Consider the following 57,166-nt stretch of genomic DNA (forward strand, 5'->3'; position numbering starts at 1 on the left):
CCTGCACCCGATCCCATCCCGAACTCGGCCGTGAAAACCCTCAGCGCCAATGGTACTTCGTCTCAAGACGCGGGAGAGTAGGTCGCCGCCAGGTCTTCTAAGTCCGAATGAAATCGCATCAGAGCTACAATCACAGACACCAAAGGCGCGCTATTCATCCAGCGCGCCTTTTGTTCTTCGAGACCATGGCACCTCGAGCAGCCCGCCCCGCGAAGGGCGACCAGCCCGAGCAATACCTAAACGTGCTACCGGGCCGGAAAGAACGATCGAATTAACGCGGGATGGAGCAGCCCGGTAGCTCGTCAGGCTCATAACCTGAAGGTCAGAGGTTCAAATCCTCTTCCCGCAACCAACAAAAAGCCCCGCCAAATCCAAACGGCGGGGCTTCTTCTTTCCCAGTGCGCGAGCTCGCTTAGAACCGGTCGATGACCGTGACGCCAGAGCCCTGAAACTGATCCAGCGCAGCAAGGGCTGCGCCGGCTTCCTCCAGAGCAATACGGTGTGTAATCAGCTTCGCCGGGTCCAGCCGGCCAGCGTTGATCATGCCGAAAATTGCCGGGAAGCGGCTGGCGGGAATTCCGCGGGTGCCCATGATGCTGATCTGTCGTGAATAGACTGTCTCCAGCAAAGGGATCGTCGGAGAGGCATGCTGCTCCAGCGGCATGCCGATCTGCACGTGCCGGCCGAGCTTCCGTAGAGACCGTATTGAATTGTGGAACGTCGCCGTTACGCCGAGGGCATCGATCGACACATGGGCACCGCCACCTGTGAGTTCACGGATCGCCGCAGGTATATCTGAGCACTTGGCGGCATTTAGACTTGCCGTGGCACCGAGAGAGGTGGCTAGCGCCAAGGCGCTATCGTTCACATCGATGGCGACGATCTGAGCCCCGATCGCGGAAGCGATCATGATGGCGGAAAGACCAACACCACCACAGCCATGCACCGCCAGCCATTCGCCAGGGCGCAAATTTGCGCGATCGACGATGCCGCGAAAGGCAGTCGTCAAACGGCAGCCCATGGCAGCGGCTTCGGCAAAGCCCAGTTCCGATGGGAGGTGCACGAGGTTGAAATCGGCATGGGGAATAGCCGTCAATTGAGCAAAGGCCCCCCAGGCCGAGAAGCCAACAACAAACTGATGAGCGCAAATCGTCGGATCACCGCCACGGCAGTCAGGGCAATTGCCACAGGCGATGATGAAGGGAGCTGTCACCCGGTCGCCCTTTTTAAAGCGGTGACATTGCTGACCGACGGCAACGACAATGCCAGCCAATTCATGGCCGGGGACATGTGGCGCCGTTACATCTGGATCGGATCCCTTCCAGGCGTGCCAGTCGGAGCGGCACACGCCGCACGCAGCGACTTCGACAATGACGCCGTCCGGCGGGCAAGTCGGGTCCGGGACATCGGTCACCACCAAGGGTTGCTGGAATTTTTCAAAGAGAGCGGCGCGCATGATCATCCCGAAACATGAAGGTGATCAGGGAGAGTGAATGCCGCCGATGGATTCGGCAAGAAGACGCTGTGCGGTTCTTCCTTCGCTCGCGTCGTCGCCGGCTCAGGGATGGTCGCTCCATGACCATTTGCCTCCAAGCATGTCGGTCTGCGGACAAAGAGCTTGACGAACCGCAGCTCTCGGTAAGATGCTGAACGTGTCGATGGTTCCCCAATGGATGAATTCCAGGGGATTAATAGGGAACACGGTGCGGACGACCCAGAAGGGGCCAAAACCGTGACTGCCCCCGCAACTGTAAGCGAGGAGCGGACGCCCAAAAACCACTGACCGAAACGGCGCAGCAATGGGCCAGGCACGGTTGGGAAGGTGGCGCCGCGTTTAACTCGTGAGTCAGGAGACCTGCCAGCGACGAGTCATCCGTAATTCGGACGGGGTGTCCGCACGGTGTACAGGTCGTTCGCTGTTCGAAGCGACCCTCAACCGCATTCCCCCTTCCACATGATCACAGTCAATGGGGATCCATATGCAAACTCAATCGCAACACGTCAAATCGCTCTCGCATACTTTTGGTGCTCGCGCGGAAGCCGTCACCGGTGCCGTGATGGCTGCCATGCTCGGTCTGGTTATTGTTTGGGGTGTCGGCTTCTCGCATATCGAGGCCCTCCACAACGCCGCTCACGACACGCGGCATGCAAACGCATTCCCCTGCCACTGAGATCGGCAGGACTCAGATGGATACTTTTCGGCGACTGTTTCTCGTCGCGGCTCTGGCTGGTCTTGTAAGCGGGGTCTTCATCACCCTGGTGCATCAGGTCAGCACGACGCCGATCATACTTGCTGCTGAGGTCTACGAAAGTGCCGGCAGCACTGGCGATGTCGTTGCTTCTGCAGATTCGAGCAACGCTGAGGCCGCACCTGAAGGTCACGATCACGAACATGGTGGCGAGGCGTGGGCCCCGGCCGATGGATGGGAGCGGTCGCTGGCTACCGCGATCGCTGATGTCCTCACTGGAATCGGCTTCTCACTGTTGCTGGTGGCTGCCTACCGCTTCCGAGATGGCCGGATGACCTGGCGCACAGGGCTTTTCTGGGGCCTCGCCGGCTTTGTGGCGATTGTTGCGGCACCCAATCTGGGCTTGCCTCCGGAAGTGCCGGGCACTGAAGCTGCCGCATTGGCTGATCGGCAAGCGTGGTGGATTGCCACAGCAGTTCTAACGTCGGTGGGACTAGCGTGCCTGTTTCTGGGCAGGCGGGCTTGGCTTGCCTGTGTTGGCCTGGTCCTGATTGTCCTGCCGCACGCCTATGGCGCGCCACAACCGTCTGAATATGCGAGCGTTGCCCCCGAGGCCCTGGCACATCGGTTCATTGTCGCGGCGACGATCGTGGGCTTTCTCTTCTGGGCCGTGCTGGGAACGACAACGGGCTATCTCTATGGCCGCGTGTTCAAAGCGCAAGCTTAGTCTAAGTCTGCCAAGGAAGGCGGGGTGGGCAATAATGCTCAGGCCCACCCCATTTCCAATCGATCACGCCGTATCAGAGCGCTCGGACGTCGTTGATGAAGCGTTCAATGGTGTTACGGATTTGGGCAGTGTTCTGCCCCAATAGCTTGGCCGCCGTGAGAACCGTCGCTGTGGCATTCTGCGTGTGGCCTGCTGCTTCCGCCACGAAGACGATCTTCTCGGTCACCTCTTGGTTGCCTGCCGAGGCTTCCTGGATGTTGCGTGCAATTTCCTTCGTTGCCGCATTCTGCTCCTCAACGGCCGCCGCGACGCCACCGGAAATTTCCTTCATCTGACGAATCTGCTCGCCGACCGACCGGATCGCATCTGCGGTCGAATGAGTCGATGACTGGATGGATTGCACCTGCACAGCGATGTCATCCGTCGCTCGTGCGGTTTGATTGGCCAGACTCTTCACCTCGTTTGCAACGACCGCAAACCCTTTGCCGGCTTCACCAGCTCGCGCGGCCTCAATCGTCGCATTGAGAGCAAGAAGATTGGTCTGGTTGGAAATCTCCGTAATCAGTCTGACAACATCGCCGATTTTGGTGGACGCTTCCGTCAGAAGGTTGACCCGGTCGGTCGTGTCATCGATGGCGTGAGTTGAAGCCGAGGCAATGTCGGCCTGGCTCGCTACCTGCCTGCTGATTTCCATGATGGAAGAGGATAGCTCCTCGGTAGCTGCTGCTACGGTTTGAACATTTGAACTGGCTTCTGTAGCTGCGGCCGCAACCTTCTGGACTTGGTCAAGGGAGTCTGTCGAGAGCTTAGTGAGCGATTCAGCTGTATGGTCGAGTTCGTCGGCCGACTTGACCAACGCCTGCAGGATTGTTTCGACCTCGTTGTCGAAGCCGCGTGCAAGCTCTGTCATCTGTGCGGCGCGGCGCTCACGCGCCTGCTGTTGTTGTGCCGCTTCTGTCTGCAGAACCTCGTTCTTGCGCATGTTATCGGCAAAGATGGCAACGGCGGCGGCCATGTTGCCGACTTCATCGGCTCGCGCGGCATATGGTATAGTCACGCCTGTATTACCGGATGCTAGTTCCTTCATGGTGCCGGTGATCAGGCGGATCGGCGCGCCAATCTGGCGCGACAGAACGAAGAAGAACAGGATAGCTGCAACCAGCATGACGATGGCGGAAATGATGACCGTCCGTAGCGTCCAATCGAGCGCAGCTTTAATTTCGGCGTTTGCCTGTGCTGAGTTCTGCTGAATAGTAGCAGAAACTTGAGCCCCGGCCGCTTCCAGTTTGTCAGTAAGTTCTTCACCAGCGCCCGTGACTTCGATCGCGCGCGCCTCATTGACAGTCGCGGGATGACGCATGAGCTTCAGTTGTCTGGCGACGGGGCCGTCACGCCACGACTTGACGGCGTCACCGATGGCTGCAAGCGGCTTCAAGAGGCCCTCGTCGCCGGCAGCGGCACTGACGGCTTCTTGCAGCAATCCATCGAATTGGCTGCTGAGGTCCTGGTAGCTGCGCGAGTATTCTGAGCTTCCCGTCACGAGCAAACCACGGATCGCCGTTTGCATCTTGGCTGCCATGGCGATCGTTGCGTTGATAGAGCTTGCCTGCTGCTCGGCGGCATCATTGATGCGATTGGCGCGCTCGATGCGGGCCGTGAGCATGATCGAAATCGTGCCCGAAATGATGATGACAAGTCCCAGCAGAGAAAAGGCGATTATGAGCTTTTTGGCAACTGAGAGATCTGCGAATTTCATGATTCGAAACGCTCCTATCAGCCCTGCAAACGCCGCTGCATCTCGGTCAAGTTGAATTCGACCGTCACAGCACCGATCGGTTCTTTGGACTGCGGGTCAACGGCCGTGAAGTTGACCTGAGTGCGCCAAGTCTTGGTCTTATCGTCGAACTCTGGTTCGTCCACAAAAATGGCGTCCGGCCCCACGGCGAATGTCTTTTGATACTTTGCCTCATCACCTTGCCAATAGTCCGAGGTAACGGAGCTTTGGCCCACGTTGAGACCAAATTTGTCCATGACGAAAATCTCGGTAAACAGCCCGGCGGAGCTGGCTTGGATGTACAGGAGGTAGTTGGAGAGAGGGCTGCTGAGAATCTCGGCAATGAATGGCTGATCATCAGACTTGGCTTCGGTCTTCCAGGCTTCATCCATCTTGTCGATAGCGGCTTGATCGATTCCTGTATGGGCCTTGTTCGCGGCTTCGATCGACATGACGGCGACGGGTTGGACAATGCGGTTGCGCATGTCGTCGATGATGTCGCGCGTGATGATGCTGGCCGGTATGGGGGACGAATTCGCAGTTGCCTGTTCAACTGGCGCGGTCGCGCTTTGTGCTGCAGGCGTTGCGGCACTTGTTGAGGGAGCGGCCGTGGTCGTGGTCGAATCCTGGGCAAGGGCAGTGTTCGCCAGACATCCAGCCAAAATTATCGTTGCTACTGAGGCCTTCGCGAAAGCAGATGACAGTCGGCACATGAGAACAAACCCATCTAAATTTCGTCTATGGCACTTAAGCTGCGCCTAAAGGGTAAACAATTTATTGCTTTGGAATTGAACAGGTTGATATTCCTGGATTTTTGGCGAACGGCAAGAATAGCAGCAAGAGGGGTCAATATCGATCGACACACCTGATGGGCGGTGTGACGTGCTATATAGAGATAGGAATGATTGACTTGGTGAGCGGGGCCATGGACAGGGCAGGTGAAGAATTGTCGACACAGACCGTGGGTGACGTGCCTTCATCCGCAGATCGTGTTTACAACATCGCCAACCGAGCCAAGGGCGCCGCTGTCAGCTTTCTCCCCTATGTCTGGCGCCGCTTCCAGTCCGACGGTTGCATGGGGGTCGCAGCCGGCTTGAGCTACACTTCGCTGCTTGCCATTGTGCCGCTTTTGGCAATCGGCTTGGCGATGTTTGCCGCCTTTCCGCCCCTTGCAGATCTGCGCGACGACCTGATCATCATCCTGGCTCAAAATTTGGCGCCGGATCTTGCCAGTGTCGTGCAGGATTACTTGGGCACCTTCATCAACAATGCCGGTGGTACATCGGCTGCAGGCGTCGTCGGTATTGGTGTCACCGCGATCTTGCTGGTGAACACGATCCAGACTGCGTTCGACAAGATCTGGGGTGTCACAAATCAGCGGGCAAAGCTGCATCGGTTTCCGGTTTATTGGGCGATCATTACCCTGGGTCCCCTGCTGTTTGGTGCCTCGCTATCCATTTCTACGTATGTTTTCTCGCTTGCCAATTCGGGTGGCATTTACGGGCTGTCTGCCGGCCTCAAGATTGTGACGGCGATATTGCCGTTCCTGCTTGAAGCGGCCGGATTCACATTGTTCTACCGGCTGATCCCGACGCGCCCCGTGCGCCTGATCGATGCGGGTCTCGGCGCACTTCTGGCTGCGGGGCTTTTCGAGATTCTGAAGCGGGGGTTTGGGCTCTATCTCCATTTTTTCGGCTCCTACCAATTGGTCTATGGCGCACTCGCGACGGTCCCAATTTTTCTTATCTGGATGTACCTGGTCTGGGTGACGGTCCTAATTGGTGCCGAGTTTGCCGCGGCCCTGCCTGAATGGCGTTCGGGCCGCAGGCAGGTGGGGGAAACGCTGCGACGGGGCGATCTGCTGAGCCTGTCCTTGGGCACCTTTGCGGAGCTTGCCAAGGCGCAGGCGCACGGCGCCGGCGTCCGTACCGAGCAGCTCGTCCATCGGTTGGCCGCCGATCCTGGCCGCCTCATCTGGCTGTTGGAGGCGCTGAAAACGCATCGGCTCATCGCCAGAGCCGACAATGGCCGATGGATGCTGGCGCGCGATCTGGACACCTTCTCCATCCACGATGTTTGTCATCACCTCGGCATCGCGCTTGGCGAGACGGTTGAGGAGGTCGTGCCGCTTGTTGACCCGCTCATGCGTCGGATCGCCCAGAGCGAGAAAGCAGCGCTCGATGAGCCCGTCGGCAAGGCGCTGAAGGATATCGACGCTATTTGATGCGTCGCGGCAATTTTCCTTTATGGCGGGGCACGCCGCGCCTATAAATCCCCGGACACTTAACGATCTCTGCCAGGGGAGCCGATTCATGACCGCCATTATCGACCTGCACGCGCGCCAAATTCTGGATAGCCGCGGCAATCCGACGGTTGAGGTCGATGTGATCCTGGAAAGCGGGGCCAGCGGCCGGGCCGCGGTTCCTTCCGGTGCCTCGACCGGCGCCCACGAGGCTGTCGAGCTGCGCGACGGCGACAAAAGCCGGTATCTCGGCAAGGGCGTCCAGAAAGCCGTTGAGGCTGTGAACGGCGAGATTTTCGAGGCCATTTCGGGGTTGGACGCCGAAGACCAGGTCAAGATCGACCGGCTGATGATCAAGCTGGACGGGACCCCGAACAAGGCCCGTCTGGGCGCCAATGCGATCCTCGGTGTCAGCCTCGCTGTTGCCAAGGCCGCTGCGGCGGATGCCGGGCTACCACTCTATCGCTATGTGGGAGGGACGTCGGCGCGGACCCTGCCCGTGCCGATGATGAATATCATCAACGGCGGCGCGCATGCGGACAATCCGATCGACTTCCAGGAGTTCATGATCCTGCCCTGGGCTGCAACCAGCGGGTCGGAAGCCCTGCGTTGGGGCGCCGAGATCTTTCATGCGTTGAAGGCTCAGTTGAAGGCTGCCGGGCACAACACGAATGTCGGCGATGAAGGCGGGTTTGCGCCAAACCTGAAGAGCGCCGATGAGGCATTGGCCTTTATTGTGAAGTCGATTGAAAAGGCCGGGTTCAAGCCCGGTGCCGACGTGGCGCTGGGCCTCGATGCTGCATCGACCGAATTCTTCAAGGACGGCAAGTACCATCTGGAAGGCGAGGGCAAGGTCCTCGACGCCAGTGGCATGGTGGCCTTCTACGAGCAACTGTCGAAGGCCTATCCCATTGTGACCATCGAGGATGGCATGGCGGAGGACGATTGGCAGGGCTGGAAGGCCCTCACCGACAAGATCGGCGCCAATGTCCAGTTGGTAGGCGACGATCTGTTCGTGACCAATCCGGCGCGTCTCAAGAGCGGCATCGAGAAGGGGGTCGCCAATGCGATCCTGGTCAAGGTGAACCAGATCGGGACGCTGACCGAAACGCTCGAGGCCGTCGAGATGGCCCACAAGGCCGGCTATCGGGCCGTCATGTCGCACCGCTCCGGTGAAACCGAGGATGCGACGATTGCCGATCTGGCCGTGGCAACGAACTGCGCTCAGATCAAAACGGGCTCCCTCAGCCGGTCGGATCGCATCGCCAAGTACAACCAGCTTCTGCGCATTGAGGAGGGGCTCGGTGATGCGGCGATCTACGGTGGTCGCGCGGCCATAGAACGAGGCAAGCGGTAAGGTCGGCAGGTTCATCGAACGCCAGAGAACCGGTATCTAACTTATTGAATCTCTTTTCTGTTGACGTGTGGAATCGGAGTGTGATTCGCTAGGCGCATGGAAATCGGCCGCGAAATAAGGCGCCGTCTGCGCCAGGTGACACTGCCTCTTCTGGGGGCGTGCCTGTCTGCCTATTTCGTTTTCCATGCGATCCACGGTGATCGTGGGATTCTGGCTTGGCTGCGCCTCAATCAGGAATTGAAGGTGGCAACTTCCGAGGCTGCGAATGCTGCTGCTGATCGGGCGGCCATGGAGCAACGCGTCACGTTGCTTTCCAACACATCGTTGGATCTCGATATGCTTGAGGAACGGGCGCGCGTGATGCTGAACTACGCCCACCCCGATGACCTTATCATCTTCCTCGACCCTGCCAGCCCCACCCAAACCATCAACTAAGGTAGGCATGCTTGCCTCTTGGGGTGAGGGTTTTCCAATCTGAATGTTAACCGTTTTTCAGTTAATCTCGAAAAAGTAATATATAACAATAAGTTGCTTGTGGTTGATTTGCGGTTGGTTAAGCACGATAATTGCGCCAAGACCAAACCGGTTCGCCCGGTGCAACGGTCGGCCGAATGCAATCAGCCAAACCCAGTCAGGGGGGTCTCATGGCCAAATCCGCCACTCGTCCGGCAGCCAAAGCTGCTGTTTCCGTCTCGCCACAGGAACTCATCCAATTCTATCGCGACATGTTGTTGATCCGCCGCTTCGAGGAGAAAGCGGGTCAGCTTTACGGCATGGGATTGATCGGCGGCTTCTGCCATCTCTACATCGGCCAGGAGGCCGTCGTGGTGGGGATGCAGGCCGCGGCAGAGAAGCAGGACAGCGTCATCACCTCGTACCGTGACCACGGCCATATGCTGGCCTGCGGCATGGATCCGAAGGGCGTCATGGCCGAGTTGACCGGACGACGGGGCGGTTATTCGAAGGGCAAGGGCGGCTCGATGCACATGTTCAGCCGCGAGAAAAACTTCTATGGCGGCCACGGCATCGTCGGCGCCCAGGTGCCGATCGGAACCGGCCTCGGCTTCGCACACAAATACAGCGAGGATAACGGCGTCAACATGGCCTATTTCGGCGATGGCGCGCTCAACCAGGGCCAGGTCTATGAAAGCTTCAACATGGCGGCCCTGTGGAAGCTTCCGGTCGTCTATGTGATCGAGAACAACAAATACGCGATGGGGACCTCGGTTCAGCGGTCGGCTGCGGGGCTCAAGCTTTGCGACCGCGGCGCCGCCTACGGCATTCCCGGCCAGCAGGTCGATGGCATGGATGTGGTCAAGGTCAAGGAAGCGGCTGCTGTCGCCCTTGCGCACGCCCGATCGGGCGAAGGGTCGTACATTCTCGAGATGATGACTTATCGCTACCGCGGTCATTCCATGTCGGACCCCGCGAAATATCGAACAAAGGAAGAAGTCGCGAAGATGCGGCAGGAACATGACCCGATCGATCGTCTGCGCGAGCGCCTGCTTGCGGAAAAGCTGATCGACGAAGCCGGCCTTAAGAATATCGATCGCGAGATCAAAGATGTCGTTTCAGCCGCAACTGAGTTTGCGCAATCCTCCCCGGAACCGGATCCGTCGGAAATGTGGACCGACGTTCTGGTTGACGCGTGATCGGGGAGGGACAAGACGATGCCGACTGAAATTCTGATGCCTGCCCTGTCGCCGACCATGACCGAGGGCAAACTCGCCAAGTGGATGAAGAAGCCGGGGGATGCGGTAAAGGCCGGCGATATCCTGGCTGAAATCGAAACCGACAAGGCAACGATGGAAGTCGAAGCCGTGGACGAGGGCGTGCTTGATCGCATCCTTGTCGAAGCCGGTACCGAAAATGTGGCGGTGAACGCACCGATCGCCATCCTGCGCGGTGACGACGAAGCGGCCGGTGCCGCAGCGCCCGCGAAGGCGCCTCAGGTCTCCGAGACAAAGCCGGCAATTGCCGCCAGCGATGCGCCGCCGTCGGCGCCGCATGTGGCAAAGCCGACGGCGCCTGTCGAACCGGAATATACCGGTGCAACGGCGACCCACACGGTCCGTGAAGCGTTGCGGGATGCGATGGCCGAGGAAATGCGGCGGGACCCGAAAGTCTATCTGATGGGCGAAGAGGTTGCCGAATATCAGGGCGCCTACAAGGTGAGCCAGGGGCTGCTCGAGGAGTTCGGCCCGAAGCGCGTGATCGACACGCCGATCACGGAACATGGTTTCGCCGGTCTTGCCGTCGGTGCCGCTTTTGGCGGTCTTCGGCCCATCGTCGAGTTCATGACCTTCAACTTCGCCATGCAGGCGATCGACCATCTCATCAACTCGGCCGCGAAGACCTTGTACATGTCGGGCGGGCAGATGGGTTGCCCGATCGTCTTCCGCGGACCGAACGGCGCCGCGTCTCGTGTGGCCGCACAACATTCGCAATGCTATGCGAGCTGGTATGCACATTGCCCGGGTTTGAAAGTCGTGTCGCCCTATTCGGCTGCTGACGCCAAGGGCCTGCTGAAGTCGGCCATCCGCGATCCAAATCCGGTGATCTTCCTGGAGAATGAAATTCTCTACGGACAATCGTTCGAAGTTCCGACGGATCCGGAATTCGTGGTGCCGATTGGCAAGGCACGCATCGCGCGGCCCGGCAAGCACGTCACCATTACGGCCTTCTCGAAGATGGTTCAGGTGGCGCTCGCCGCCGCCGAACTGCTGGCCAAGGACGGGATCGAGGCCGAAGTGATCGATCTCCGGACCATTCGCCCGCTCGACACTGAGACAATCGTCGCGTCGGTCAAGAAGACCAATCGTCTTGTCTCGGTCGAGGAGGGCTGGCCGTTCGCCGGCATCGGTTCGGAATTGGCGGCGCAAATGATGGAACTGGCCTTTGACGATCTCGACGCACCGGTCGCCCGCGTGCACGGAGCAGATGTGCCGTTGCCCTATGCAGCCAATCTCGAAAAGCTTGCCCTGCCTCAGCCCGAATGGGTCGTCGAAGCTGCCAAGCGCGTTTGTTATCGCTGACAAAGGGAGGGTCTGATGCCGATCAACATCCTCATGCCCGCTCTGTCGCCGACGATGACCGAGGGCAATCTCGCGCGCTGGCTCAAGAAAGAAGGCGATGCGATCAAGGCCGGGGACATTCTGGCCGAGATTGAGACCGACAAGGCGACGATGGAAGTCGAGGCGGTCGACGAAGGGACGCTTGCCAAGATTCTGGTCCCCGGTGGGGCGCAAGGCGTCAAGGTAAATGACGTGATCGCCGTGCTGACGGAAGAGGGCGAGGATGCCAGCGCTGCCAGTGCGGCGCCTGCCAAGGCAGCACCAGCTCCGTCGGCGGCGCCCGCAACTGCTGCCGTCAAGGTGGATGCACCCACTGCGCCCAAACCCACCGCCACGCCGAGCAATAGCAGTGCCGGTCGCATTGTCGCCAGCCCGCTTGCCCGTCGCATCGCCGAACAGCAGGGGATCGATCTTTCAGCGATCAGGGGCAGTGGTCCCAATGGCCGCATCGTCAGGGCCGATCTTGAAGGCGCACCGAAGGGCGCCGCAAAGCCGGCATCGGCCGCCGCTGCCGCCGGCAAGGCGCCGAGTGTTGCGCCGACGGTTTCCAGCGCCGCCCAGTTCGGCGAGCCGGACTTCGACCTTGTGCCGCACACCTCAATGCGAAAAACGATTGCGCGTCGCTTGCAGGAATCGAAGCAGTTCGTGCCGCATTTCTATCTGACCGTGGATTGCGAGATCGACAGGCTCTTGAAGCTGCGGGAAGAGGTGAACGCAGCTTCCCCCAAGGACGGTCCCGGTGCCTACAAGGTTTCCGTGAACGATTTCGTTGTGAAGGCATCGGCTGTGGCGCTGATGCAAGTGCCGGCCGCCAATGCGTCCTGGTCGGACGATGGCATTAAGATGTACAAATCCGCCGATATTTCAGTGGCGGTTGCCATTCCCGGCGGGCTGATTACGCCGATCCTTCGTCACGCCGATCGCAAGCGGATAACCGAACTCTCCAACGAGATGAAGGAACTGGCCGGTCGCGCCAAGCAGGGCAAGCTGAAGCCCGAGGAATATACGGGTGGCAGCTTTTCGGTCTCCAATCTCGGCATGTTTGGGATCAAGAATTTCAGTGCCGTGATCAATCCGCCGCAGGCCTGTATTCTGGCAGTCGGCGCAGGCGAAGAACGAGCCATCGTCAAGAATGGACAACTCACCGTCGGCAATGTGATGAGTTGCACCTTGTCTGTCGATCACCGTGCGGTCGACGGCGCCATCGGCGCCGAGTTCCTGGCGGCCTTCAAGCGCCTCATCGAACAGCCGCTGGGTATGCTGGTGTGATGATGCGTTCCTGCCTGTTGACCATTCTGCTTGCTGTGTCCGTTGGCCGCGTTGCCGTCGCGGATGAGTTGCGCGAACCGCTGGAGAAGCAGTTCTTCGACTATTTTGCCAAGCAATGCCAAAGCGCGCTGGAGACGCAGGCGCGCTCGCAGGGCAAGCGGCTCGATCAGGGGAACCTGCAGCAGAGTATTGATAACTACTGCGCATGCACGTCGCAGTCGGTGGTGAGCTATCTGGATGCGGGCGAGATTATCGCCTTTGCCAACAATCCTGAGGCCGAACCGGCTGCTTCGAAGATGAAGCCGCTTTTTGCAAAATGTCAGGGCAAGTGAGCGACCGGTGAAGATTTTCGCCCGCTATCTCTTGATCGCCATTGTTGCGGTGATTGTCCTGACCGCCATCGTATTCGTCTGGGCGATGCAGCGGGAGATTGATGTTTCGACCCCGGAAGCACGGGCCAAGCAGGCCGAAGCGATGACATTCGGATGCAAGGTGCGGCTGCCGGAAGTATTGAAAACGGCCAAGCAGATCACAGCGCTGACAACCCAGCAGGCAGAAAGTGTCTGCGCCTGCGCCGTCAATCGCATCATCGACGCCTATGCGGTCGACGGGAAGATCCGGCCCAGCGGCGTCACTGAAGAACAGACCGATGCAGCAGAGCTTGCCTGCATCAACGAATTGCCGGCCCAATAGAGGGAAGTTCGCAATGACCGATACATCGTTCGATCTCGTCGTGATTGGTGGTGGCCCGGGTGGTTATGTGGCGGCGATCCGAGCGGCCCAGCTCGGCCTCAAGACGGCCGTGGTCGAACGGGAGCATCTGGGTGGCATCTGCCTCAATTGGGGCTGCATCCCGACCAAGGCCTTGCTCCGTTCGGCTGAGGTCGGGCATCTCCTCAAACACGCCGATGCCTACGGATTCTCGGCCAGCAACGTGACCTTTGATCTCGCAAAGATCGTCGATCGCTCGCGGAAGGTCGCAAGCCAGTTGTCGAACGGCGTAAAGCACCTCTTGAAGAAGAACAAGGTCACGGTCTTCGACGGATTGGGAAAGCTGAACGGCACCGGCAAGGTGAAGGTCGAGAAGGACGGCAAGCCGGTTGCCGACCTCACGGCCAAGAACGTCATTCTCGCGACTGGCGCGCGCGCGCGTGTCTTCCCAGGCCTTGAGCCAGACGGCAAGCTGATCTGGACCTATAAGGAAGCGATGGTTCCGACGGTGATGCCGAAGTCGCTGCTGGTCGTCGGCTCGGGCGCCATCGGAATCGAATTCGCCAGCTTCTATCACAATCTCGGCGCCAAGGTGACGGTGGTCGAAGTGATGCCGCGCATCCTCCCCGTCGAGGATGCCGAGATTTCGGCGTTCGCGCAGAAGTCATTTGAGAAGCAGGGCATGAAGATCATCACCGGCGCCAATGTGAAGGCCTTCAAGAAGGGCGCCGACAATGTGACGGCGACCATCGAAGCGGGTGGTAAGACCGAAGACCAGACCTTCGACCGCGTCATTCTCGCCGTCGGCATCGTCGGCAATGTCGAGAATCTCGGTCTCGAAGGCACCAAAGTGAAGGTCGAGAAGACCCACATCATCACCGATGGCTACGGGGCGACCGGCGAACCCGGCGTCTACGCCATTGGCGATCTGACCGGTGCTCCCTGGCTTGCCCACAAGGCCAGCCATGAAGGCGTCATCTGCGTCGAGAAGATCGCCGGTGTCAAAGGCGTCCATCCGCTCGATACGAAGAATATCCCGGGCTGCACTTATTGCATGCCGCAGGTGGCCTCGGTCGGCCTCACCGAGCAGGCGGCCAAGGACAAGGGCCATGAGGTGAAGATCGGACGCTTCCCGTTTATCGGCAACGGCAAGGCTATCGCGTTGGGCGAGCCGGAAGGCCTGGTGAAGACCGTGTTCGATGCCAAGACCGGCGAACTGCTGGGCGCCCACATGATCGGCGCCGAGGTGACCGAGCTCATTCAGGGCTACACTGTCGCCCGGACGTTGGAAACGACCGAAGCCGAACTCATGCACACGGTCTTCCCGCATCCGACCCTGTCGGAAATGATGCATGAAAGCGTCCTTGCGGCCTACGGCCGGGCGATCCATATCTGAGTCACGAAGGAATTGCCCCTTGAGCACGACGCCAGAGATTCGCCACCCCGAGAAAGCCAAACGGCCGGATACGCCCGTTCAGCGCAAGCCTGACTGGATTCGTGTCAAAGCGCCGGGTGGCGAGGAGTACAACAACACCCGGGGGCTCATGCGCAAGCTTGGCCTCAACACGGTGTGCGAAGAGGCGGCTTGCCCGAATATCGGCGAATGCTGGTCGCAGAAACATGCGACCGTGATGATCTTGGGGTCCGTCTGCACCCGGGCCTGCGCCTTCTGCAATGTGGCGACGGGGCGTCCCGACAAGCTCGACCCGCATGAACCGGGACATGTCGCCGAGGCCTGCGCGACCCTGGGCTTGAAGCACATCGTCATCACCTCGGTCGACCGCGATGACCTCGAGGATGGCGGCGCCGCACATTTCGCTGAAACCATCCAGCGTATCCGCGCGCTGACACCCACGACGACGATCGAGGTACTGACCCCGGATTTCCTGCGCAAGCCTGGCTCGATCGAGATCGTCGCCAATGCAGCACCCGACGTTTTCAATCACAATCTCGAGACCGTGCCGCGGCTCTATCGCAATGTCCGGCCGGGTGCGCGTTATTACAACTCGCTGCGCCTTCTTAACCGCGCCAAGGAGATCAACCCGTCGCTCTTCACTAAATCCGGTATCATGGTCGGCCTTGGAGAAACGCTCGACGAAGTTGGCCAAGTGATGGACGATTTGCGTGCCGCCGAGGTCGATTTCATGACTATCGGCCAGTACCTGCAACCGACACGCAAGCATCATCATGTCGATCGATTCGTGACCCCGACAGAGTTTGGGCAGATGAAGCGCATGGGGCTGGGGAAAGGATTCCTGTTGATGGCGTCCTCACCGCTCACGCGTTCGTCGCATCATGCGGGCGAGGATTTCGCGCAACTCCGCGCCGCGCGCGAGGCACAATTGGCCGCCGCAATCTGATATCGATCCCGCATGACGGCGCGTATCCATACTGAAGAGCGTATTTTTCCCTACCGCGCAGACGAGGTCTTCGACCTAGTCGCGGATGTGGGCAAATATCCCGAATTCCTGCCTTGGTGCACGGGTGCCAGGATTCGCGAGGCGCGTCCGGACATGGTCCTCGCCGATCTGATGATCGGCTTCAAAATGGTGCGCGAGAAGTTCACGAGCAAGGTGTGGCTCAAGCGGGAAGAGAAGCGGATCGACGTCGAGTTTGTTGATGGGCCGTTCCGCTATTTGAAGAACCATTGGACCTTCGTCGATATTGGGCCCAATCAGTGCCGAATCGCGTTTTATCTGGAGTTCGAGTTCAAGTCGGTCATGCTGCAGAAATTGATCGGCGTGCTCTTTCACGAGGCAGTAAAGCGCATGGTCGCCGCCTTTGAGGCGCGGGCGCGCCAGCTCTATGGCAGTCCGGCGCCAGCAAATTTGCCTGAATCCAATTAATCTCGGCTAGTAGATATTTTGCTCTATCCATTGAATGTAAATATTTTTCCGAGCCGGCTCGATCAATGCTTTCTGATCGCCGGGTCATTTGGGCCCAATACTTGCTTATGGTTATTCGTTGGCGACAATCAGGGGTCTGCAACAGCCCCCTTGAATGCGCGTTAACGATTGACCAAATTGTTAACGGACTGACGGTACCATCCCGAGAGTTCGGATCAGCCCGACGCGCCAAAAGATCGTGGGTCCGAATGAGCGAGGCTAACGGCTCAAGGTTGCGAGCCGTAGGTCCCAGGGATAGTCTGCCGCTATCGAGAAAAGGCGCTAAGAATCATCATGTCCGACAGCTTGCCCAAAACACAAAATTACCCGGTCCTGCCTTTGCGCGACATTGTGGTGTTCCCCCACATGATCGTGCCGCTCTTCGTCGGCCGCGAGAAATCGGTTCGCGCCCTTGAGGACGTGATGAAGGAGGACAAGCAGATCCTCCTAGCCACTCAAAAGAACGCTGCCCAGGATGACCCCGGGGCTGGCGACATCTATGAGGTCGGTACGGTAGGGACTGTACTTCAACTCCTGAAGCTGCCGGACGGCACCGTGAAGGTGCTGGTCGAAGGCGGCCAGCGTGCCCGCATTACGAAGTTCGTCGATCACGACGCATTCTTCGTGGCCGAGGCGGCGTTGATCGTGGACCCGCATACCGAAGGGAAAGAGATTGAGGCGCTGGCGCGCTCGGTCGTCTCCCAGTTCGAGCAGTACATCAAGCTCAACAAAAAGATCCCGCCCGAGGTTCTGGTCTCGATCAATCAGATCGAGGACCCGGCGAAGCTTGCTGATACGGTTGCCTCGCATCTTGCGCTCAAGATCCCTGAAAAGCAGGAGATCCTGGAATGCGAGACGGTCGCAGAGCGGCTGGAGAAGGTCTACGCCTTCATGGAAGGTGAGATCGGCGTACTCCAGGTGGAGAAGCGCATCCGCAGCCGCGTGAAGCGCCAGATGGAGAAGACTCAGCGCGAGTACTATTTGAATGAGCAGATGAAGGCCATTCAGAAAGAACTCGGCGAGGGCGAGGAGGGCCGCGACGAGGTGGCCGAACTCGAAGATCGCATCAAGAAGACCAAGTTCACCAAGGAAGCCGCTGAAAAGGCGATGGCCGAGGTGAAGAAGCTTCGGACCATGAGCCCGATGTCGGCCGAAGCGACGGTTGTGCGCAACTATCTGGATTGGCTGTTGTCGATTCCTTGGAGCAAGCCGACCAAGGTGAAGCGTGACATCAAGCTCGCGGAGAAGGTCCTCAACGAAGACCATTACGGGCTCGAGAAGGTCAAAGAGCGCATCCTCGAATATTTGGCCGTTCAGCAACGCCAGAAGAAGATCAAGGGGCCGATCCTGTGCCTCGTCGGTCCTCCGGGCGTCGGCAAGACCTCGCTCGGCAAATCGATCGCGCGGGCGACAGGCCGTACCTTCTCACGCATCAGCCTTGGCGGCGTGCGTGATGAGGCCGAGATTCGCGGTCACCGCCGGACCTATATCGGCTCGATGCCGGGCAAGATCATCCAGGCGATGAAGAAGGCGAAATCCTCGAACCCGCTCTTCCTTTTGGACGAGATCGATAAGATGGGCTCCGACTATCGGGGTGATCCGTCGGCGGCATTGCTTGAGGTACTCGATCCCGAGCAGAACGTGAACTTCAACGACCACTATCTCGAGGTCGATTACGACCTGTCGGATGTCATGTTCATCACCACGGCCAACAGCCTGCGTATGGCGCAGCCGCTCTTGGATCGCATGGAGATCATCCGCATCCCCGGTTACACCGAGGATGAGAAGGTCGAGATCGCCATTCGCCACTTGGTGCCGAAGCAAGTCAAGGATCACGGTCTGAAGAAGGGCGAGTGGATTTTGTCGGAAGACGCCATCCGCGATCTGGTGCGTTATTACACGCGCGAGGCCGGCGTCCGCAGTCTGGAACGCGAGATCGCCAATCTCGCACGCAAGTCGATCAAAGAGATCTTGATGAAAGATCTCAAGAAGGTCTCGATCAGCCGTCGCAATCTCGGCAAGTATGCGGGGGTGCGCAAGTTCCGCTATGGTGAAGCAGAATCCACCGACATGGTCGGTGTGACGACCGGCCTTGCCTGGACCGAAGTTGGCGGTGAGATTCTGACGATTGAAGCGGTGACGGTGCCTGGCAAGGGCCGCGTGATCGCGACCGGCAAGCTTGGCGATGTGATGAAGGAATCGGTGCAGGCTGCCGAATCTTTTGTGAAGTCGCGGGCGACCGAGTTCGGTATTAAGCCGACGATCTTCAACCGCAAAGATATCCACGTGCACGTGCCGGAAGGTGCGACGCCGAAGGATGGTCCGTCGGCCGGCATCGCGATGGTTACTACCATTGTCTCGGTTCTCACCGGCAACCCGGTGCGCCGCGATGTGGCGATGACCGGCGAAGTGACGCTGCGCGGTCGCGTGCTGCCGATCGGCGGATTGAAGGAGAAGCTGCTGGCGGCTCTCAGAGCTGGCATCAAGACGGCGCTGATCCCGCATGAGAATGAAAAGGATCTCGCCGATATTCCGGAGAATGTGAAGAAGGGTCTCAACATCATTCCGGTTCAGGCGGTCGACGAAGTGCTGAAGCATGCGCTCGTCAATCCGCTGACGCCGATCGAATGGGTTGAGCCGGCTGATGTCGACCGGCCCGTCAAGAGCGACGGCGAGGACGATGTCGGCGGCATTGTGACCCATTGATCTGACGCGGATTTATCTCAATTAAATCGCGGTGCTCAGGTGAAAAACCCTGGGTACCGCGATTGATTTTTGGACCGACCCGGTTCTAATATCCGCGCGCCTTCTTGCGGGGATGGGCGAGCAGGGCTCCAGCGATCCGATAAGAAAAAGGGGTTATCCGTGAATAAGAACGATCTCATCGCCGAAGTCTCGCAAGACACCGGCCTCTCGAAGGCCGATGCCGCCAAGGCCGTTGATTCCGTATTCGATGCCATCACGCGTTCGTTGAAGGCCGAGCAGGAAGTTCGTCTTGTGGGTTTCGGCAACTTCCACGTCGCCAAGCGCGAGGCCAGTGTGGGCCGCAACCCGCGTACGGGCGAGGAGATTCAGATTCCCGCGTCCAAGCAGCCGAAGTTCAAGGCCGGCAAGGGCCTCAAGGACGCGCTGAATTAAGATTCCGAATGTCGCAGCAGACTCTCTTAGAGAGTCTGCCGTCGGCGGGCGATTAGCTCAGTTGGTAGAGCGTCTCGTTTACACCGAGAATGTCGGCGGTTCGAGTCCGTCATCGCCCACCATCTTCTTTAAGAAGAGAAGATCCTCTCAGCCGTCTGTCTGCTATTAGTGGAAGAGCGGCCACGAATATCCAATGACATTTAAAGAGGCACCGCCGACGCTTTCTTGGCGCGGTGCAGGGATGCGCTCGCCGCCCAGCCGCCGGTAGAAGCCTGTGGCGGCGTGATTGTCTTCCAGGCACCAGATGCTGGCCTGCTTGCTGCCGGTCTCCCACAATGCCACGAAGGCCGCTTGCACCAGCTGCCGACCGATGCCGAGTTCGCGCCAATCTGTGTCGACATAGAGCATATAGATTTCGCCTTCACCGCCTGGCCTGCCGTCTCGTGCCGGGCCGAAGGTTGCAAAACCGACCACGGCATCCTCGACCAGCGCCACGAGCGTATGGCGTCGATCCTCCGATCTGGATAGGGAGCGGGTCCAGGCAACAGTATGTCTTTGGGGATCCAATCGGGCGAGATGCTTGTCCGGCAGCAGCCCCGCATAGGCATCGCGCCAACTCTCGACATGAATCTGCGCAATACCGGTCGCATCCTCGGTGCGGGCGAGGCGGATGCTGGCGAGGGGCTGAGTTTGTTCGGCTTGCATCCCCTTCAGCCTGAGCGCTTTTGCCGGAAAAGGAAAGGCCGGCATAAGGATATGCCGGCCTAGTCGCTACAAGGGGGTCGAGATGGTCTGTGGAATTACGTCAGCAGGTTCCGGAACTGTCCGTTCCCCGCTACAAGGCAACTATAGCAGGCAATTCCTTGAAAAAGGATGACCTCGCTTTCACCATAGTGTGCGGGAATTCGGGGAATCCGGCTTCGCCCCTCAAAGAATGTCCTCGAGAACCTGGTCCAAGCTTTCCTTGATCACCTCGACAATGGTCCCGAGCTCTGCCCGAGTTGCGATATAGGGCGGTGACATGATCGCAATATCGCCTGCCTTGCCGTCGACATTGCCGCCGACCGGATAGCAGATGAGGCCGTTGGCGAAGCAGCGGTCCCGCAGGCGCTGATAGACGGCAAGGGCCGGGTCGAAGGGCTGCTTGCTCGCACGATCGGCCACCATTTCGATGGCCCAGAAAAATCCCCGGCCCCGCACATCGCCGACATGCGGGTGATCGGCAAAGGCCGTGCGCAGCAACTGCTCGAAATAGATTCCGTCGTCGTGCACCTTCTCGACGAGGCGCTCGCGGGTGATGATGCGCTGAACGGCGACGCCGGCGGCGCAGGCCAGCGTATGACCGGTGAAGGTGTGGCCGGTGAGAAGCCCGCCATCCTTGGCGAACATCGGTCCCTTCAGCCGGTCATGGTAGATGGTGCCGCCCAGCGGCACATAACCCGCCGCCAATCCCTTGGCGACCGTCATGATGTCCGGTTCAACGCCATCATGGGCCAGTGCCCGCCAGGTGCCGGTACGGCCAGATCCGCACATGACTTCATCGGCGATCATGAGGACGCCGTATTTATCGCAGATCGCGCGCACCAGCTTGGCATAACCCGGAGGTGCCGGAACGCAGCCACCGGCGGCACCTACCACCGGTTCGAAGACAAAGGCGGCCACACGTTCCGCGCCCAGTTCCAGGATCTTGTCCTCAAGCTCCTGCGCGCAATAGCGCCCGACCTCAACGGGGTCGATCTTGCCACCGCTTTGCGCCAGATACCCGGCCGGCGGGCGATAGACGTTGGCGGGCGAGAGCAGGTTCGAGGGCATCAGTGCGCCTTCAAAGGCCGCGCGGCGTGCCGCAAAGCCGGAGATCGACGTAGCACCCATCGTGTTGCCGTGCCAGGAACGCTCGCGGCTGATGAAGAGGCGGCGGCTCTGCTGTCCGATCGCGGTCTGGTACTGCAGGGCGATCTTGAGCGCGGATTCGATTGCTTCCGATCCGCTGGTGTTGAAGGTCATGTTGCGGAGGCCACCGCCGCACCGCTCCGCCACGATCGCCGTCAATTCCTCAAGGGGATCACTGGTGAAGGTATATCGGTAGCCGTGGGCAATACGGTCGAGCTGCGCCTTGATCGCCTCGTTCACTTCCTTGTTGGCGTGGCCGAGGGCGTAGACAGCTGGTCCAGCCGACCCGTCCAGATAGCGCTTCCCATTGGTGTCGACAATGTAGCAGCCCTCGCCGTAATCGACCTTCGGCAATTGGCCGGGCTCCCAATCCATAACCTTGTCGCGTGAGCTTCCCTTGGTCTTCTCGGCGGTGGTTGACATTCGCGGTTCCCTTTGGCTGCTATGCATCCGGTCATGCCAAGTTGGCAGGACCTTCGTCAAGCGCAGTAATTGGGTGGATTGGGGACAGAATGACCATTCTCTATGCGGCAGAGGCTGAAGAGGCGGCGCAATGGACGGATTCGCTCCGCGCACTCGACCCGTCGCTGGAGATTCGCTTCTGGCCGGACTGGGGTGATCCCGCGACGATCGATTTCGTTGTCGTCGGCGGCAGGTCGCCCGGCGATCTGTCGATATTCCCGAAGCTAAGGGCGATCCAGTCGACCTGGGCCGGGGTCAACCACCTGCTGCGATCGCCTGGTCTCCCGTCCGGCGTGCCGATCGCGCGCATGGTTGATCGTGGCCTTACCGGCAGCATGACCGAATTCGTCGTCTATCAGGTCCTCGATGAATGGCGCCGCGGGCCGGATCTGCGAGCAGCACAGCGGGATGGGCGCTGGTTGGAGACGATGCCGCGCCTAGCCGGCGATTGCCGGGTCGGCATCCTGGGGCTCGGAACGCTGGGAACCGACATTGCCGAAAAGCTCTCCGGCCTCGGCTTCTCGTTGCGCGGCTGGAGCCGCTCCGCAAAGGAGGCGCCTCGTGGTGTGACCCTCTTTGCCGGTGCCGAATCATTGCCGGCTTTCCTCAATGGTCTCGACATCCTGATCTGCATCCTGCCCTTGACCGCCGAGACTGAGAACATCCTCGGCAGAAGCCTGTTCGATCATCTGCCCGATGGTTCTGTGCTCATCAATGTCGGCCGGGGCGCTCAGCTCAACGAGGCCGATCTCCTGGCGGCGTTGGAGAGCGGGCGCATTCGTCGCGCCATCCTCGATGTTTTTCGCGAAGAACCATTGCCGTCAGAGCATCCGTTCTGGCGCCATCCCAAGGTGACGATCACGCCCCACGTCGCCGCCATTACCCGTGCTGGGACAGGTGCGGACGATATTCTTGAAAACTACCGCCGGGCCATGACCGGACGTCCCCTTTTGAACCAGGTCGACGTGCAAAAAGGATATTGATCCTGTCCCAATGGGTCGGCCCAGCATTTAACCGCAACTTAACAGGCTTGTTGCATGCTGCCATCGATGCCGCCCCGTTTCGGGCGGAGATGGGAGCGATTCTCTTTGGCCATCAGGCGACACCATCTGATTGAGGAAGCCAAGGCTGAGCTCGACCTCGCTTACGAGGAGGTCAAGCGCGCCGAACAGGCCGTCATGGCCTTGGAGTTCGAGTACAACGAACGCCTGCATCATGTATCGGGTGGGGCCGAGACCGAGCTCATCTCCGAGAAGGAGCGCAAGCAGGAGGCGTTCAATCTCGATGCGCTCTATGAAATGCAGAATGAAACGGCACAACGCTTTGCCTTGGTCAGTGCCGCCTTTGCCATTGTCAGTTCGGTGGCTGACGAGGAAATGTCGCTCGATCTGATCAAGCGGATCTTGTTCCGTCGTGACTTCCTGCGCCGGCATAAGCTGGAGGTGGATCGTCACATCCGTGCCTTCCACCGGGGATTGCGCGAGTACATGCGCAAGGAGAGCAGTGCTGAGGCGGACAGCACCGTGCGCACCTCCTGGGGCGAGATCGAACGGATGACCAGCCTGCAGGCCAAGGAAGCCAAGGCCGCCTGAGGTCCATCGGCGCCGGCGACACACCTAAGTTTCTGTAAATGCGAATGAGTTGCAAATAGCGGTCGCTTGGGCTAAGAACTTGCGCATGCATCGCATTTCCATTCGCATTCAATAGAGGGGCAGATGAGCAAGGCTTTGAAATTGCTGGCCAACACGGCACTGGGCACGATGGGTCTCTTGTTGGCGCAAAGCGCCGTCGCGGCGGGACCGGACGAGAAGGCAGTCCTCACGACTTACGCCGACATCGCCGCGGCCATGTATGGCGATGCCATCCAATCGGCAGGCAAGCTGCAGCAGGCTGTGGACAAGCTCATCGCCGAACCGACGGATGCCAATTTGAAGACGGCGCGGGAGGCCTGGATTGCATCGCGACCGGCCTATATGCGGACCGAGGGCTTCCGCTTCGGCAATCCGGAGGTCGACGATCTCGAAGGTCTTGTGAATGCCTGGCCGCTTGATGAAGGTCTCATCGACTATGTCGACGCCTCGTCCTATGGCGACGCCTCTGACAGCAATCCCTTCTATACGCTGAATGTCATTGCCCATAAGGAACTGCAGATCGGTGCCGACAAGGTCGATGCCACGACCATCGACAAGAAGTTGCTGCAGTCGCTGCAGGAGGTTGGCGAAAACGAGGCCAATGTCGCGATCGGCTATCACGCGATCGAGTTTCTGCTCTGGGGGCAAGATCTCAATGGCACCGGTCCCGGCGCCGGCAATCGCCCGGCCACGGATTACGACACCAAGAATTGCAGCAACGGTAATTGTGACCGTCGCGCCGCCTACCTCAAGGCAGCTGCCGATCTTCTGATCGATGATTTGAAGCAGATGGAATCGATCTGGACCGCTGATGGCGCAGCGCGCAAGCGGCTGCTCGCTGGCGATCCGAAGGAAGGCATCGCCGGCATTCTGACCGGCCTCGGCAGCCTCTCATATGGCGAGCTTGCAGGTGAGCGCACCAAGTTGGGGCTCATGCTGCATGATCCGGAAGAGGAGCATGATTGCTTCAGCGACAATACCCATAACTCGCACTATTACGATCAGGCCGGCATGGTCGACATCTACAATGCCACCTACACGCGGGAGGACGGCAGCGTCGTCAACGGACCCAGCGTGAAGGATCTGGTCGCCGCCAAGGATTCCAAGGTGAACGACCGCGTCCTCGGCGCGATGGCGGATGCCACCAAGGCGATGCAGGCCATGAAGGACCGGGCGGACAGCGGCAAGGAAGCCTACGACCAGATGATCGGGGCCGATAATGCCGAGGGCAACAAGATCATCGACAATGTCGTGACCACCCTGGTCGCCCAGGCGCATGCTGTCGAAGCGGCGGTTGCGGCACTTGGTCTCAAGATCTCGGTCGAAGGGTCCGACAGTCTCGACAATCCCTCAGCCGTGGGCCAGTAATAGGGTATCGATCGTCCCTTACTTTCCCTTCAGTGGGACGGTCGCGCACGGATTGGCGCGATGGCAAAACAGCCTCTGTTCATGTCGATATCTCGCCGCCGAGCGATTACCTCGCTCGGCGGCGTTGTTCTTGCAGGTACGGCCTTGGCGGCATGGCGCGCCCTGGGCGACGGGCGCACGCAATCATACCCGCAAGCCCCGGCGATGCCGGCGGATGCTCAGGTGCACCGAGAGGAACTGGTTGCCAAATTGCGAACGCGGCAGCTCGTTCCCGCGCCGGCGCCGGTGACACCAACGCTCTCCTATACGGATGGGCCGTCTTTGCTGCGCGTCAGGAAAGGGGAGTGGCTCGAGGCAACCCTCGCCAACCGCCTCAAGGAGCATACGACAATCCATTGGCATGGCATCCGCGTCCCCAATGCGATGGACGGGGTGCCCTATCTCACACAGCCGCCGGTTCAGCCTGGCGAAGAATTCACCTATCGGTTTCAGCCGCCGGATACCGGTACGTTCTTTTTTCACCCACATTGCAACACGATCGAACAGCTCGGTCATGGCTTGGCCGGCGTCCTCATTGTCGAAGGTGACGAGGCAAGGCCCCACGACGCCGATCTGGTATGTGCCTACCGCGACTGGCGGGTGGACAAGAATGGCCGGTACACGCCGATGCTGACCGATGCCGGGGCCAGCAAGGCCGGCACATTCGGTGATTTCCGGACCATCAACGATGAAGTCCGGCCGGTCTTCAAAGTTCCGGCCAATGGCGACATACGCGTGCGGTTTCTCAATCTCGATATGTCGCGCGTCGTCGATCTCGGCGTGATCGGCACTGATGCATGGGTCATCGCGACCGATGGGAATCCGCTGTCGCCGCAAAAACTGAAATCCTGGCGCATGGGTCCGGCGATGCGTGCCGACCTCACCTTGCGCGCGCCGATGAAGCCCGGCGACCGCTTGCAACTGGTGAACTATTACGCGCCGCAACCTATTGTGATGGCCGAGATCGAGGCAAGTGGTGAGCCGCTCAACCGTCCCGACTTCATGCCGGCGGAACTTCTGCCATCATCCATTCCCGAGCCTGACCTCGAAGGTGCGGAAACTGTTCAACTGCGCCTCAGCGCCAGTTCGGCGCCTGCCGACTTGCCGCCCGATCTTGTTCTTCCCGACGGGTCGGTCCTGCGCTATGCCGACGCTCTATGCTTGGCGCCGAAGACCTTCTGGGCGCTCAACGGTCAGCCTTGGCCCAGCCAGTCCCATGAAGTTCTGCCGCCGCCGCTCTTTACGTTCCAACGCGGGCGCACTTATGTGATGGAACTCATCAACCAGACGCCGCACATTCATCCCATCCATTTGCACGGTCATACCTTCAAGGTACTCTCTTCAAACAAAGGCGACATTATTCCGCATTTTGCCGATACGACGATCGTGGCGCCCAAAGAACGTGTGAAGATCGCGTTCGTGGCGGACAATCCGGGCGACTGGATGATTCACTGTCACATTATTGAACACCAGGACACCGGCATGATGGGAATTTTCCGTGTCGTCTAGTCGGACACTGCTTTACGTTTTCACAGCATTGGTCTGCGTGATGGGGGCGACATTGCCTGGCTGGTCCGAAGAGACGGACAAACCCAAGCATGTGGTCAAGGTGATCCGAGATCCGGCGTTGGGCGAGTCCGACTCCCTGGCACGCATGGAGAATGTTATCGGCCAATCCATCTTCGAACGGATCTGGGTTTCTGCACCATCGTCGACAGAGGCGGCCGACGGCCTTGGCCCCCTGTTCAACGCCCGCTCATGCGCAGCCTGCCATCCGGGCGGCGGCAAAGGCATGCTTTTCAACAAAGATGGATCGCCGAGCCCCTCGCTCCTGCTGCGCCTCGGTGCCAAGGCAGATGGCGCCGCCGATCCACTTTACGGTCATCAGTTGCAGACCGAAGCTGCACGCGGTGTCCCGCCGGAGGGTGCGTTCGCGCTGGATTGGGCGACGGCCGAGACCAAGCTTGGCGACGGCACAATCATTCTGCTGCGGCGTCCGGTCACGACGTTGAAGAACCTTGCCGAGGGGCCGCTCGCCCGCGATAGCGTTACTGGATTGCGCTTGGCGCCGGTCCTGCATGGCATGGGTCCGCTTGACGCCATTCCGACCGAGGAGATTGTTTCGGCTGCCGATCCGGATGATCAGGATGGAGACGGCATTTCCGGCAGACCGGCTTGGCTGGATAGCGACCGGAAAACGCTCGGCAGATTCGGTTGGAAGGCCGTCCAGCCGAGCCTAGAAGCACAGAATTCCCACGCCTTCATGGCAGATATGGGATTGTCGACACCGTTGTTCCCCAGTGCCTATGGCGAATGCACCCCCTTGCAGAAGCTTTGCCTCTCTGCCCCAAGCGGTGCGTCGCCCCAATTCGAAAACCTGGAAGTGACGTCGACACTGGTCAAAGTTCTCGATCGCTTCGTCGCCGAGGCTGTCCTGCCACCGGGACCGAAGCAGCATGTTGATCGGGCAGCAATAGATCGAGGTCGCGATATTTTTGGGGCGGCCGGTTGTCTTGGCTGTCATCGGCCGGGCTACGACGTCGAATGGCCGAAAGCGAGTGGGAAGATGCGCCACATTGCACCTTTTACAGACCTGCTTCTGCACGATATGGGGGACGGGCTGGCGGAAGACCTGCCCGAAGGGGCTGCAGGTGGGCGCGAATGGCGCACCGCACCGCTTTGGGGATTGCGTTGGGCACTCGATCATGAAGGGCAGGGGGCTTTCCTGCATGATGGCCGCGCGCGCAATTTGCTGGAGGCGATCCTGTGGCATGGCGGTGAAGCCCTGGCCGCACGCGACCACGTCGCGGCCTTGTCTGCGGACGAACGGCGTGACCTGATATCCTATCTTTCCAGCCTCTGAAGGTATCTGATGAGCAAGCCATCAAAACGGAACAATCCGCTTATCACCGTCAACCGTCGGGAAGCGCTCGCTGCCATGATTGCGGCCGGCATGGTGCCGGCTATGGCCAGACCGGCGCATGCGGCTGGTCCTGACTTTGCCACCTTCAATGCCGCTTTCGGGCACAAGATCGTACTCCCGGCGTTCGATCGACTGGTTTCAGCCACGGCAAGCTTTGCCAAAACGGCGTCATCCTTTGCGGCCAAGGCCGATGCAGCAGGCATCGAACCGCTCAAGGCGGGCTTCAACGACGTTGCGGACGCCTGGGCTTCGGTCCAGCAATTCCGCATCGGTGCCTTGGCTCAGGAGCAGCGGGCGGAACGCTTCGCCTATTGGCCCGAACGTCGCAATATCGTCGAGAAGCAGATCAATGCCTTGCTCGGCGGGCACGGGCAAGAAGGCCTCGCACCTAAGGAGTTGGCGGGTGCCAGTGTTGCCGTCCAAGGATTGCCGGTTCTCGAGCGCATCCTCTACGGCCATGAGGTAAAGGACCTGTTGGCCGGGGAGAAATCAGAACGTCGCCGCGCCATCGTGTCTTCAATTGCTGCCAATTTGCATGCGATTGCCGTTGAGGCACAAGGTATCTGGGCGAAGAATTTGAACGACCCCGCCACGGCCGCCAACATTTTTGCGGCCAATCCAGCCGAGGGTACCGCGCAGGCCTACACGAACCTGCTGACCATCACGCAGATTGTTGCTGAACAGAAAATCGGTGTGCCATTGGGTGGTGCCGACGCTGCGAATGCCAAGCCCAAGGCGGCCGAGCAATGGCGCTCGGGTCGATCACTGCGCAACATCGCGCTTAATCTCGAAACGGCCAAGACATCTGTTCTGGCGGATGGTGGCTTTGCCAATCTGTTGCCAGCCGATAAGGCGGCACTCAAGGAACAGCTTGCCAAGGCGTTCGACGATTCCATCGATGCGGCACGGGCTGCCGGACCTGACCTGGCCGAGGCCGTAGCCCATCAGGATCTACGAAAACCTGTTACGGCGCTGCTGGTGAAGGTCAATCATTTGCGTGATTTGCTGCGCCAGCAAGTGCCGCCGGCCATTGGTGTGACGCTCGGCTTCAATGAGCTGGACGGCGATGGCTCTTGATCGAATTCTGCAGCGCCGCGCGCAATCACTCGACATGGCCGGCTCTTTGCCGGCGCATCTGGCAGCTTGTGGCGACAATGCCGGTGGCACGCATCGCTTTGCAGCGATGGCATTTGATTCTGGTGGGCGCCTGTTGTGGCGTCGCGATATCGACTTCCGCGCACATGATGTCATCGCGCATACGGCGACACGGCGTTGCGCCATCATAGGGCGAAAGCCCGGCCCGATTGCCCTGATGGTCGATCTGGTGACCGGTGAATTGAAGTTCGATCTTGTGCCGCTCGCCAATTGTTCGTTTGACGGACATGCCATCTTCTCCGCCGATGGCAGTCGCCTTTTCACAACTCAGAGCGAAGGGCGAGAGCAATCGGGGCGGATCGTCGGCTACGATCTTGCCAATGGCACCATTGTCTCGGTCTTCAATAGCCACGGCATCGAGCCGCATGAGCTCCTTTGGTCTCCGGCCCGTGACAGGATCGTTGTTGGAAATGGCGGCATTCTTGACCGCAATGCCACTGATCCGATCGATTCATGCCTGGTCTGGATTGATGCCGCGACCGGCGCGCTCGTCCGCAAGATCGTCCTCGGTGAAGACGATGAAACATTGTCGTTGCGGCATATCGCGGTACTGGATGGTGATCGCATCGTGTGTGGCGTCCAGGATCAGGACCCCGCCACGGACCTTCGATCCTTGGTACTCGTCGCCGACAGTCAAGGGACCGTGACGCATTTAGACCTGCCGCGGGATGTGCATCGTCGGATGGCCGGCTATATCGGCAGCGTTGCGGTCGATCCCAGTGGTGCCTTCATTTGCGCAACTTCGCCGCGCGGCGGTGTGGCGGCGTTCTGGTCGACACGGGATCTGCGCTATGTGGACAGTATCGACCTTCCCGATACATGCGGCGTCGCCGGCGGTGCTGCTGCGGGTGAGTTCTTGCTGACCTCCGGCCACGGTGCACGCTTGGCTGTATCAGTCGATGTCACAGTGGGCGTGTTTGCCGCTGCGCACGCATTGCGCACCGATCCGCTGCAGTGGGACAATCACCTTTCCCTGGCCCGCTAGGTCGGCCCTTTCAAGTCCCGACCGCATCCCGATAGGCGCTCATGCGTGCCAGCATCATGGTGATGTGGTTGCGCCGGATATAGCCGACCGCCTCGAAATCGTTGATCTCCAGCGCGCGCTGCGTCTCTTCGACTTCATGCAGGAAGTGCGTTACTTCGGCACGCATGTCGGCTTCGCTCATCCAGCCGAACCAGAAGCGGTCCGTCTGGTGGTAGAGGATCTCGATGAAATCGCGCAGCATGCGCGAACCGATGACGTTGTTGACGATGTTGTGGAAACGCTCGCACAACTCCGAAAATTCCGCGAGCGCCACGCTCCCGCGCCGACTGAGTAGTGTCTTGACCCTAAGGTGCACGGCCTTCAGTTCGGCGAGATCTTCCTGCGACAACGGCTTGGGATTTGTCTGCCCGATCATCGCCGCCAACTGGCAACGCAAGTAATAGGCCTGGTCAATTTCGATGCGGTCGAGGTCGGTCACGGTGGCGCCGACACCGTTCTTGATGGCAACGAGCCCGTCCGTTGCCAGGCGCTGCAAGGCCTGCCGGATCGGCGTTCGGCTCAGGCCGAATTCCGTTGCCAATTCAGATTCGCTGAGGCGCATCCCGGGTGGATATAGGCGCGTCGCTATACGCTGTCGTAGTTGCTCATAGATCTGGATGGGCGACACGGGCGCGCGCCGCTTGGCGCGGCGTTCCGGTCCTTTCGACCGTTGTCCGCTTGCCTTGATGGTCGGCTTTTTCTTGGTGGCGGTCTTGCGCATTAGGTGGGGGCCCGAAATTCCTGGTTGCTGTTTCAACCCTCTCTATCGTGCGGCGGCGAAGTGTCAATAGAGCGCTGGATTCGCTTGCCCGATGGCGTTCATACTGATGCATCAGCAGGGGGACGCGGCCGCAGCATGAATGAAGACGTCGCACGACTGGCGGAAGCGGTGCAGCATCCGACGCTCAAGCGAATTCTGGCGCTTTGGGAGGGGAAGCGTGGAGGCCGGCGCTGGCCGAGTCGAGCGGATTTCGATCCTACCGAAATGGTCTATGCTCTGGGTGACATCAGTCTTTTTGACGTCCATGAAAATCCGCGGCGGTTCTGGTGCCGGCTCGATGGGACACGACAGGTCGAGCTGTTCGGCGTCGATTGCAGTCGCCGCTACCTCGATGAATGCTTTGACGAAGACTATTACGCCGTGGCGCAGCAGAGTTTCAGCCGGACCGTCGACGAGGGCCAACCACAGCATTACAGCCGGGAAATTCCCTATGGTGGGCGCCTCATTCGATATGAGGTGCTAATGCTACCCCTGTCCTCGACCAGCGCGAAAGTGGATCAGATGATGGTCGTGCTGACCCCCTTTTGGGCATGAATTGGGGGCGAACAGCGGCGATCTGTGCGCCCTGTCACGCCAAACCTGTGCTTCAGATCACTGCGCGAAAGCGGCTTTGCCCTTAGATCTTCAACCAGCAGCCCACCCCATTGCGGGGACCCGGGCAAATCGGTTGGGAAAAGGATCACGCCATGAAACGCATTCTGCTTGCCGCCGCCCTGACGCTCTTGTCGACCAGCGCTTTTGCGCAGACCTATCAGCCTTATTACCAGCAGGCTGGCGCCAACACCTATAATCAGGACCTGGCCGAGTGCCAGGCCTATGCAAACCAGGTCAGCCCGGTTCAGGACGCAGCTGTGGGCGCCATCGGTGGTGCTGCCGGCGGTGCGGCCCTGGGCGCCCTCTCCGGCGCACTCTTCAAGGGCGTTTCGGTGGGTGAGGGTGCGGCGGTGGGTGCGGCGGCGGGTGGCGTTCTGGGCCTTGCCGGCGGCGCCTATACCGGCACGCAGAACCAGAAGCAGGTTCTTAACAATTGCATGCGCGGCCGCGGCTATTCGACCTACTACTAAGCCCGGTCGGTTGGTCAGCATCCCCGTCCCGGGGGCCTGCCGTTCACCGAAATTTGAGTGTGCGGCAGGGTAGGGAAACGCATTATAATACGTGAGATTTCATAGCTATCTGGCAGCCTGGGCAGAGGGGCCCAAGCGCCGGGACGAGAAGCAGAAAGGGATTTTGATATGAAACGGATTGTGGCGGCTGTCTTGACGGCCTCGTTGCTGGCGGCCTGTTCCAGCTACAGCCAGCCGATGGTGGATACCAAAGGGGCGAATCCGACCCAGTATTCGCAGGACGATTACGAGTGCCAGCAATACGCCAACCAGGTGAGCCCGGTTGGGGATGCGGCCGTGGGTGCCCTGGGCGGCGCGGCCGCCGGCGCGGCCCTTGGCGCCATCACCGGTGCCCTGGTGGGCGGTGTCAGCGCCGGCGAAGGCGCTGCCTTCGGTGCGGCCACCGGCGGTGCCGTGGGCCTTGGCGGCGGTGCCGTGACCGGTGTCCAGAACCAGCGCGACGTCTATCGTCGTTGCATGGCGGGCCGGGGCTACAACGTCCTGAACTGACGTTCTTTTTCTCAAAGAAGCCCCGCTGCCACCTGGGTGGAAGCGGGGTTTTTTTGTGACTTGGCGGCCGGTTGGTGGTTTTTCCTTGCAGCGGCGGGCGATTGGTCTTTATTTGCAGTGCAGCATAAGCCGCGCCGGCATCTTGACCGGCCGGCATGAGCCCCGAAAGAGACCGTTATGGATATCAGCAAGATTAAAATCGGCGAGAACCCGCCCTACGACCTCAACGCGATCATCGAAATTCCGCTCGGCGGTACGCCGGTGAAGTATGAACTCGACAAGGATTCGGGCGCGATGTTCGTCGACCGTTTCCTCTATACGGCGATGTTCTATCCCGGAAATTACGGCTTCATCCCGCACACCTTGGGTGGCGACGGCGATCCCTTGGACATCATCGTCCTGGGGCCGACGCCGGTCGTTCCCGGCGCCGTGGTGCGCTCGCGTCCCGTCGGTTGCCTGATGATGGAAGATGAGGCCGGCGGTGACGAGAAGATCATCGCCGTGCCGGTCGACAAGCTCCACCCGTTCTACTCGAACGTCAGTTCGTACCGTGACCTGCCGGAGGTTCTGCGTGAGCAGGTCCGCCATTTCTTCAGCCATTACAAGGATTTGGAGAAGGGCAAGTGGGTCAAGTTCGCGCGCTGGGCCGAACCGGAGGAGGCTGTCGACCTCATCCGCAAGGGCATCGATGCCGCGAAAAGCGCCAAATAACGCGCAATAAACGGAATAATTGCTGCGCAATACGCGCATTTTTGTTACGTTTTTGTTGACGAATGCCGCGGCCTGTGCGATAAGGAACTCCTGTTTCCAAGATCCACCAGCGCCGCGGCCCCTCCCCCAGGAGAGTGACTTGGCTGGCAGCTCGGCGGATGACCCGGCCAACTGCCAACAGGAGGGTGCGTAAGAAACATGACTCCACCGGCGATATGTTCCCACAATCTGGCTCAAGACAGCAGATTGAAGCGTCAGCTTCCATTCTGAGAGCCGGGGATTCCGAGGGGTGCGTCCTGGACCCGAGGTCCAAGCACCGCAGGTCGGCAAGCGATCCGGCCAGATAGATCCCCGCGACATGACGCGAAACCCGCCGGGCCAAGGCCGCGGCGGGTTTCTTCTTTGCACGGCACCCTTTCCCAATCCGCCATCTGCCGGGCATAGTGGCGCCGAAGAAAAAAGATTCTCCCGAAGCAAGGGGCAGGGGCAGCAATGACGGCATTTTCCCTTTCCGGCCAGGTGGCGCTGGTGACCGGCGCGTCGGGCGATCTCGGCCGCCATTTCGCCTCTGTCCTCGCCGAAGCGGGTGCCGCCGTGGCGCTGATGGCCCGCCGCGGCGATCTGGTCGCCGCCGAGGCCGAAAAGCTCACCGCTGCCGGCCATCGCGCCGCCGCCGTCACCGGTGACATCACCCAAGCGGCCAGCATCAACGCGGCCTTCGCCGCAGCCGAGAACGCGCTGGGGCCGATCTCGCTCCTCGTGAACAATGCCGGCATCTCGCTCACCGTGCCGGCACTCGATCTTGCCGACAATGATTGGGACCAGGTGATGGATACCAATCTCAAAGGCGCCTGGCTCGCAGCACACGAGGCGGCAAGGCGCTGGGTTGCGGCGAAGACACCCGGCAATGTCATCAACATCGCCTCGATCCTGGGCCAGCGTGTCGCCAGCCAGACCTTGCCTTACGCCGTGTCGAAGGCCGGCATGATCCAGATGACACGCGCCTTGTCGCTGGAATGGGCGCGGCACAATATCCGCGTCAACGCCCTGGCGCCCGGCTATATCCGTACGGCCCTCAATGACGAGTTCTTCAGCACCGAGGCCGGCGCCGCCCTCATCAAGCGCATCCCGCAGCGCCGCCTCGGGACGCTGCAGGATCTCGACGGGCCGTTGCTGCTGTTGGCCTCCGACGCGTCGCGCTACATGACCGGCTCGGTTCTCACGGTCGATGGCGGCCATCTCAATTCCAGTCTCTAGAAAGGCCCATTCATGGATTTCTCGATCAGTCCGCGCGCGGCGGAATTTGTCCGCCAGATCGACGCCTTTCTGGACGCGCATGTCATCCCGCTCGAAGCCGACCGGGCCAATTTCGATGCCGGCGAGAACATCCGCGAGGATCTCCTGGAAAAGCTGCGCGCCAAGGCGATGGCGGCCGGCCTGTGGAATTTCCAATTGCCCGAACGTCTCGGCGGCAAGGGCCTCCACTTCACCGAACTGGTGCCGATCTACGAAGCGGCGGGCCGCTCGATCTTCGGCCCCGTCTGTTTCAACATAGCGGCCCCCGACGACGGCAACATCCATCTCCTCTGCCGCGTGGCGACGCCGGCGCAGCAGGAGCGCTGGCTGTTGCCGATCGTGCATGGCGAAGCGCGCTCGGCCATCGTCATGACTGAGCCGGATCCCGGTTCCGGTTCCGATCCCGCCGGCATGATGCGCACCACGGCCGAGAAGCGTGGCGATAAATGGATCGTGCACGGCCGCAAATGGTTCATCACCGGCGGCGAGGCGGCCGAGCATTTCATCCTGCTGGCGCGCACGTCGGATGATCCGCGCCACGGTCTTACCGCTTTTCTGTTCGACCGCGACCAGCCAGGCTGGCGCATCGAGCGCCGCATCCCGATCATGGGACCGGAAGAACATGGCGGGCATTGCGAGCTCATTTTCGACGGGCTCGAAATTCCGGACGAAAACCGCCTGATGGGGGTGGGCGAGGGGATGAAGGCCGTGCAGATCCGCCTCGGCATCGCGCGCCTCACGCATTGCATGCGTTGGCTCGGCCTTTCCAAGCGCGCGCTTGATATCGCTTCGCGCCATGTGCAGCACCGCAAGGCCTTCGGCACGACCTTGATGGAACATGAAGGCGTCCAATGGATGCTGGGTGAGGCGGCCATGCAGGTGCAGATGGGGCGCCTGCTGACCTATAACGCGGCTTATCAGCTCGACCTCGGTCACCGTGCACGCAAGGAAGTATCGATGGCCAAGGTTGCGGTTGCCGATTGCCTGCACAAGGCCGTCGACACGGCCATCCAGCTCCTGGGTGCCAAGGGCTATTCCAAGGACACGATCCTGGAATGGATGTACCGTTATGCGCGACAGGCGCGCCTCGTCGATGGTGCGTCGGAAGTGCACAAGATGGTCCTTGCCCAGCATCTGGCGAGCGAGGGTGCCGATTTCTGGAAATGGGGTTGAAGCGTGCTGGCGAATAAGATCAAAGCCGTCGAGGAGTTCATCCGCCGCGAAAGCGGCGCGGCGCACGTTTCGGCAGAGCTGATCGGCCGTCTTGGCGGCGGCGCCATTCAGGAAAACTGGGCGCTCGACCTAGATCTCGACGGCAAGGTGCATGCCGTGGTCCTGCGCGCCGACGCGCCGAGCGGCATTGCCGAAAGCTGGGGCAAAGTCCAGGAATTCGCGTTGCTGAAGGCGGCGCGCGCCACGGGCGTCAAGGCGCCGGCACCCCTGTGGCTCGAGCCAAGCGGTGAGATCATCGGCCAGCCCTTCTACATCGCCGAGCGGCTTTCAGGCTCCGCTGATCCGCGCAAGCTCGTGCGCAATATCGAAGAAGAGCAGGGCGAAGCGCTGGCGCGGGAACTTGGTGCCGAATTGGCGAAGCTCCATCAAGTGACGCTCGCGTCGGCTCCGGCGGATCTTGCTTTTCTGCCGAAGCCGTCGGCGCTGGTCGCAGAGAGGCTCGCCCATCATCGCGCCCAACTCGACCGCCTGCCGGAGGCGCAGCCGGTTCTCGAATGGGCCATCAACCGTCTTGAGGACGAAGCCTCCACTTATGCGCGCGGCGCCGAGGCGCTGCGCTTGTGCCACCGTGACTTCCGCACCGGCAACTATCTGGTCGCGGACGGCAAGCTTACCGGCGTTCTCGATTTCGAATTCGTCGGCTGGTCGGACCCGTACGAGGATCTCGGCTGGTTCTGCGCCCGCTGCTGGCGTTTCGGCATGTATGGGGCGGAGGCGGGTGGAATCGGCAGCCGCGCCGCCTTCTATGCCGGCTACGAAGCGGGCGGCGGGGGGGCTGTCGATGATGGCAAGGTGCGCTATTGGGAACAGATGGCTGCACTCCGCTGGGCCATCATGTCGCTGGAGCAGGCTGAACGTCATCTGTCGGGGCGCGAGCGCTCGATGGAACTGGCGCTGACCGGCCTCGTCTCGCTCGAAATGGAATATGACCTGCTGGTCGATCTGCGGTTGCCGGGCTTCAAGCCGCTGCCGAAGAAGCGTCATGGTGAAGGAGATGCCGCATGAAGCAGAGACCTGGCGTCGACGCGCTGCTGGATGCCGCTTTGGCGACGCTGCAAGAGGACCTTCTGCCCACCCTTAATGGGCGACAGAAGTTCCAGGCGGCGATGATTGCGCGCGCGATCTCGGTCGCGAAGCAGGATTTGGAGAGTGCCACGGACTCCCGTCGTGATGAGTTGCAGAGCTTCCAGCGTCTCTACGACGGCAATGTCGGTGACGATCTCGGTGCCCTGCGGCGCCGATTGGCGGCCGATATTCGTGCCCGCAAGTTCCGGCCCGGTACGCCTGAGGAAACGCGCCTCATCGATCATCTGGTCGACACGACAGCGGCAGAGCTCCGTATCACCAACACCAAATATCTCGCGCAACGCCAACGTGGCCGGGGCGCGGAATCGGCGGTCTAGGCATCGGCTGTGCGTCCGGCGATGGGTTGCCCGCGATTTTGATTCTAAAGGGGTGCTTTCACAATGGGTCGGGATGAGCGGCGATGCGACTTGCATGGCGACCGCTGCATCGGTGACGATTGAGATCGCAGCTAAAGAGGGGCCGCTCGTGAATTTTATCATCGTCTTCATTGGGGCAGGAATCGGCGGTGCCATTCGGCACGGTGTGAATTCGCTGACATTGCGCTTCCTCGGCCCCGATTTTCCGTGGTGGACGCTGATCATCAACGTGCTCGGGTCGTTGGCGATGGGACTGGTTGCAGGCTACTTCGCTCTCCGGGGCGAGGCGAGCCAAGCATGGCGCCTCTTTCTGACGACCGGCGTTCTTGGCGGCTTCACGACGTTTTCTGCCTTCTCGCTCGACACGGCGATGCTCTACGAACGCGGCGCACTGGCACCGGCTGCATTGTATGTGCTGGGCTCGGTTGTGATGTCGATCGCCGCTGTTTTTCTGGGGTTGGCGGTCATCCGGGCAAACGTCGGCTGATGGCCTCAGCGAGAGGACAATCGTCCTTGCTGGCACGTTCGAGGATCCAGTCCCTCCTCTCATTCGGAGAAATATACCTTCTTCTGAATGTGAACCCCACATGTTGTTAACGAAGCCGGCGATACAATCTGCTGCTCCGGATCGCTGACATGAGGTTGTGACGTATGGGTCGACGATGGCTTGTACAGTTTCTGTTTTCATTGCTTCTGTTGACATCGCTGGAGGCTGACGCGCTGGCAGAAAGTGGCGCGCGGATCATTTTTGTCACGCACGGCCAGCCCGATGATCCGTATTGGACCATTGTCAAGAATGGCATGAGTGAAGCTGCGGCACGGGTTGGTGCCACGGTCGAATATCGGGCGCCGGCGAATTTCGATCTCGGCGAGATGAAGGCGTTGGTTGACGCTGCTGTCACGTCGCATCCCGATGGCCTGGTCGTATCGGTGCCAGATGAAAGCGTTCTTGGTCCGGCACTCAAGGCGGCAACGATGGCGCAAATTCCAGTCATCATCATCGACTCTGGAAGCCCATCTCTGGCGAAGAAGGTCGGTGCCTTGTACTTCATGGGCCAGCCGGAATTTGGGGCTGGAATCGAAGCCGGGTATCGAGCACGCGAACGCAGCTTCAAGCATCCGGTGTGTATCGACCATGAGGTTGGAAATGTCAGCCTTGAAGCCCGCTGCCACGGCTTCAGCAGCGGCATTGGTGCCAATGCACCGGTTCTGGAAACGTCATTGCAGGCCGGTGCTGTTGAGCGTGATCTTGGTGCCTATCTCGCCGCGCATCCCGAAACGGATTTCATTTTGAGCCTCGGCACGGCCGTCGCCGAAAAGGTCATCGATATTGTTGGACGGTTGCCTGTGGAACGGCGCCCGAGCATCGCGGCATTCGATGTTTCACCTGGAGTGCTCGCGGCCATCGCCGACGGTCGCATGCTTTGGACGATAGATGCGCAGCCATACTTGATGGGCTATGTTCCGGTCGTCACGCTCGATCTTTTGAAACGCTACAAGCTGCGTCCGGTTGTGGCCGACGGACTCTATGCGACTGGCCCCAGCATCATTGAGAAGACTGACGCGACGGCGCTGCAAGCGCTGACGCCCGGTGTGCGCTAGAACCGCGCATCAACCCCATTGATCTTTGGCGCCTTGTCGCTTGCCGACGCGATTGCTGCTGATGTTTGGCAGTGGAATCTCAGGCGATGGCCTTCCATACAGCCAGCCTTGACCCAGGTCCGTGCCGAGTTCCAACAGGCACTTGTGTTGGTCTTCGCGTTCGATCATCTCAGCCACGGTCTTGATATTCAGGCAGCGGCAAGTGGTCAGCACGCCCTGGACGATCGCGCGCTCCCGCAGTGATTCCGTGATGCTCTTGATATAGGCGCCGTCGATCTTCACGAAATCCACCTGCAACTGCTGCAGATAGGGCAGGGACGAAGCCCCGGCACCAAAATCATCGAGGCATACCAGGTGCCCGGCACTGCGCAAATGGTCAACGGCGCGGGCAGCCTTGGGCAGGTCATCCAGCTTGGCTGATTCAGTGACCTCGACAATCAAATGGTTCCGGTTCTTGCCCAGCTTGGCCGCCAGTTTATCGAACATGTCGATGAAATTGTCATTGAGCAGCGAACGGGCCGACATGTTGACGGCCAGCCGCAGGTCTCGCCCCTTTTCGGCGGATTGCTCGATGCGCGAAATGGCACCATAGGCGACTGCCAGATCCAGCTCATGGACGATATTGATTTCCTCAGCGAACATGACATCGGCAAAGGGGGACCGGCCATCCTCGAAGCGCAGCAGGACCTCGTAATGATGTGGTGCCCGGTCCTGCAGATGCACGATCGGCTGGAAATGCAGATTGATCCGATGCTGGTGAATGAGATCGCGCATGGCAACGACCCGGCTCAATACCTCAGCCGTCATGCGTTTGAAGTACTTGTCAGCCTCACCCGCATCGAAATTGGCGACGCCTTCGCTACTGAATTTTCCGACCACGTAGGAGAGGATGCTTTCGACATCGTCATCCGCCAACGAGGACGCTTGGAACGAAATCGTCTTGCCGGCAGCGTGGATGGCCTCCCGGCTGACATCGTAACTGTCGCCGACTTGGTTGATCGCTTCGATGATTGAATTCGGGTCCATGTCGTCCAAATGGGTCACGCCGAATTTTCCGTCACCAAGCTTGGCAGCGGCATCCGGCACCAGGGCATGCAGCTTCAATTGGGCGCCGATCTCCGCCATCAGCGATTCCGCGCGCGCTGGCCCCATGAGACGGTTGAGTTCTTCGACCTCACAGATTTCGAGCAAGGTGAGGCAAGCAGACCTGCCTGATTTCCTGGCCTCCTGTACCGCACGAGAAGCCGCGTAGGTGAACTCGACTGCTTCCGTCAGGCCGGTGATGCGGTCACGGCGTCTGGCGCCGCTGTGGGGGACGGCGTTGAGGGCGGCGTTGCTGATACTGAGGAAATAGTGTGCCTGGTCCTTCTTGAGTGACCGGTTTATGCAGGTGGCTAAGGTCAAATGCTGGTCACCGGTGCTGTTCGGCTGCGGCTCGCTGGCTTCCGCCAGTATCAGGTTGAGGTCGCGCCGTCTTTGACCGGGCAGGAGGTTGCGCAGTGCCGTTTTCAACAAGATGGCATCCGGTGTCGTCAGCAAGTCGGCGAGCGGCTTGCCGGTCAACCACTCTGTGTCGACACCCAGGATCGATTTGACCGCGCCGCCAGCCCAGAGGACGCGGCTGGTTTCATCCAGCTCCAAAAGGACATCAGCGTTTGAGAACGCAAAGCCGACAAAGCGGTCGCGTTCCTCGCGCAATCGATCGCTCAAAGGTACAGTCATTGCCTATTTCGAGGTCCCCGGCGGAATAGAGCGCAGGCCATCCACGTATTTATTCCCCCTGCAGACAATTTTCCGTACTTAGGGTTAAAATTGTATCAAACAATTGATGTGCAATGCATAATAGAATAAGAAAAATTACCTAGGCGAGCAAAGTTTTGCTTGTGTTCGGCCGTCTCCGATTTCGTTGCCAGAAGAGTGAGTTACGCGCTATCCAGGGGCGAAACCATCGTATCGGGGAGTTTTGTCCATGCGTAAGCTTCTAAAGAGCCTTGCCGCATTGGTGCTAGCAGTGGTCCTCTCACTGCCGGCCATTGCAGCGGCAGATGAATCCAAATCCACACTCGATCAGATTCTCGAGCGTGGCACGCTGCGGGTCGGCACGACCGGCGACTATCCGCCTTATTCTGAACTCGACACGGCCACCAACACCTATAAGGGCTACGAGATCGATGTGGCGAACCAACTCGCCGCCGATTTGGGTGTGAAGGTCGAATTCGTGCCGACGACTTGGGAAACGCTCGCCGCTGGTATTCAGGCCGGCAAGTATGACGTGGCGGCGTCCGGCATCACCTTGACGCTGGAACGGCTGAAGAGCATCGGCTTCTCGGCGCCCTATCTGGACTCGCCCCTGGTGCCGCTGGTGCAGTCGAAGGACGGCGCCAAATATGCCGTGTGGCGTGATCTCGACAAGGAAGGCGTCCGCATCGCCGTCCAGTCGGGCACCTCGGCCGAGGAATCCGCGAAGAAGAACTTCACCAAGGCCGAAATCGTCCCGATCGTGGCGCCCGCGCTCGACTACCAGGAACTCCTCGCCGGCAAGGTGGATGCTGCCATCACCGATACCGTCTTCATCAAGAAGGCGCTGGCGCAATATGCCGACAAGCTGGTCGCCGTCGATCCGACGCATGCGATCGAAGGACAGCCCAATGCCATGATGACGGTTCGCGACGATTTCGTCTGGCGCAACTGGCTGGACACCTGGGTCGCAACTCGCACCCAATCCGGCTTTTTCGACGCCCTCTTCACCAAATGGATCGCGGGCAGCTGAATTTGAACGGAGATCGGTATATCGGCAACCTCCCCCCGAACGGGGGGAGGTTTTTGTTTGTCTTCCGGCGCTGGGCTGTGTTCCTTGCGCCGCTCTTGCTTGCCGGCTGTGGAGATTGGACGCCCCTGGTGCCGGGTACGCCCAAGGGTGATCAGCATTTCTGGTTTTTGCTGGCAGGCATCCAGTACACGCTGGTGATCTCATCTTACGCGATCGTGTTCGGATCGTTGATCGGGCTGCTGGGCGCCATGATGTGGCGCTCGAAGCATCGTGGCGCCCGGCGCATCGCCTGGATCTATGTGGAAGGCTTCCGCATGGTGCCGCTCTTCGTGCTGCTGCTGTGGATCTATTACGCGCTGCCGATCGCCATCAATGAACTGCCGGATGAATACCGCGATCTACCGGGCCTCGATCTGCTGGCGCAAATGACGCCGTTCACGGCGGCTTGCATCGGCCTGTCGCTCAATTCCGGCGCGTTTCTGGTCGAAATCTTCCGCGCTGGCATTGAAAGCGTCTCCAAGCAGCAGGTGGATGCGGGTCTTGCCTTCGGGATGTCGCGACCGCTCCTCATGCGCCGAATCATCCTGCCGCAGGCGGTGCGCCGGATGCTGCCGCCGATGACCAGTCAGTTCATCTCGATCGTGAAGGATTCATCCCTCGGCGGCGCCATCGGAGTCATGGAGATCACCCGTCGCGCCATGCTGCTGCAGACGCAGATCCTCCATCCGATGGAGATCTATACGTTCCTGACACTGCAATACATGGCGATCCTGGTCCTGCTCACCATGCTCGCCCGCTATCTCGAGCGGCGCTATCCGCAACACATCTAGTCGAGCAGTTTCTCGGCGCGACTCATCGGCTCGTCTGCCGACTGGACCAGGGCCTCGAAAGCGGCCCGCAACTGCTCGCAGCGCAGGGTCGCGGCCTGCGACAGGACCTTGGTCACGATCTGGTGGCGGGCGTGGAACTGCACCAGATCGACCGAGACCTCGCGCGGCAGGGAGCCCAGCTTGTCGGCATTGGCCTCGAAGACCGTCATCGGCGGTAAGGCGATGCTCGCCAGTTGTGCCGTCGGAATGGGTAGATCCTGGATCAGGCTCGCGGTACCGTCGAATGCGGCCTGCGCCGCGGCGCGGACTGCGAGCACTTCGCCCAGCAGGTTGGCAAGCAGGCCCTGCATATCGCTCTCCGCCAGCGCCTCACGCGCGCGGCGGCGACTGCCGGTCACGAACAGGGCAATGAGGCCGGCAATCGCCAGGAACCCGATCAGCGGAATCTGAATCAGCCAGCCGCGTACCAGATCGCGGTCGATCGCCGTTGCCGGTGGCGGCGCCTGCTCAAGCTTCACAGGCTCTGCGTCCGGCTTCGTCCACAGGCCCAGATTGCGACCGCGCGCTTCGGTTTCTGCGGCGTCATAGCGTGCCGCGCGTTCGCGTTCTTCGGCGTTTTGCGATGTGACCTGCCGATAGACGGCCGCCATGCCGCCAGCGAGCATCGCCTCGGCAACATCATCCTCGCCGATCTTGCAGGTGCCGGTGAGATGCTTCTGATCTTCACCGCGACCGAGCACTTGGCAGGTCAGGCGCTGACCGTCGATGAGGGCCTGCAGTGCCACGCGCGCCTCGGGACCCATCGGCACGGTCATCAAGGGGGCGGCGATGCCGTCCAGCTGGAAGATCACATCGCCGATCGCAATCTCATCCCCATCAATGGCTTGGCCGGTTCCTTCGAGGGTCGGCGGCACAGGCGGATCGAGGGGGGTGGCATCGACATCGCCCACCGGAACGGCCGGGGGCGGGGGCTGCAGCGGATTCTTGGTCTTGGCGGCAGCCGGGCCGGCGAGAACAAGGGCGAAGAGGGCGGCGCCGGCGAGGGCGATCTTAATCTTCATTGAAAATCCTAGACTTTTTCTGCGTCCCTGGCGGTCTTGGTAAAGAGCGCGGGGGCCAGCGTCAATGGGGGTCTGGACAGTGAGCTTGAAACTGAATAAGCATTCAATAATTGAACGGGTATTCAGCTTGAAGGGGGGCGAATGGCACCGAAATACGACGCGATCGTCATTGGCGGGGGCCATAACGGGCTCGTAACGGCGGCTTACCTGGCCAAAGGGGGCGAGAAGGAGGGCAAGAACAAGCTCAAGGTCCTCGTCCTCGAGCGCTACCACAAGGTCGGCGGGGCGGCGATGTCGGAGGAGATCTATCCCGGCTTCACCTATTCGACCTGCTCCTATGTGTGCTCGCTCCTTCGGCCGGAGATCTTCCGCTTCCTCGATCTGCCGCGGCACGGGCTGCAGGTGATCCCCTATGAGATCAACTCGTCGCCCAATCCGGAAGGCGAGGGGATCGTCACTTATTCGGACCATGACCGCACGCGTGAATCGCTGCGCCGGCATTCGATCAAGGATGCCGAGGCCTATGATCACTATGCCGCCGAGATCAGCCGGCAGTGCCGCTTCATCAAACCGCTGCTGATGGTGACACCGCCCGATCCGACGCAGATCAACCCGTTCGCTCAGAACAAGATCAACCCGTGGGGCAAGCGCACGGACCTTGAAGGGTTGCTGAAGATCGCGCGCGAATTCGGCCGCATGGGCGAGAAGCAGATGTATGAGATCATCCGCTTCTGGACGATGTCGATCGGCGATTTCCTCGATGAATATTTCGAGACACCGCGCTGGAAGGGCTTTGCCGCCGCCTCGTCGATCATCGGCACGGCGCTGGGGCCTTATTCGCCGGGCACCGCCTATGTGCTACTGCACCATTATATGGGCGAGGTCGACGGGCAGATCGGCGCCTGGGGCTTCGCGCGCGGCGGCATGGGCTCGGTCTCGAAAGCTATCGCCTCGGCCGCGACCGAAGCTGGCGTCGAGATCAGGACCAATGCGGAAGTCGACAAGATCATCGTCCGCAACGGCAAGGCGGTCGGTGTCACCCTGAAGAATGGCGAAGAGATTTATGCGCGGACGGTGGTGAGCAATGCCGACCCGAAGCGCACCTATCTGAAGCTGATCGAAAAATCGGACCTCGACGCGATTGATCCGGACATTCATACCTACGCCAAGAACTTCAAGATCCGGGGCTCGTCGGGCAAGCTCAACATCGCACTCGACGGGCTGCCGCAATTCGCCGGCCTGCCGAAGGAATCGGCCTGGGGCACGGTCGATATCGGTGGCGATTTCGATTACATCGAACGGGCCTATGACGATTACAAATACGGTTCCTGGTCGAAGCGGCCGTTCCTCGACATCGTCATTCCAACCACGGTCGATCCGACCATGTCGCCGCCGGGCAAGCACTTCATGTCGGTCTTCGTGCAATACGTGCCCTATAAACTCGCCGAGCAACCCTGGACGCCGGAGATGAAGGCGGCGTTCGAGAAGGATGTGCTCGACACGATCGAGATGAATGCGCCGGGTTTCAAGAAACTGATCCTGCATTGCCAGACGCGCACACCGTGGGACATCGAGAACGAGGTCGGCCTCACGGAAGGCAATATCTTCCAGGGCGAGTTGACGCTCGACCAGATGCTGTTCAACCGACCGTTCCCGGGCCTTGGCCAATATCGCGGGCCGTTCGACAATTTCTATATGTGCGGATCGGGGACGCATCCAGGTGGTGGCGTGATGGGCGCGCCCGGTGCCAATGCGGCGCGCGAGATGCTCAAAGACTTCAAGCACGGGGTGGTGTGACATGGCCGCCAACACATATGACGTCATCGTTATCGGCGCCGGCCATAATGGTTTGGTGACATCAACCTACCTCGCGAAGGCCGGACAGAAGGTGCTGCTGGTGGAAGCGGGTGAGCAGCCGGGGGGAGCCGCGCAGACGCGCGAATTCGCCAAGGGATATCGCGCTTCTGCCGTGGCGCATCTGCTCCATGCGCTGCATCCGAAGATCATTGCCGACCTCAATCTTACCAATCACGGCTTGAGGATCGCGGAAAAGGCAATCGGGACCTCGGCGATGCTGCCGGGCGGTACGCGGCTTGACCTCACCGCCGACAAGGCGGCGACGCAAGCTTCGATCGCCAAATTCAGCCAAGCCGACTCACTTGCCTACCATCCGCGCATGGAGCGGCTCGTCAGATTGGCAGGCGCCCTGGGTAGCTTCCTGCTGCGCACACCGCCGAGCCCGTCGCCGAGTTCAAATGATTTCCAGACCAAGCTGGCGCTCGGCATGTTCGCCTTGAAACTGCGCATGATGGGCAAGAAGGATATGCTGGAGCTTTCCCGCATCCTCACCATCAACGTGGCGGATCTCGCCAACGACTTCTTCGAAAGCGACATACTGAAAGGGCTGCTCGGCTTCGAAGCGACGCTGGGGGTCTATCTGGGGCCACGCTCGCCCAATACGGTCTTCAACTTGCTTTACCGCCTGGCATCGATGGATGCGAAGCACGGGCAGGGCGGGCACTATCTGCCGCAAGGCGGCATGGGCGCCGTCATCGACGCGCTTGTGAAGGCGGCCAAGGCAGCTGGCGTCACCATCCGCACGCAGGCGCCGGTCGGGCGGATCCTGATCGAGAAAGAACAGGCCGTCGGCGTGGTGCTGGCGAGCGGTGAGGAGATCCGCGCACCGATCGTGGCATCGAGCGCCGACCCGCAGCGGACCTTGTTGCATCTGGTTGAGCCAGGCAATCTCGATACCGAGTTCCTGAAACGCATGCGCCACCTGCGTATGAATGGCTGCGTCGCCAAGGTTCATCTCGCCTTGGATGGCCTGCCGGATGTGTTCCGCAATGCGCAAGGCCGCATGGTGTTTGCTCCGTCAACGAACTATGTCGAGCACGCCTTCGATTGCGCAAAATACGGCCGCGTCGCCGACAACCCGGCGCTGGAAATCGTCGTGCCGACCTTGACCGATGCAAGCCTAGCGCCGAGCGGCAAGCATGTGCTCTCGATTCTCAGTCAGTACGCGCCCTATAAGCTGCGCACCACGACGGCGGAAGAAGCCCGTACACAAATCTTGGATCGCACGCTCAACGTGCTGGAGCAGATTGCGCCCGGCATCAGGGGACTGGTGACTGCATCCGAAGTGCTGACGCCGCACGATCTGGAGGCGCAGTTCAATCTGTCCGGCGGCCAATGGCACCAGGGCGAAGTGACATTGGATCAGGTTTTCTTCCTGCGCCCGGCGGCTTCGTTCCAGCAATACAAGATGCCCTTGCCAGGTCTGTGGCTCTGCGGATCGGGGGCGCATCCCGGTGGCAATGTCTCGGGCGCAGCCGGCGCCAATGCGGCGCGGGAAATCCTCAAAGATTTGAAGAATGCGCGAAAGGGAGCCGCCTGATGACGCACGTACAGCATCTGAAGCCCTTCCTGAAGAAGACACCATTTTATGAGCCGATGTCGGCCTTGATGCATGGTGCGGGCTGGATCCGCTGGCAGGGATTCTATTCGCCGGCCTTCTATGACTCGACGCAGTCGGAGTATATGGCGTGTCGCAACGGCGCCACCGTCTACGATGTCTCGCCGCTGATCAAATATGCGATCAAGGGCAAGGATGCGGCGAAGTTCGCCAATTATCTGGTGACGCGCGATCTCACCAAGATCAAGCCGATGAATGCGGCCTATACCGCCTGGTGCGACGATGACGGGCGGATGATCGAGGAAGGTACGATTTTCCGGCTCGGCGAGAACGAGTTCCTGCTCAATGCGGCGCTCCATCAACTGCACTGGCTGAACGAAAGCGCCTATGGCTTCTCTGTCGATATTGAAGAGGTATCGGACAGTCTCGCCGGCCTGTCGCTGCAGGGGCCGAATGCGCGCATCATTCTGGAAACCCTGGGTGTGCAGGGGATCGGCAAGCTGCCGCATTTCGGCATCATGGAGACCAGCGTCGATGGTCATTGGCTGCGCATCGACCGCGCCGGCTTCACTGGCGATCTCGGATACGAGATCTGGGTGAAGCCCCAGGATGCGCTGTGGCTGTGGGAGACACTGTTCCGCATCGGCGATCCATTGAAGATCGCGCCGATGGGTGGGCACGCGTTGGAGATGACCCGGATCGAGGCCGGCTTCATCCTGGTCGATGTCGATTATATCGGGTCGCACCATGCGATCCGCCCCACCCAGCGCGTTTCGCCGATCGAAGCGGGGATCGGCTGGGCGGTCGCCCTCAAGAAAGATGCTTACTTCGTCGGCAAGCGGGCGCTGCAAAAGGAAAAGGCGGAGGGTTCGTCCCGCTTCATCCTGTCCGGCGTCGAAATCGAGGGCCGCAAGCCGGCACCGGGCGCCTTCCTTTATGCGGACGAAAAAGGCACCAAGGAATTGGGGCTTACGACCTCAGCCATGTGGTCGCCGCTCTTGAAAAAGAACATCGCCTTCGCGCAAATTCCACCGGCCTATACCAAGCCGGGGACGGAAATGTGGATCGAAATCTGGTATCCGAAGGAAAAGAAGATCGAGCGCAGCATGGTCAAATGCTGGACGCGGAACCGGATGTTCTTCGATCCGCCCAGGAAGAAGGAGATCGTCTGAGGGCGAGATCATGGCGCGCAATGCCGGCATCCGGTCCAATCGGAAGAAAGAGATCATCGAGGCGACGATCCAGGTGATCGCAGTGCATGGCTATCATGGCACCACGGTCAGCCGGGTCGCAAAGGCGGCCGGTGTTTCAGTCGGCCTCATGAACTTTCATTTCGACAGCAAGGACAAGCTGTTCGAGGAAGTCTTCAAGCACCTCGCCCAGGAGTATATGCAGGTCTGGAGCGAGCGGGTTGATGCAGCCAAGGCGGATGCCTGGTCGCGCCTGGAGGCGATGATCGCCGCCTATTTCGACCGGGACGTCTTTACGGGCGAGAAGCTCGCCGTCTGGTTCGCCTTCTGGTCCGATCCGGAACTCCGCGACAAATTCCGCGACGCGGCGACCGCTGTCGAGCGCCGTTACGTGAAGGAACTGGAGCAGCAGATCTATCAGATCTGCATCGCGCAGCCGGACGGCGTGCAGCAGGCGAAGAAGGTCTCGGTTCGGGTTGCTGCCGCTCTTTCCGCCATGATCGACGGTTTCTGGCTGCAGGCGCTGCTTTATCCGAAGACGTTCAAGGCGAAGGATTCCATCCGGTCCTGCTTGGCCTTCGTGAAATTGCTGGATCTCTATTACGATCAGAGCCAGCAGCTCGCCGTACTGGAGAAGCGGGCGAAGGAGACGGTAAAGGAGTAGGGCATGCGCTTCGCAGGCAAGGTCGTCCTGGTCACGGGTGGCACGACGGGCATTGGATTTGGCATCGCTCGGCGCGCGGCTGCCGAAGGGGCGCGGGTTGCCATTGTCGGACGGGATGCGGCGAAGGCCGAGGCGGCAGCGGGGCGGCTGCGGGCAGAGGGGGCATCGGTCGTGTCCTTTGCCGCCGATGTCGGTATCGAGGCGAATGCGCGCCAGTTGATCGCCGATATCTTGGCGGCGTGCGGACAGCTGGATGTCGTCGTCAACAATGCCGGGGCCGGCGCGCGGCGATCCGGCATCGAAAGGACCGACAGTCCCGGCGAACGGCTGGGCAAAATCATGTCGGCCAATCTGCATTCCGCCTATTTCGTTTCGTCCTACGCCTTGCCCGCCTTGAAGGGGACACGGGGCAGCATCGTCAACATTTCATCGACCGCGACCCTGCACGGCAATTGGGGCAGCTATGGCATGGCCAAGGCGGCGCTCGAATCCCTGACGCGGGCGCTGGCGACGGAAGGGGCGCCCTTTGGCATTCGCGCCAACGCTGTGTCGCCCGGCTGGATCAAGACCGAGACGACGGGGGGCAGCGGCGCCGCCGAGGATTGGGAGAAAGGCGCCTCGCTGTTGCAGCGCATGGGGACGCCGGACGAGATTGCGCGCGCTGTCCTGTTCCTGGCCTCGGGCGAGGCGAGCTTCGTCACGGGGACTGTGCTCACCGTCGATGGCGGGCTGACCATCACCGACTACCCGTCGCTGCCCTATCTTGACGCGGTGGGCGCGTGGAAGCTGTTCCCGGGAACGCTGTGACGGCTGGAAGTGAGCCTCACACCAGAAACTCGACCGAGGATTCGCTGAACGTCGCCTTCGTGATGCCGGCCAGCAGCAAAGTAGAGCCAGTATCGCTGCTGTGAAGAAGCAAGCCGGCTACCGTATCCTCGGCGGTCGCCATCAAGTCGGCGAAGCTGTCATGGGCCGCATCCTGCATGTCGGTCGGGATGATGAGCAGGTCGCCCTCGGCCTCGCTGAAGTCGGTGATGTAATCGTGCCCTTGGCTGAAATAGAATCGGTCGTCGCCTGTTCCACCGGTGAGATCGTCATGGCCGAGGTCGCCATAGAGCTGGTCGGAACCAGAGCCCCCGGATAGGGAATCCTGTCCAGCGCCGCCACGCAGGATGTCGTTGCCGTCGCGGCCATCGACAAAATCGTCGCCGCCTGAGCCGGAGAAGAAATCGTGGGACAAGCCGAGGCGGACATTGTCGCCGGCAACGCTGTCTTCACGATAGAGATTGAACTGCTCAAAATTGCGGAAGGTGAGTCCGGTCGACGAGATACCCACCACGGCATCGAAGGTAACGGAGTCGGGTCCGTAGAAGCGAAGACCCAGAACATCCTCGGCACCGCCACCGCCATCTACGTCGCCGCGCTTGCCGACCCAGACCTGGTCGATTCCGTCCGAACCGATATAGGTGTCGAATTCGTCGAAATCCCCGGGACTGAGATCGGCGTAGTTGTGGTGGCCGAAGAGCTGGACGAAATCTCCACCGGCCTGGGTGTTTACATAGTTGAAGCCGGTGCCGCCGATGATCGTGTCGTTGCCCCAGCCTGTGAAGACGGTCATGTCTTCGAAATTGGCGAGCCCTGCCATTCCGGTGGCAAAGCCTGCCTGGAAGTCGACATTGACGGTCATGTTGTTGGTCGGGTCATAGTGCAACTCGACGGAATCGCGGCCGTCACCGCCGTCGAGATTGTCGCCCATGGCGCCCTGGATGTAATCGTCTCCGGCGCCACCCATAAGGATGTCGGCGCCGTTTGTCCCCATCAGGCTGTCCGACCATTGCGTGCCAGTCAGTTCGACGTGCTCGAAATTGACGGCGCTGAGATTATAGCCAGCAGGGGGGTCATAGTCGCTCATGTATCGGGTGGAGAGGTAGTTGTTGCTGTTGACGTAGACTTCGACGCCATCAAAGGGGTCGCGCTCGTCGAAATGGACAACCAGTGTGTCGACACCGGTCCCGCCATCGGCAAAGCCCTGGCTGCCAGTCGTGACGGTATCGTCCCCGTTCATGCCCTTGAGAATGTCGTTTCCACCACCGCCGTCGATGACGTCGTTGCCTTCATCGCCGAGTAGTTCGTTCCCGCCCGTGGTGCCGGTGAGGATGTCGTTGAAGCTGGTTCCTCGAATATTCTCGATGCTGATGAGTTGGTCGCCTTGCGCATGGCCACCGATTTGAGTAGCGCGAGCCAGGTCGACATTGACGGCGGTCGATCCGCGATAGTCAACGAAGTCCCGCCCCATACCACCGTCAATGAAGTCTGCGCCTTTGCCGCCAGCGATATTGTTGCGCTGGTCATTGCCAACCAAGCGGTCGTTGAAATCGCTGCCCTGCAAATCCTCGATGTTGCGCAAGGTGTCGCCTGCCGCATCGCCGCCCAATTGAGCCCCGCTGCGGGTGAGGTCGACATCGACGGCACCGCTCGAGTAGGCGTAGCTCGCTTTGTCGATACCATCGCCGCCATCGATGCGGTCAGCGCCTGCACCACCGCGGAAAGTGTTGTTCCGTGCGTCGCCGACAAGCGTGTCGTCAAAGCGCGATCCGACGACGCCGTCTATGCCGAAGAGCTGATCCCCCTCTGCCTCGCCGCCGATTTGAATGGCGCGGGTCAGGTCGATGTTCACGGCGGCGGCCGATGTCTTGTAGACGGCGGTGTCGAATCCTTTGTCGAATCCGTTATCGCCGAACAATTGATCCCGGCCCAGGCCGCCCCAGAGGATGTCGTTGCCGGTGTCGCCGTAGAGCCGATCGTCACCACGATCGCCATAGATCACGTCATGGCCGCCATCGCCGAAAATGATGTCGTTCCACCAAGTACCGATCAGGATGTCGGCGCGTGGTGTTCCGTTTTGATATTGCGGCATCGATTCCTCCCCAGAAACGTTGCGTCGAGCGTTTCAAGGCTGGACGGTTGCGGTCAACTTTCGGTGTTTGTTGAAAATTGCGCGCGTTGGCGCTGCCCCGTCGCCCAGGATGTGATGGTCGGGGGAAGTTATGATTGGTACGGGCGGGAACATGTTGAAGTCGTTGCAGCGGCGAGGGGATGGACGCGCGCGCCGGCCAAAAAGTGTCGGGCCTGTGACAAATGAAAACGGCGCCGTGTTGCCACGGCGCCGTTCGCATCTTCAGGTCGGTGATTTGGGAATCAGCCGCTGATGCCGGGCATCAGCTTGTTGTCTTCGCTGCGGCCCTTGGAAAGTTCGTTGAGGGTGAGGTCGACGGCTTCCTCGAACTTGTTCAAGGTTTCCTCAAGGCACTTCTGGTCGTGCGCGGAGGAGATGAACCAGGGTTCGCGGCTGTCCGGCTCGCACATCACGCCCATGTCGATGAGGTAGCCCGCCATCGTGTCGTAGAAGGTGTAGTCGGAGAGCTTCCAGTTGCGATAGGTGGTCGGCGCCTCGGCACTGAAGAAGAGGCCGGACATCGACTGGTGGCCGGTGAAGCTGTGCGGGATGCCGCGCTTGGTCAGCACCTTGTGCATGCCGTCCTGCATCGCCTGACCGTAATCGGCGATGTTCTTCAGGGCATCGGTGTTCTTGAGGATGTTCAGCGTCGCTTCGGCCGCGGCGAGGCTCATGGCCTGGGCGGTGTAGGTGCCGCCGTGAGCGACACCCTTGCCGTACTTGCGCATGATCTCTTCCTTGCCGCCGATCGCCGCGATCGGATAGCCGTTGGCGACGGCCTTGGCGACGGTGAAGATGTCGGCTTCGATTCCGTAGAGCTGCTGCGCGCCGCCCTTGGCGACACGGAAGCCGGTCTTCACTTCGTCGACGATCATCAGCACGCCGTACTTGGTGCAGAGTTCGCGCACGGCCTTGATGAACTCGGGCTTCGACGGGATGCCGCAGCAATTGCCGAGGATCGGCTCGATCAGCACGGCGGCAATGGTGTCGTGATTCTTCTTCAGCACGTCCTCGAGACGCTGCGCGTCGTTATAGGGGACCTGCCAGAAGAGCTGGCGGACGAGCTGCGGGATGCCCTGGCCATAGGGAATGACCTTGGGCTGCTTGGTCTGATCCTTCATGTCCTCAGGATCGGCCGTCCACATGGAGGCATCGAAGAGGCCGTGGTAGGAGCCTTCGAACGTGACGTAATTGTCCTTGCCGGTGTAGCCGCGCGCCAGGCGCAGGGCGGCCATCACGGCTTCGGTGCCGGAGTTCGAAAAACGGACCAGATCGGCCGCCGGCATCATCTCCTTGATGAGCTTGGCGACGGTCACTTCCTTTTCAGTGCCGAGCGCGTAGACGGTGCCGACCGACTGCGCCTCGCGCGCCGCGGCATCGACCGCATCATGGCAATGCCCGAGGATCGCCGGACCATAGCCGAGGCGATAATCGATATATTCGTTGCCGTCCAAATCCCACAGGCGGGCACCCTTGCCCTTCTTCACGAAGACGGTGTTCTCGTCGCCCCAATAGCGGAAGTTGGAGCTGACACCCAGCGGCAGGTGCTTCACGGCCTCTTGGAAATGGGCCCGGTTCTTATCCATTTTGCGACGGTCGGTTTTAATCGTCGACATGATTGAAAATCTCCATGCTCTCAAAGTGATGCGGGTGTTACGCCGCGCTCCGGTTGGGTGTGCCTCAAGTCGCTTTTAGGGCGATTGTCACCGTCCGGTCATTGAATGTTTGTACAAAAAATCTATCATGCGATTCAGCGAGAGGCAAGTTCATTGAATGCGTATTTAATGTTGCGAGCGCAGCAAAGTTAACGATATCATGTAGTTATCGCGATTCTCCCATCCGATTCCGGAAAGGTTAAAAGGCCCCATGGCCAAGGCTGAAGCGGTCAAGGAAGTTCGCCGTAAGCAATTGATAGACGCGACAATTCGCGCGATCGGGCGCGTGGGCTATGCCAATGCGACCCTGACCCATGTGGCGTCCGAGGCCGGCCTTTCGCCGGGAATCGTCAATTTCTATTTCAAGTCGAAGGAACAGCTCCTCATCGCGACGCTGGAGCAGATCGCCGAGGAATATTCGGCCTTCTGGCAGGCGGCGATCAACAAGGGGAAGGTGGCGCCGGCCGCCGGCCTCGAAGCGATGATCGAGGCCGACTTCCATCCGACCGTCTGCAATGTGGAAAAGGTCTCGATCTGGTACGCCTTCTGGGCGGAAGCGCGCGGCAACAACGCCTATCATGATGTGGTCTCGCGGCTGGAGCAGGACTATCTCGCCCAGACCGAAACGCTGTGCGCGCGCATCATCCAGGAAGGCGGTTACGAGGGCGTCTCGGCTGGCGACGTCGCAACCGGCCTCAATGCCATGATCGACGGCATGTGGTTCGACTGCCTGATGGAGCCGAAGGCCTTCAACCGGCAGGAAGCCAAGCGCATCTGCCGCCTTTATCTCGCCTCGGTCTTTCCGGCCCATTTCTCCGGCGGGGCTAAGAAGAGCAAAAGCGACAATGACAATGGCGTCGTGCTGGCCATCGACCAGGAAGTGCAGGGGCGCAACGCGCATCGGGCACGCCTCGCCGCTGCCCTCAGGAAGCGCCTGGAGCCGGTGGGGCCGATGCGCCGCGAAGTACTGGCCGCCGCTGCCGGCATCTCGGTGAAGATATTGGAAAGCTGGCTCGACGGCCGCGCCGAGCCCACCTCGTGGCAGATGGGTCGCCTCATCGTGGCGACCGATGCGCAGCTCTGGATGGAGATCTATGGCCCGATCCATGACGAGGCGCAGCGTCTGTTCGAAGCGCGCCTGGCGAGCGCCCAGGAACAGGCGATGCGCGAACGCGCGGCCCTGGCGACGTTGGCAAGCAAGCCCGAATAACGTCCATGTCCCACAAGCTCGACCGGTTGCTCAGGCCGAAGACGGTTGCCCTCGTTGGTGCCAGCCCGAAGGAGGGCAGTGTCGGGCGCGGCATGATCACCTCGACCGGCATGGCGGGGACGCCGTCCAAGATCTATTTCGTCAATCCGGGTTATGACGAGATCGATGGGCAGCGCTGCTACAAATCGCTCGCCGAGATTCCAGAGCGGATCGACATGGCGGTGCTCGGCATCGCCAATGCGCGGCTCGAGGCGGCGCTCGACGAGGCGATCGCGGCGGGTGTCGGCGGTGTCACCATCTTCGCCAGCGGCTATCTCGAAAATGACGCGGAGCCGAAGCTCACCGAGCGGATCGCGCGGAAAGCGCGCGCGGCGGGCATGGCCATCTGCGGCGGCAATTGCATGGGCTTCTACCATCTCGATTTCGGCCTGCGCGTCTGCGGCTTCCCGCCGCCCGACTGGATCCGCAAAGGCAATGTCGCCTTCATCACGCATTCCGGCTCGGCTTTCTCGGCGCTGTGCCATACCGACCGACGCTTCGGCTTCTCTCTGGCCGTCTCGGCGGGGCAGGAGCTTGCGACCAACGTCGCCGACTATCTCGATTTCGCGCTCGACATACCGGCGACCAAGGTCGTCGGCCTGTTCCTGGAGACCGTGCGCGACCCGCAAGGCTTCAAGGCAGCACTCGCCAAGGCGCAGCGCATGGAGATCCCGGTTGTCGCACTGAAGGTTGGGCGCACGGCGGAGAGTGCGGCCCTCGCTGTCTCGCATTCCGGTGCCGTTGCTGGGAACCATGCCGCCTACCAGGCGCTCTTCGATCGCTACGGCGTGATCGAGGTCGCCAACATGGACGAGCTGGTCAATGCGCTGCACCTCTTTTCCAGCGAGCGCAAATTGGCGCCGGGCGGTCTTGCCACGATGCATGATTCCGGCGGTTTCCGCGAGTTGGTGCTGGATCTGGGGATTGAGTCGGGCGTGCCGTTCGCCAAAATCAGCGAGGCGACGCGGTCGAAGTTGGCGGCGCGGCTCGAATTCGGGTTGGAGCCGATCAATCCGCTCGATGCCTGGGGCACTGGCAATGATTGGGCCGGCATCTTCGAGGATTGTCTGCAGGCCCTGGTCGACGATCCGGACACGGCACTGGCTTCGCTCTGCGTCGAGGCGCGGGACGGCTACTACCTTTCGGCGGGCTATGCCGACATCCTGCGCCGTGTCGCGGCGCGATCGACCAAGCCGGTCTTCTACACAACAAACGTGGGCAGCAATGCCAATCTCGACGTGGTGACGAAGCTCGCCCATGACGGTGTCCCGGTGCTCTCCGGTGTCGCACCAATGCTCGCCGTGGTGAAGAAGGCGATGGCGGCCCGCGACCGGCGAGCGATGAAGGCCGAGCCCACGGTTCCGGCGCCATCCGGCTTGCGCGCGAAATGGGCGCAGCGCCTGGCCGCAGGCGACCTTTCCGAAGCAGAGGCACTCGACCTGCTGGCCGATTACGGTGTGCCGGTGATCGCGCATATCCACGCGGACACGCTTGCCGAGGCGAAGCGTGCTGCGGGAGAGATCGGTTATCCCATCGTCCTGAAGACGGCGCAGCCCGGCATCCAACACAAATCCGACGTGGGCGGTGTGAAGCTCGGGCTGAAGAACGAGGCCGAACTGGCCGAATCCTATGCCGATCTGGCGCAGCGCCTGGGACCGCGCGTGCTGCTGATGCCGATGGCTGGGAAAGGTGTCGAAATTTCATTCGGCATGACGCTGGATCCGCAATTCGGTCCGGTAGTGATGGTCGGTGCGGGGGGCGTCCTTATTGAGATGATGAAGGATCGTCGCTTTGCCCTGCCACCGTTCGGCCCCGAGGAAGCGCGGCGTCATATCGATGCGCTGGCATTGCGCCCGCTTCTTGATGGCAAGCGTGGCGCCAAACCGGCGCACGTCGCAAAAATGGCAGAAGCGCTTGCCGCATTCTCGCGTCTGACGGCCGATCTTGCGGGGCTAGTTCGCGAGGTCGATGTCAACCCGCTGATAGTGAATGACAATGGTGCGGTGGCCGTCGATGCGCTGATCATCGCGAAGTAGTCCTGCACGATACCAATAATCAATCGACGTATTATCACCCTATTAACGAACGCAAGTTAGGGTTTGAGGATTATTGGTCATTGCTCCGGAAGGAATAAATGTCGCTAGCTGAAGAGCTTCGCCTGACGCCCAGTCAGATCGGAGAGGTTCTGTCGATGCGTCCGGAGTTGGTGACCGACAAGGTCGCCATCATCGCGATTACCGATCTTGAAGGCACGATTACCTACGCCAATGATCTCTTTGTTGAGATCAGCGGTTATTCACGGGAAGAGCTGCTTGGTTCCAACCACCGCTTGCTGAATTCCGGCCTGCATCCGGAACCGTTCTTTGCCGACATGTTCCGTACGATTTCAGCAGGCAAGATCTGGCGCGGCGAAATTCGCAATCGTACGAAAAACGGCAATCACTATTGGGTCGACACGCATATCATCCCAACGTTCGATGCGGACGGTGAACTCGCCGGATACACCGCCGTGCGCTTCGATATCACCAAGCGCAAGAAGGCCGAAGAAGCGTTCCGAGAGATATCGCAACTGCAGACAGCGATCCTGGACCATGCTGGGTACGCCGTCATTGGTACCCGCACGGATGGAACGATCGAGATCTTCAACCGGGCGGCGGAGCGCATGCTGGGATATGATGCCGAAGAGATGATCGGCCGCGCGACGCCGGCATTGTTCCATGATCCCGACGAAGTCACCGAGCGTGCGCAAACCCTGAAAAGTGGCCCGCATCCAGATATTTTGCCTGGATTCGATGTCTTTGTAGCCGATGCCCGCATCGGTCGACGCGCGGAACATGAAT

General features: G+C 60.3%; 52 protein-coding genes, 2 tRNA genes, 1 rRNA gene and 1 riboswitch (1 of these 56 cut by a window edge). Of the genes, 45 read left to right on the plus strand and 10 right to left on the minus strand.

Annotated elements, in window-relative coordinates; genetic code table 11:
* Window positions 1-94: ribosomal RNA gene (gene rrf / locus ACE3PP_RS14185) — 5S ribosomal RNA — on the plus strand; the annotation flags it as partial.
* Window positions 95-275: 181 nt separating this feature from the next.
* Window positions 276-352 (plus strand) — tRNA-Met (locus ACE3PP_RS14190).
* 60 nt (window positions 353-412) lie between these two features.
* Here ACE3PP_RS14190 and ACE3PP_RS14195 read toward each other — a convergent pair.
* Entirely contained in the window at window positions 413-1,456 is a 1,044-nt protein-coding gene (locus ACE3PP_RS14195) for a zinc-dependent alcohol dehydrogenase family protein (RefSeq protein WP_374383393.1), read from the minus strand.
* A gap of 186 nt (window positions 1,457-1,642) precedes the next feature.
* A riboswitch (cobalamin riboswitch) is annotated at window positions 1,643-1,878 on the plus strand.
* Between the two features lie 188 nt (window positions 1,879-2,066).
* On the opposite strand from ACE3PP_RS14195, the gene ACE3PP_RS14200 reads away from it, so the two are divergent.
* Complete coding sequence (locus ACE3PP_RS14200) at window positions 2,067-2,171, plus strand: CbtB domain-containing protein (RefSeq protein WP_374383634.1); 105 nt, start codon at window positions 2,067-2,069, stop codon at window positions 2,169-2,171.
* Complete coding sequence (locus ACE3PP_RS14205; protein WP_374383395.1) at window positions 2,146-2,916, plus strand: CbtA family protein; 771 nt, start codon at window positions 2,146-2,148, stop codon at window positions 2,914-2,916. The genes ACE3PP_RS14200 and ACE3PP_RS14205 overlap by 26 nt, the downstream gene beginning before the upstream one ends.
* A 73-nt stretch (window positions 2,917-2,989) precedes the next feature.
* Here ACE3PP_RS14205 and ACE3PP_RS14210 read toward each other — a convergent pair whose 3' ends face one another.
* Together ACE3PP_RS14210 and ACE3PP_RS14215 are read right to left on the minus strand one after the other, a co-directional pair.
* Window positions 2,990-4,672 carry a methyl-accepting chemotaxis protein gene (locus tag ACE3PP_RS14210; RefSeq protein WP_374383397.1) on the minus strand — a complete coding sequence of 561 codons (1,683 nt, stop codon included), beginning with the start codon at window positions 4,670-4,672 and terminating at the stop codon, window positions 2,990-2,992.
* A gap of 17 nt (window positions 4,673-4,689) precedes the next feature.
* Window positions 4,690-5,403, minus strand: a complete 714-nt coding sequence (locus ACE3PP_RS14215; protein ID WP_374383399.1) for a hypothetical protein — start codon at window positions 5,401-5,403, stop codon at window positions 4,690-4,692.
* Between the two features lie 212 nt (window positions 5,404-5,615).
* Between ACE3PP_RS14215 and ACE3PP_RS14220 the strand changes: the two genes are divergently transcribed.
* The 14 genes from ACE3PP_RS14220 (at window position 5,616) to ACE3PP_RS14285 (ending at window position 19,488) form a co-directional block, all read left to right on the plus strand.
* Entirely contained in the window at window positions 5,616-6,914 is a 1,299-nt protein-coding gene (locus ACE3PP_RS14220; RefSeq protein WP_374383401.1) for a YihY family inner membrane protein, read from the plus strand.
* 88 nt (window positions 6,915-7,002) lie between these two features.
* Window positions 7,003-8,289 (plus strand): phosphopyruvate hydratase, encoded by a 1,287-nt coding sequence (gene eno, locus ACE3PP_RS14225; protein ID WP_374383403.1) that lies wholly within the window; start codon window positions 7,003-7,005, stop codon window positions 8,287-8,289.
* A 96-nt stretch (window positions 8,290-8,385) separates the two neighbouring features.
* Window positions 8,386-8,724, plus strand: coding sequence for a septum formation initiator family protein (locus ACE3PP_RS14230; RefSeq protein ID WP_374383405.1), 339 nt, complete (start codon window positions 8,386-8,388; stop codon window positions 8,722-8,724).
* A gap of 209 nt (window positions 8,725-8,933) precedes the next feature.
* Window positions 8,934-9,941 (plus strand): pyruvate dehydrogenase (acetyl-transferring) E1 component subunit alpha, encoded by a 1,008-nt coding sequence (gene pdhA / locus ACE3PP_RS14235; protein WP_374383406.1) that lies wholly within the window; start codon window positions 8,934-8,936, stop codon window positions 9,939-9,941.
* An 18-nt stretch (window positions 9,942-9,959) separates the two neighbouring features.
* Window positions 9,960-11,324, plus strand: coding sequence for a pyruvate dehydrogenase complex E1 component subunit beta (locus tag ACE3PP_RS14240; RefSeq protein ID WP_374383408.1), 1,365 nt, complete (start codon window positions 9,960-9,962; stop codon window positions 11,322-11,324).
* Window positions 11,325-11,339: 15 nt separating this feature from the next.
* Window positions 11,340-12,632 carry a pyruvate dehydrogenase complex dihydrolipoamide acetyltransferase gene (locus ACE3PP_RS14245; RefSeq protein ID WP_374383410.1) on the plus strand — a complete coding sequence of 431 codons (1,293 nt, stop codon included), beginning with the start codon at window positions 11,340-11,342 and terminating at the stop codon, window positions 12,630-12,632.
* Window positions 12,629-12,964, plus strand: coding sequence for a hypothetical protein (locus ACE3PP_RS14250; protein ID WP_374383412.1), 336 nt, complete (start codon window positions 12,629-12,631; stop codon window positions 12,962-12,964). Before ACE3PP_RS14245 ends, ACE3PP_RS14250 begins: the two co-directional genes overlap by 4 nt.
* Before the next feature lie 7 nt (window positions 12,965-12,971).
* A complete protein-coding gene (locus ACE3PP_RS14255; protein WP_374383414.1) occupies window positions 12,972-13,325 on the plus strand; it encodes a hypothetical protein in 354 nt (117 codons plus the stop codon).
* A 13-nt stretch (window positions 13,326-13,338) separates the two neighbouring features.
* Window positions 13,339-14,739 (plus strand): dihydrolipoyl dehydrogenase, encoded by a 1,401-nt coding sequence (lpdA, locus tag ACE3PP_RS14260; RefSeq protein ID WP_374383416.1) that lies wholly within the window; start codon window positions 13,339-13,341, stop codon window positions 14,737-14,739.
* A gap of 19 nt (window positions 14,740-14,758) precedes the next feature.
* Complete coding sequence (gene lipA, locus ACE3PP_RS14265) at window positions 14,759-15,703, plus strand: lipoyl synthase (RefSeq protein WP_374383418.1); 945 nt, start codon at window positions 14,759-14,761, stop codon at window positions 15,701-15,703.
* Between the two features lie 12 nt (window positions 15,704-15,715).
* Window positions 15,716-16,189 (plus strand): type II toxin-antitoxin system RatA family toxin, encoded by a 474-nt coding sequence (locus tag ACE3PP_RS14270; RefSeq protein ID WP_374383420.1) that lies wholly within the window; start codon window positions 15,716-15,718, stop codon window positions 16,187-16,189.
* Between the two features lie 333 nt (window positions 16,190-16,522).
* Entirely contained in the window at window positions 16,523-18,934 is a 2,412-nt protein-coding gene (lon, locus tag ACE3PP_RS14275) for an endopeptidase La (protein WP_374383422.1), read from the plus strand.
* A gap of 159 nt (window positions 18,935-19,093) precedes the next feature.
* Window positions 19,094-19,366 carry an HU family DNA-binding protein gene (locus ACE3PP_RS14280; RefSeq protein ID WP_374383424.1) on the plus strand — a complete coding sequence of 91 codons (273 nt, stop codon included), beginning with the start codon at window positions 19,094-19,096 and terminating at the stop codon, window positions 19,364-19,366.
* 46 nt (window positions 19,367-19,412) lie between these two features.
* Window positions 19,413-19,488, plus strand: a tRNA-Val gene (locus tag ACE3PP_RS14285).
* Window positions 19,489-19,531: 43 nt separating this feature from the next.
* On the opposite strand, the gene ACE3PP_RS14290 is transcribed toward ACE3PP_RS14285, so the two are convergent.
* Together ACE3PP_RS14290 and ACE3PP_RS14295 are read right to left on the minus strand one after the other, a co-directional pair.
* Window positions 19,532-20,071: an N-acetyltransferase family protein gene (locus ACE3PP_RS14290; protein ID WP_374383426.1), complete on the minus strand. Its 540-nt coding sequence runs from the start codon at window positions 20,069-20,071 to the stop codon at window positions 19,532-19,534.
* A 222-nt stretch (window positions 20,072-20,293) separates the two neighbouring features.
* Complete coding sequence (locus ACE3PP_RS14295; protein WP_374383428.1) at window positions 20,294-21,679, minus strand: aspartate aminotransferase family protein; 1,386 nt, start codon at window positions 21,677-21,679, stop codon at window positions 20,294-20,296.
* Window positions 21,680-21,768: 89 nt separating this feature from the next.
* On the opposite strand from ACE3PP_RS14295, the gene ACE3PP_RS14300 reads away from it, so the two are divergent.
* The 7 genes from ACE3PP_RS14300 (at window position 21,769) to ACE3PP_RS14330 (ending at window position 29,819) form a co-directional block, all read left to right on the plus strand.
* On the plus strand, window positions 21,769-22,701 hold the full coding sequence (locus ACE3PP_RS14300; protein ID WP_374383430.1) for a 2-hydroxyacid dehydrogenase: 933 nt from the start codon (window positions 21,769-21,771) through the stop codon (window positions 22,699-22,701).
* 105 nt (window positions 22,702-22,806) lie between these two features.
* On the plus strand, window positions 22,807-23,310 hold the full coding sequence (locus tag ACE3PP_RS14305) for a hypothetical protein (RefSeq protein ID WP_374383432.1): 504 nt from the start codon (window positions 22,807-22,809) through the stop codon (window positions 23,308-23,310).
* 123 nt (window positions 23,311-23,433) lie between these two features.
* The gene (locus ACE3PP_RS14310) at window positions 23,434-24,717 is read left to right on the plus strand and encodes an imelysin family protein (RefSeq protein WP_374383433.1); all 1,284 of its coding nucleotides are present in this window, start codon (window positions 23,434-23,436) and stop codon (window positions 24,715-24,717) included.
* A gap of 60 nt (window positions 24,718-24,777) precedes the next feature.
* Complete coding sequence (locus ACE3PP_RS14315; RefSeq protein ID WP_374383434.1) at window positions 24,778-26,265, plus strand: multicopper oxidase family protein; 1,488 nt, start codon at window positions 24,778-24,780, stop codon at window positions 26,263-26,265.
* Window positions 26,255-27,619, plus strand: coding sequence for a di-heme oxidoredictase family protein (locus ACE3PP_RS14320; RefSeq protein ID WP_374383435.1), 1,365 nt, complete (start codon window positions 26,255-26,257; stop codon window positions 27,617-27,619). The genes ACE3PP_RS14315 and ACE3PP_RS14320 overlap by 11 nt, the downstream gene beginning before the upstream one ends.
* Window positions 27,620-27,628: 9 nt before the next feature.
* Window positions 27,629-28,756: an imelysin family protein gene (locus tag ACE3PP_RS14325; RefSeq protein WP_374383436.1), complete on the plus strand. Its 1,128-nt coding sequence runs from the start codon at window positions 27,629-27,631 to the stop codon at window positions 28,754-28,756.
* The gene (locus ACE3PP_RS14330) at window positions 28,746-29,819 is read left to right on the plus strand and encodes a DUF1513 domain-containing protein (protein ID WP_374383437.1); all 1,074 of its coding nucleotides are present in this window, start codon (window positions 28,746-28,748) and stop codon (window positions 29,817-29,819) included. The genes ACE3PP_RS14325 and ACE3PP_RS14330 overlap by 11 nt, the downstream gene beginning before the upstream one ends.
* A gap of 10 nt (window positions 29,820-29,829) precedes the next feature.
* Here ACE3PP_RS14330 and ACE3PP_RS14335 read toward each other — a convergent pair whose 3' ends face one another.
* The gene (locus ACE3PP_RS14335; protein WP_374383438.1) at window positions 29,830-30,579 is read right to left on the minus strand and encodes a GntR family transcriptional regulator; all 750 of its coding nucleotides are present in this window, start codon (window positions 30,577-30,579) and stop codon (window positions 29,830-29,832) included.
* 135 nt (window positions 30,580-30,714) lie between these two features.
* Between ACE3PP_RS14335 and ACE3PP_RS14340 the strand changes: the two genes are divergently transcribed.
* From ACE3PP_RS14340 to ACE3PP_RS14385, 10 genes are all read left to right on the plus strand, one after another.
* Window positions 30,715-31,173, plus strand: coding sequence for a PAS domain-containing protein (locus tag ACE3PP_RS14340; protein WP_374383439.1), 459 nt, complete (start codon window positions 30,715-30,717; stop codon window positions 31,171-31,173).
* A 152-nt stretch (window positions 31,174-31,325) separates the two neighbouring features.
* Window positions 31,326-31,703 carry a hypothetical protein gene (locus tag ACE3PP_RS14345; RefSeq protein ID WP_374383440.1) on the plus strand — a complete coding sequence of 126 codons (378 nt, stop codon included), beginning with the start codon at window positions 31,326-31,328 and terminating at the stop codon, window positions 31,701-31,703.
* 168 nt (window positions 31,704-31,871) lie between these two features.
* Window positions 31,872-32,252, plus strand: a complete 381-nt coding sequence (locus tag ACE3PP_RS14350; RefSeq protein ID WP_374383442.1) for a hypothetical protein — start codon at window positions 31,872-31,874, stop codon at window positions 32,250-32,252.
* A 177-nt stretch (window positions 32,253-32,429) separates the two neighbouring features.
* Complete coding sequence (gene ppa, locus ACE3PP_RS14355) at window positions 32,430-32,963, plus strand: inorganic diphosphatase (RefSeq protein ID WP_374383443.1); 534 nt, start codon at window positions 32,430-32,432, stop codon at window positions 32,961-32,963.
* A gap of 492 nt (window positions 32,964-33,455) precedes the next feature.
* On the plus strand, window positions 33,456-34,220 hold the full coding sequence (locus ACE3PP_RS14360; protein WP_374383445.1) for an SDR family NAD(P)-dependent oxidoreductase: 765 nt from the start codon (window positions 33,456-33,458) through the stop codon (window positions 34,218-34,220).
* 12 nt (window positions 34,221-34,232) lie between these two features.
* Window positions 34,233-35,432 carry an acyl-CoA dehydrogenase family protein gene (locus ACE3PP_RS14365; protein ID WP_374383446.1) on the plus strand — a complete coding sequence of 400 codons (1,200 nt, stop codon included), beginning with the start codon at window positions 34,233-34,235 and terminating at the stop codon, window positions 35,430-35,432.
* A gap of 3 nt (window positions 35,433-35,435) precedes the next feature.
* Window positions 35,436-36,497: a phosphotransferase family protein gene (locus tag ACE3PP_RS14370; RefSeq protein ID WP_374383448.1), complete on the plus strand. Its 1,062-nt coding sequence runs from the start codon at window positions 35,436-35,438 to the stop codon at window positions 36,495-36,497.
* The gene (locus tag ACE3PP_RS14375) at window positions 36,494-36,895 is read left to right on the plus strand and encodes a DUF6285 domain-containing protein (RefSeq protein WP_374383450.1); all 402 of its coding nucleotides are present in this window, start codon (window positions 36,494-36,496) and stop codon (window positions 36,893-36,895) included. The genes ACE3PP_RS14370 and ACE3PP_RS14375 overlap by 4 nt, the downstream gene beginning before the upstream one ends.
* Before the next feature lie 94 nt (window positions 36,896-36,989).
* Complete coding sequence (gene crcB, locus ACE3PP_RS14380) at window positions 36,990-37,421, plus strand: fluoride efflux transporter CrcB (protein WP_374383452.1); 432 nt, start codon at window positions 36,990-36,992, stop codon at window positions 37,419-37,421.
* Window positions 37,422-37,585: 164 nt separating this feature from the next.
* Window positions 37,586-38,536, plus strand: a complete 951-nt coding sequence (locus tag ACE3PP_RS14385) for a substrate-binding domain-containing protein (RefSeq protein ID WP_374383454.1) — start codon at window positions 37,586-37,588, stop codon at window positions 38,534-38,536.
* Between the two features lie 9 nt (window positions 38,537-38,545).
* Here ACE3PP_RS14385 and ACE3PP_RS14390 read toward each other — a convergent pair whose 3' ends face one another.
* Complete coding sequence (locus ACE3PP_RS14390; RefSeq protein ID WP_374383456.1) at window positions 38,546-40,258, minus strand: EAL domain-containing protein; 1,713 nt, start codon at window positions 40,256-40,258, stop codon at window positions 38,546-38,548.
* A 247-nt stretch (window positions 40,259-40,505) separates the two neighbouring features.
* On the opposite strand from ACE3PP_RS14390, the gene ACE3PP_RS14395 reads away from it, so the two are divergent.
* Window positions 40,506-41,306, plus strand: a complete 801-nt coding sequence (locus ACE3PP_RS14395) for a transporter substrate-binding domain-containing protein (RefSeq protein WP_374383458.1) — start codon at window positions 40,506-40,508, stop codon at window positions 41,304-41,306.
* A gap of 53 nt (window positions 41,307-41,359) precedes the next feature.
* Window positions 41,360-42,136, plus strand: a complete 777-nt coding sequence (locus ACE3PP_RS14400) for an amino acid ABC transporter permease (RefSeq protein ID WP_374383460.1) — start codon at window positions 41,360-41,362, stop codon at window positions 42,134-42,136.
* Here ACE3PP_RS14400 and ACE3PP_RS14405 read toward each other — a convergent pair.
* Entirely contained in the window at window positions 42,133-43,197 is a 1,065-nt protein-coding gene (locus ACE3PP_RS14405) for a thermonuclease family protein (RefSeq protein WP_374383462.1), read from the minus strand. The genes ACE3PP_RS14400 and ACE3PP_RS14405 overlap by 4 nt on opposite strands.
* A 141-nt stretch (window positions 43,198-43,338) precedes the next feature.
* On the opposite strand from ACE3PP_RS14405, the gene ACE3PP_RS14410 reads away from it, so the two are divergent.
* The 5 genes from ACE3PP_RS14410 to ACE3PP_RS14430 are packed head-to-tail and all read left to right on the plus strand — an operon-like array spanning window position 43,339 to window position 49,273.
* Window positions 43,339-44,994, plus strand: coding sequence for a phytoene desaturase family protein (locus tag ACE3PP_RS14410; protein WP_374383464.1), 1,656 nt, complete (start codon window positions 43,339-43,341; stop codon window positions 44,992-44,994).
* Between the two features lies 1 nt (window position 44,995).
* Complete coding sequence (locus tag ACE3PP_RS14415) at window positions 44,996-46,594, plus strand: phytoene desaturase family protein (protein ID WP_374383466.1); 1,599 nt, start codon at window positions 44,996-44,998, stop codon at window positions 46,592-46,594.
* Window positions 46,594-47,784, plus strand: a complete 1,191-nt coding sequence (locus ACE3PP_RS14420) for an aminomethyltransferase family protein (RefSeq protein WP_374383468.1) — start codon at window positions 46,594-46,596, stop codon at window positions 47,782-47,784. Before ACE3PP_RS14415 ends, ACE3PP_RS14420 begins: the two co-directional genes overlap by 1 nt.
* 10 nt (window positions 47,785-47,794) lie before the next feature.
* The gene (betI, locus tag ACE3PP_RS14425; RefSeq protein ID WP_374383469.1) at window positions 47,795-48,466 is read left to right on the plus strand and encodes a transcriptional regulator BetI; all 672 of its coding nucleotides are present in this window, start codon (window positions 47,795-47,797) and stop codon (window positions 48,464-48,466) included.
* 3 nt (window positions 48,467-48,469) lie between these two features.
* On the plus strand, window positions 48,470-49,273 hold the full coding sequence (locus ACE3PP_RS14430; protein WP_374383472.1) for an SDR family NAD(P)-dependent oxidoreductase: 804 nt from the start codon (window positions 48,470-48,472) through the stop codon (window positions 49,271-49,273).
* 16 nt (window positions 49,274-49,289) lie between these two features.
* Here ACE3PP_RS14430 and ACE3PP_RS14435 read toward each other — a convergent pair whose 3' ends face one another.
* Entirely contained in the window at window positions 49,290-51,383 is a 2,094-nt protein-coding gene (locus ACE3PP_RS14435) for a hypothetical protein (protein ID WP_374383474.1), read from the minus strand.
* A gap of 281 nt (window positions 51,384-51,664) precedes the next feature.
* Window positions 51,665-53,038, minus strand: a complete 1,374-nt coding sequence (locus ACE3PP_RS14440; RefSeq protein ID WP_374383476.1) for an aspartate aminotransferase family protein — start codon at window positions 53,036-53,038, stop codon at window positions 51,665-51,667.
* Between the two features lie 250 nt (window positions 53,039-53,288).
* Between ACE3PP_RS14440 and betI (ACE3PP_RS14445) the strand changes: the two genes are divergently transcribed.
* The 3 genes from betI (ACE3PP_RS14445) to ACE3PP_RS14455 form a co-directional block, all read left to right on the plus strand.
* Complete coding sequence (gene betI / locus ACE3PP_RS14445) at window positions 53,289-54,287, plus strand: transcriptional regulator BetI (protein WP_374383478.1); 999 nt, start codon at window positions 53,289-53,291, stop codon at window positions 54,285-54,287.
* A 5-nt stretch (window positions 54,288-54,292) separates the two neighbouring features.
* Window positions 54,293-56,362: an acetate--CoA ligase family protein gene (locus ACE3PP_RS14450; RefSeq protein ID WP_374383480.1), complete on the plus strand. Its 2,070-nt coding sequence runs from the start codon at window positions 54,293-54,295 to the stop codon at window positions 56,360-56,362.
* Between the two features lie 98 nt (window positions 56,363-56,460).
* Window positions 56,461-57,166, plus strand: partial view of a PAS domain S-box protein gene (locus ACE3PP_RS14455; RefSeq protein ID WP_374383482.1) — the 5' end (the start) only. The gene runs 1,391 nt beyond the window's last position; the window shows 706 of its 2,097 coding nt (coding positions 1-706); it begins with the start codon at window positions 56,461-56,463; the stop codon falls past the right edge of the window.

Origin of the sequence: Dongia sp. (assembly GCF_041910485.1) — a bacterium.
Classification (GTDB): domain Bacteria; phylum Pseudomonadota; class Alphaproteobacteria; order Dongiales; family Dongiaceae; genus Dongia.

Bases quoted from the DNA above. Each gene is read 5' to 3' on its own strand.
- crcB (WP_374383452.1), top strand. From the start codon at position 36,990: ATGGCGACCGCTGCATCGGTGACGATTGAGATCGCAGCTAAAGAGGGG.
- ACE3PP_RS14375 (WP_374383450.1), top strand. From the start codon at position 36,494: ATGAAGCAGAGACCTGGCGTCGACGCGCTGCTGGATGCCGCTTTGGCG.
- ACE3PP_RS14270 (WP_374383420.1), top strand. From the start codon at position 15,716: ATGACGGCGCGTATCCATACTGAAGAGCGTATTTTTCCCTACCGCGCA.
- ACE3PP_RS14210 (WP_374383397.1), bottom strand. From the start codon at position 4,672: ATGAAATTCGCAGATCTCTCAGTTGCCAAAAAGCTCATAATCGCCTTT.
- betI (WP_374383478.1), top strand. From the start codon at position 53,289: ATGGCCAAGGCTGAAGCGGTCAAGGAAGTTCGCCGTAAGCAATTGATA.
- ACE3PP_RS14415 (WP_374383466.1), top strand. From the start codon at position 44,996: ATGGCCGCCAACACATATGACGTCATCGTTATCGGCGCCGGCCATAAT.
- ACE3PP_RS14385 (WP_374383454.1), top strand. From the start codon at position 37,586: ATGGGTCGACGATGGCTTGTACAGTTTCTGTTTTCATTGCTTCTGTTG.
- lpdA (WP_374383416.1), top strand. From the start codon at position 13,339: ATGACCGATACATCGTTCGATCTCGTCGTGATTGGTGGTGGCCCGGGT.
- ACE3PP_RS14205 (WP_374383395.1), top strand. From the start codon at position 2,146: ATGCAAACGCATTCCCCTGCCACTGAGATCGGCAGGACTCAGATGGAT.
- ACE3PP_RS14245 (WP_374383410.1), top strand. From the start codon at position 11,340: ATGCCGATCAACATCCTCATGCCCGCTCTGTCGCCGACGATGACCGAG.
- ACE3PP_RS14395 (WP_374383458.1), top strand. From the start codon at position 40,506: ATGCGTAAGCTTCTAAAGAGCCTTGCCGCATTGGTGCTAGCAGTGGTC.
- ppa (WP_374383443.1), top strand. From the start codon at position 32,430: ATGGATATCAGCAAGATTAAAATCGGCGAGAACCCGCCCTACGACCTC.
- lon (WP_374383422.1), top strand. From the start codon at position 16,523: ATGTCCGACAGCTTGCCCAAAACACAAAATTACCCGGTCCTGCCTTTG.
- ACE3PP_RS14195 (WP_374383393.1), bottom strand. From the start codon at position 1,456: ATGCGCGCCGCTCTCTTTGAAAAATTCCAGCAACCCTTGGTGGTGACC.
- ACE3PP_RS14220 (WP_374383401.1), top strand. From the start codon at position 5,616: ATGGACAGGGCAGGTGAAGAATTGTCGACACAGACCGTGGGTGACGTG.
- ACE3PP_RS14340 (WP_374383439.1), top strand. From the start codon at position 30,715: ATGAATGAAGACGTCGCACGACTGGCGGAAGCGGTGCAGCATCCGACG.
- ACE3PP_RS14440 (WP_374383476.1), bottom strand. From the start codon at position 53,038: ATGTCGACGATTAAAACCGACCGTCGCAAAATGGATAAGAACCGGGCC.
- ACE3PP_RS14390 (WP_374383456.1), bottom strand. From the start codon at position 40,258: ATGACTGTACCTTTGAGCGATCGATTGCGCGAGGAACGCGACCGCTTT.
- ACE3PP_RS14215 (WP_374383399.1), bottom strand. From the start codon at position 5,403: ATGTGCCGACTGTCATCTGCTTTCGCGAAGGCCTCAGTAGCAACGATA.
- ACE3PP_RS14290 (WP_374383426.1), bottom strand. From the start codon at position 20,071: ATGCAAGCCGAACAAACTCAGCCCCTCGCCAGCATCCGCCTCGCCCGC.
- ACE3PP_RS14360 (WP_374383445.1), top strand. From the start codon at position 33,456: ATGACGGCATTTTCCCTTTCCGGCCAGGTGGCGCTGGTGACCGGCGCG.
- ACE3PP_RS14365 (WP_374383446.1), top strand. From the start codon at position 34,233: ATGGATTTCTCGATCAGTCCGCGCGCGGCGGAATTTGTCCGCCAGATC.
- ACE3PP_RS14240 (WP_374383408.1), top strand. From the start codon at position 9,960: ATGCCGACTGAAATTCTGATGCCTGCCCTGTCGCCGACCATGACCGAG.
- ACE3PP_RS14430 (WP_374383472.1), top strand. From the start codon at position 48,470: ATGCGCTTCGCAGGCAAGGTCGTCCTGGTCACGGGTGGCACGACGGGC.
- ACE3PP_RS14410 (WP_374383464.1), top strand. From the start codon at position 43,339: ATGGCACCGAAATACGACGCGATCGTCATTGGCGGGGGCCATAACGGG.
- ACE3PP_RS14345 (WP_374383440.1), top strand. From the start codon at position 31,326: ATGAAACGCATTCTGCTTGCCGCCGCCCTGACGCTCTTGTCGACCAGC.
- ACE3PP_RS14435 (WP_374383474.1), bottom strand. From the start codon at position 51,383: ATGCCGCAATATCAAAACGGAACACCACGCGCCGACATCCTGATCGGT.
- ACE3PP_RS14230 (WP_374383405.1), top strand. From the start codon at position 8,386: ATGGAAATCGGCCGCGAAATAAGGCGCCGTCTGCGCCAGGTGACACTG.
- ACE3PP_RS14300 (WP_374383430.1), top strand. From the start codon at position 21,769: ATGACCATTCTCTATGCGGCAGAGGCTGAAGAGGCGGCGCAATGGACG.
- ACE3PP_RS14295 (WP_374383428.1), bottom strand. From the start codon at position 21,679: ATGTCAACCACCGCCGAGAAGACCAAGGGAAGCTCACGCGACAAGGTT.
- ACE3PP_RS14350 (WP_374383442.1), top strand. From the start codon at position 31,872: ATGAAACGGATTGTGGCGGCTGTCTTGACGGCCTCGTTGCTGGCGGCC.
- ACE3PP_RS14405 (WP_374383462.1), bottom strand. From the start codon at position 43,197: ATGAAGATTAAGATCGCCCTCGCCGGCGCCGCCCTCTTCGCCCTTGTT.
- ACE3PP_RS14310 (WP_374383433.1), top strand. From the start codon at position 23,434: ATGAGCAAGGCTTTGAAATTGCTGGCCAACACGGCACTGGGCACGATG.
- ACE3PP_RS14335 (WP_374383438.1), bottom strand. From the start codon at position 30,579: ATGCGCAAGACCGCCACCAAGAAAAAGCCGACCATCAAGGCAAGCGGA.
- ACE3PP_RS14325 (WP_374383436.1), top strand. From the start codon at position 27,629: ATGAGCAAGCCATCAAAACGGAACAATCCGCTTATCACCGTCAACCGT.
- ACE3PP_RS14450 (WP_374383480.1), top strand. From the start codon at position 54,293: ATGTCCCACAAGCTCGACCGGTTGCTCAGGCCGAAGACGGTTGCCCTC.
- ACE3PP_RS14200 (WP_374383634.1), top strand. From the start codon at position 2,067: ATGCTCGGTCTGGTTATTGTTTGGGGTGTCGGCTTCTCGCATATCGAG.
- eno (WP_374383403.1), top strand. From the start codon at position 7,003: ATGACCGCCATTATCGACCTGCACGCGCGCCAAATTCTGGATAGCCGC.
- betI (WP_374383469.1), top strand. From the start codon at position 47,795: ATGGCGCGCAATGCCGGCATCCGGTCCAATCGGAAGAAAGAGATCATC.
- pdhA (WP_374383406.1), top strand. From the start codon at position 8,934: ATGGCCAAATCCGCCACTCGTCCGGCAGCCAAAGCTGCTGTTTCCGTC.
- ACE3PP_RS14420 (WP_374383468.1), top strand. From the start codon at position 46,594: ATGACGCACGTACAGCATCTGAAGCCCTTCCTGAAGAAGACACCATTT.
- ACE3PP_RS14330 (WP_374383437.1), top strand. From the start codon at position 28,746: ATGGCTCTTGATCGAATTCTGCAGCGCCGCGCGCAATCACTCGACATG.
- ACE3PP_RS14315 (WP_374383434.1), top strand. From the start codon at position 24,778: ATGGCAAAACAGCCTCTGTTCATGTCGATATCTCGCCGCCGAGCGATT.